37 protein-coding genes (1 of these 37 running past the window's edge) are annotated in these 42,500 nt (G+C 28.5%); 3 read left to right on the top strand and 34 right to left on the bottom strand.

What is annotated here, in order from left to right:
* On the bottom strand, positions 1–1,086 hold the 5' portion of the coding sequence (locus HCG76_RS01710) for an MATE family efflux transporter (RefSeq protein ID WP_221700929.1). The gene continues 267 nt to the left of window position 1, outside the view; the window shows 1,086 of its 1,353 coding nt (coding positions 1–1,086); its start codon is at positions 1,084–1,086; the stop codon falls past the left edge of the window.
* 244 nt (positions 1,087–1,330) lie between these two features.
* Complete coding sequence (locus tag HCG76_RS01705) at positions 1,331–2,566, bottom strand: peptidase U32 family protein (RefSeq protein WP_221700930.1); 1,236 nt, start codon at positions 2,564–2,566, stop codon at positions 1,331–1,333.
* Positions 2,567–2,844: 278 nt separating this feature from the next.
* On the opposite strand from HCG76_RS01705, the gene alr reads away from it, so the two are divergent.
* Complete coding sequence (gene alr, locus HCG76_RS01700) at positions 2,845–4,005, top strand: alanine racemase (protein ID WP_221700931.1); 1,161 nt, start codon at positions 2,845–2,847, stop codon at positions 4,003–4,005.
* A 228-nt stretch (positions 4,006–4,233) separates the two neighbouring features.
* On the opposite strand, the gene msrB is transcribed toward alr, so the two are convergent.
* From msrB to HCG76_RS01605, 20 genes are all read right to left on the bottom strand, one after another.
* On the bottom strand, positions 4,234–5,190 hold the full coding sequence (msrB, locus tag HCG76_RS01695) for a peptide-methionine (R)-S-oxide reductase MsrB (RefSeq protein ID WP_221700932.1): 957 nt from the start codon (positions 5,188–5,190) through the stop codon (positions 4,234–4,236).
* Positions 5,191–5,230: 40 nt separating this feature from the next.
* Positions 5,231–5,836 (bottom strand): aminoglycoside phosphotransferase family protein, encoded by a 606-nt coding sequence (locus tag HCG76_RS18920; RefSeq protein WP_396020906.1) that lies wholly within the window; start codon positions 5,834–5,836, stop codon positions 5,231–5,233.
* Positions 5,837–5,841: 5 nt separating this feature from the next.
* Entirely contained in the window at positions 5,842–6,132 is a 291-nt protein-coding gene (locus HCG76_RS18915) for a hypothetical protein (protein WP_260458148.1), read from the bottom strand.
* Between the two features lie 42 nt (positions 6,133–6,174).
* Positions 6,175–6,918 carry a hypothetical protein gene (locus HCG76_RS01685; protein ID WP_221700933.1) on the bottom strand — a complete coding sequence of 248 codons (744 nt, stop codon included), beginning with the start codon at positions 6,916–6,918 and terminating at the stop codon, positions 6,175–6,177.
* A gap of 170 nt (positions 6,919–7,088) precedes the next feature.
* Positions 7,089–8,009: a class C sortase gene (locus HCG76_RS01680; protein ID WP_221700934.1), complete on the bottom strand. Its 921-nt coding sequence runs from the start codon at positions 8,007–8,009 to the stop codon at positions 7,089–7,091.
* On the bottom strand, positions 7,993–8,838 hold the full coding sequence (locus tag HCG76_RS01675) for a class C sortase (RefSeq protein ID WP_221700935.1): 846 nt from the start codon (positions 8,836–8,838) through the stop codon (positions 7,993–7,995). Before HCG76_RS01675 ends, HCG76_RS01680 begins: the two co-directional genes overlap by 17 nt.
* 57 nt (positions 8,839–8,895) lie before the next feature.
* Positions 8,896–10,458: a SpaH/EbpB family LPXTG-anchored major pilin gene (locus HCG76_RS01670; RefSeq protein WP_221700936.1), complete on the bottom strand. Its 1,563-nt coding sequence runs from the start codon at positions 10,456–10,458 to the stop codon at positions 8,896–8,898.
* A gap of 150 nt (positions 10,459–10,608) precedes the next feature.
* Positions 10,609–13,674, bottom strand: coding sequence for a SpaA isopeptide-forming pilin-related protein (locus tag HCG76_RS19315; protein ID WP_221700937.1), 3,066 nt, complete (start codon positions 13,672–13,674; stop codon positions 10,609–10,611).
* Positions 13,675–14,127: 453 nt separating this feature from the next.
* Complete coding sequence (locus HCG76_RS01660) at positions 14,128–15,309, bottom strand: redoxin family protein (RefSeq protein ID WP_221700938.1); 1,182 nt, start codon at positions 15,307–15,309, stop codon at positions 14,128–14,130.
* A 51-nt stretch (positions 15,310–15,360) separates the two neighbouring features.
* The gene (locus HCG76_RS01655; RefSeq protein WP_221700939.1) at positions 15,361–15,738 is read right to left on the bottom strand and encodes a hypothetical protein; all 378 of its coding nucleotides are present in this window, start codon (positions 15,736–15,738) and stop codon (positions 15,361–15,363) included.
* A gap of 117 nt (positions 15,739–15,855) precedes the next feature.
* Positions 15,856–16,350 (bottom strand): hypothetical protein, encoded by a 495-nt coding sequence (locus HCG76_RS01650; RefSeq protein WP_221700940.1) that lies wholly within the window; start codon positions 16,348–16,350, stop codon positions 15,856–15,858.
* Between the two features lie 167 nt (positions 16,351–16,517).
* On the bottom strand, positions 16,518–19,076 hold the full coding sequence (gene xdh, locus HCG76_RS01645) for a selenium-dependent xanthine dehydrogenase (protein ID WP_221700941.1): 2,559 nt from the start codon (positions 19,074–19,076) through the stop codon (positions 16,518–16,520).
* Between the two features lie 195 nt (positions 19,077–19,271).
* Positions 19,272–20,360: a 4Fe-4S binding protein gene (locus HCG76_RS01640; RefSeq protein ID WP_221700942.1), complete on the bottom strand. Its 1,089-nt coding sequence runs from the start codon at positions 20,358–20,360 to the stop codon at positions 19,272–19,274.
* Positions 20,361–20,409: 49 nt separating this feature from the next.
* Entirely contained in the window at positions 20,410–21,744 is a 1,335-nt protein-coding gene (gene ssnA / locus HCG76_RS01635) for a putative aminohydrolase SsnA (protein WP_221700943.1), read from the bottom strand.
* A 107-nt stretch (positions 21,745–21,851) separates the two neighbouring features.
* Positions 21,852–23,057: a diaminopropionate ammonia-lyase gene (gene dpaL, locus HCG76_RS01630; RefSeq protein WP_221700944.1), complete on the bottom strand. Its 1,206-nt coding sequence runs from the start codon at positions 23,055–23,057 to the stop codon at positions 21,852–21,854.
* A gap of 36 nt (positions 23,058–23,093) precedes the next feature.
* Entirely contained in the window at positions 23,094–24,440 is a 1,347-nt protein-coding gene (locus HCG76_RS01625; protein ID WP_221700945.1) for a uracil-xanthine permease family protein, read from the bottom strand.
* Positions 24,441–24,495: 55 nt separating this feature from the next.
* A complete protein-coding gene (arcC, locus tag HCG76_RS01620) occupies positions 24,496–25,428 on the bottom strand; it encodes a carbamate kinase (RefSeq protein WP_221700946.1) in 933 nt (310 codons plus the stop codon).
* Positions 25,429–25,550: 122 nt separating this feature from the next.
* Positions 25,551–26,744: a knotted carbamoyltransferase YgeW gene (ygeW, locus tag HCG76_RS01615; RefSeq protein WP_221700947.1), complete on the bottom strand. Its 1,194-nt coding sequence runs from the start codon at positions 26,742–26,744 to the stop codon at positions 25,551–25,553.
* A 40-nt stretch (positions 26,745–26,784) separates the two neighbouring features.
* Complete coding sequence (locus tag HCG76_RS01610) at positions 26,785–27,984, bottom strand: YgeY family selenium metabolism-linked hydrolase (protein WP_221700948.1); 1,200 nt, start codon at positions 27,982–27,984, stop codon at positions 26,785–26,787.
* A gap of 291 nt (positions 27,985–28,275) precedes the next feature.
* Positions 28,276–30,033 carry a sigma-54 interaction domain-containing protein gene (locus HCG76_RS01605; protein ID WP_221700949.1) on the bottom strand — a complete coding sequence of 586 codons (1,758 nt, stop codon included), beginning with the start codon at positions 30,031–30,033 and terminating at the stop codon, positions 28,276–28,278.
* A 140-nt stretch (positions 30,034–30,173) separates the two neighbouring features.
* Here HCG76_RS01605 and HCG76_RS01600 point away from each other — a divergent pair, with 140 nt between their 5' ends.
* Positions 30,174–30,353, top strand: coding sequence for a hypothetical protein (locus HCG76_RS01600; RefSeq protein WP_221700950.1), 180 nt, complete (start codon positions 30,174–30,176; stop codon positions 30,351–30,353).
* A 135-nt stretch (positions 30,354–30,488) separates the two neighbouring features.
* Here the strand turns inward: HCG76_RS01600 and HCG76_RS01595 are convergent, their stop codons facing one another.
* The 9 genes from HCG76_RS01595 to HCG76_RS01555 form a co-directional block, all read right to left on the bottom strand.
* Complete coding sequence (locus HCG76_RS01595; protein WP_221700951.1) at positions 30,489–31,457, bottom strand: FAD:protein FMN transferase; 969 nt, start codon at positions 31,455–31,457, stop codon at positions 30,489–30,491.
* 73 nt (positions 31,458–31,530) lie between these two features.
* Complete coding sequence (locus HCG76_RS01590; RefSeq protein WP_221700952.1) at positions 31,531–32,088, bottom strand: FMN-binding protein; 558 nt, start codon at positions 32,086–32,088, stop codon at positions 31,531–31,533.
* Between the two features lie 15 nt (positions 32,089–32,103).
* Complete coding sequence (locus HCG76_RS01585; protein ID WP_221700953.1) at positions 32,104–33,024, bottom strand: 4Fe-4S binding protein; 921 nt, start codon at positions 33,022–33,024, stop codon at positions 32,104–32,106.
* A gap of 161 nt (positions 33,025–33,185) precedes the next feature.
* A complete protein-coding gene (locus tag HCG76_RS01580; protein ID WP_221700954.1) occupies positions 33,186–33,914 on the bottom strand; it encodes an FMN-binding protein in 729 nt (242 codons plus the stop codon).
* A gap of 23 nt (positions 33,915–33,937) precedes the next feature.
* Positions 33,938–34,708, bottom strand: a complete 771-nt coding sequence (locus tag HCG76_RS01575) for an ABC transporter ATP-binding protein (protein WP_221700955.1) — start codon at positions 34,706–34,708, stop codon at positions 33,938–33,940.
* On the bottom strand, positions 34,708–35,700 hold the full coding sequence (locus HCG76_RS01570) for a FecCD family ABC transporter permease (RefSeq protein ID WP_221700956.1): 993 nt from the start codon (positions 35,698–35,700) through the stop codon (positions 34,708–34,710). Before HCG76_RS01570 ends, HCG76_RS01575 begins: the two co-directional genes overlap by 1 nt.
* A 2-nt stretch (positions 35,701–35,702) precedes the next feature.
* Entirely contained in the window at positions 35,703–36,593 is an 891-nt protein-coding gene (gene isdE, locus HCG76_RS01565; RefSeq protein WP_221700957.1) for a heme ABC transporter substrate-binding protein IsdE, read from the bottom strand.
* A gap of 36 nt (positions 36,594–36,629) precedes the next feature.
* Entirely contained in the window at positions 36,630–37,286 is a 657-nt protein-coding gene (locus HCG76_RS01560) for an NEAT domain-containing protein (RefSeq protein ID WP_221700958.1), read from the bottom strand.
* Positions 37,287–37,383: 97 nt separating this feature from the next.
* Positions 37,384–39,378, bottom strand: a complete 1,995-nt coding sequence (locus tag HCG76_RS01555) for an NEAT domain-containing protein (RefSeq protein ID WP_221700959.1) — start codon at positions 39,376–39,378, stop codon at positions 37,384–37,386.
* 250 nt (positions 39,379–39,628) lie between these two features.
* Between HCG76_RS01555 and HCG76_RS01550 the strand changes: the two genes are divergently transcribed.
* Positions 39,629–40,354 carry a helix-turn-helix domain-containing protein gene (locus HCG76_RS01550; RefSeq protein WP_221700960.1) on the top strand — a complete coding sequence of 242 codons (726 nt, stop codon included), beginning with the start codon at positions 39,629–39,631 and terminating at the stop codon, positions 40,352–40,354.
* Positions 40,355–40,400: 46 nt separating this feature from the next.
* Here HCG76_RS01550 and HCG76_RS01545 read toward each other — a convergent pair whose 3' ends face one another.
* From HCG76_RS01545 to HCG76_RS01535, 3 genes are all read right to left on the bottom strand, one after another.
* Positions 40,401–41,345 (bottom strand): CPBP family intramembrane glutamic endopeptidase, encoded by a 945-nt coding sequence (locus HCG76_RS01545; RefSeq protein ID WP_221700961.1) that lies wholly within the window; start codon positions 41,343–41,345, stop codon positions 40,401–40,403.
* 254 nt (positions 41,346–41,599) lie between these two features.
* Positions 41,600–41,803 carry a heavy-metal-associated domain-containing protein gene (locus HCG76_RS01540; protein WP_221700962.1) on the bottom strand — a complete coding sequence of 68 codons (204 nt, stop codon included), beginning with the start codon at positions 41,801–41,803 and terminating at the stop codon, positions 41,600–41,602.
* A gap of 81 nt (positions 41,804–41,884) precedes the next feature.
* Complete coding sequence (locus HCG76_RS01535; protein WP_221700963.1) at positions 41,885–42,460, bottom strand: HAD family hydrolase; 576 nt, start codon at positions 42,458–42,460, stop codon at positions 41,885–41,887.
* Positions 42,461–42,500 lie beyond the last annotated feature (40 nt).

Below are 42,500 nucleotides of genomic sequence, written 5' to 3'. Positions count from 1 at the left end.
TACATATAGCATATCTTTTATTAGTTTCGCTGTTTCATTAGATGCCTTTATAAAATATGGTGATATTGGCCTTATTAATATTATTCCAATAACAATGATTATTCCTAATAAAAAGCTAAGCTTTACTAAAAGCTTTGAAAAGTTTAAAACTTCTTTCTCATGTTTTTTACCTTCTCCAATAAGATTTCCGACAATTATAGCTGCTCCTCCACCAAATCCCATAATCGCAATACCTGCCAATTGTTGAAATACATTAATAAAACTATTTGCAGCTATTACATTTGATCCTAATCTTCCAATTATAGCTGCTTGTACCGAAATTCCTAGCCCCCAATTTATTTCACTTAATAAAACCGGTAAGCTATATCTTGCTATGCTTCTCCAATACATACGAGTTTTTCTACATATATCTTTTAATTTATATCCAATTTGATTTTCAAATTTATACATATATATAATCACTAATAAACTTTCAAATATTCTACTTATTAATGTTGCTACTGCTGCCCCTTGAATTTCTAATCGTGGCATGCCTAAATGACCAAAAATTAAAATATAATTTAAAAATACATTTAATACAAAAGACAAACCATATATACACATAGATATTTTAACATTCTGTATACTTCTAAGCCCCATTAAGTAAACGCCTGTAAAAGCAGAAAATATATATGAAATACCTACAATTTTTATGTATCTAGCACCATATTTTATAACTATATGTTCATTGGTAAAAATTGATACTACCTGTTCTGGAAAAGCTAGTACTACTATAGAGCCTAGTAATCCACCTACAACGGCTATTCTCATCATAAATGCCATAATTGATTTTATTGAATTAGTATCTTCTTTACCCCAATATTGTGAATTTAAAACCATAGCTCCGGATGCTAGTCCAAAAATTAATGTTGTAAAAATGAAATATGGCTGATTTGCCTGTGAAATTCCAGCTAACTGTAACTCATCTATATTTCCTATCATTAATGTATCAGTTACACTTACCCCAACATTAATAAGATTTTGTATTGCTATGGGTATTGCTATTAATAATAATTTTTTTAATAAACTTTTTTCTCTTTCACTCATTCTTACCCTCTCACAAATTGAATTTCATTATATATTTCTAATAAATACTCTTTTACACTCAACCCTTCCCCCTTTTTATTCCTACACTGTAATTATATACAATAACATTTGACTATCAATAATTTACCTCATAATTATAAATTTCGTATAAAATACTAAAACCACAATGCGTGATGCTTAGTACTATCATACTCTTCATTATACATTGTGGTTAATTATTAAATATTAAATTATATATTCAACTTTAAACTAATTCTTTTCTTATGAAACTATTCTTACTAACCTTAAATGGTACTTTTACTTTACACATCATACCTGGATGTGGGCATCCATCTATAGATTCTCCATCTTCGTTATAAATTTCTTCAACAACAAAGCTTTCTCCAAATTCACCTGGAGTTAGTATTTCTACTTTATCTCCTTTTACAAATTTATTTCTTTGCTTGCATAATGCAATCTGAGTTTCTTCATCATATTCATGTACTATAGCAACAACATCATATTCTCTAACATGATCATTTGTATGATAAATTATTGCGTCACTTTTAGGTTCACTAAAGAAAAATCCAGTATTATATTCTCTATGACTCACCTTATACATTTCATCTCTTAGCACCTTAGGTAACTTATAGTTTTCTGGATCTTGATAATATAAATCTATTGCTTTTCTATAAGCATTAACAACTATAGCAACATAATATTCACTTTTATTTCTTCCCTCTATCTTTAATGATGATATGCCAGCTTCTAAAAGTTCTGGTAAATGTTCTATCATACATAAATCTTTTGAATTCATTATATATGTACCATGTTGATCTTCTTCAATAGGAAAATATTGATTTGGTCTCTTTTCTTCCACTAATGAATATTTCCATCTACAACTCTGCGCACATGCACCTCTATTTGAGTCTCTTCCTGCCATATAGCTTGAAAGTAAGCATCTTCCTGAGTATGACATACACATTGCTCCATGAACAAAAACTTCTAACTCTAATTCTTCTGGAATATGTTCTCTAATTTCTTTTATTTCTTTTAAAGAACATTCTCTAGCTAAAACTACACGTTCAGCTCCTAGATCATGCCACATATTACACCCTTCATAATTTACTGTATTAGCTTGTGTACTTATATGTATTGGTAAATTAGTATGTTTTTGAACCGTTCTAAAAACTCCAAGGTCAGATACTAAAACTGCATCTACTTTAGCCTCTTCTAGGCTCTTTAAAAATTCTGGTAACTTTTCTATACCTTCATTTCTTGGCATTACATTTACTGTACAATACATTTTCTTTCCTAAGCTATGAGCTAATTCTGCACCTTCTTTTATCTCTTCAAATGAAAAATTTTGTGCTGCTGCTCTTAATGAAAATGCTTCTCCTCCAAAATAAACAGCATCTGCTCCATATTGGAATGCTATTTTTAACTTTTCTAAACTACCAGCTGGTGCTAATAATTCCGGCTTTTTATATTTCATTGTCATAATACTTCATCCTCTTTATTTATAATATTAGTTAAAATTATTATATACTACTATTTATTTTATTCAATGAAAAAACTAATACAATACTAACTTTATATTTAAAACTTCTTATTTTATCACTAAAGAAAATTCTATAACGTAAAATATACTATCAAACTACTTACTTCTAAATACAATAGTACCACTACTGTTAAAATTTAAATGTCACGTGGTACTTATCATTTTATATATTTTTTATTACAATAATACTAAGATGTAAATAAATTAGAGGTGCAATAATGGATAAAATAATGAGACCTGTATGGGCTGAAATAGATTTAGATATACTTGCAAATAATATGAGAAATATAAAAAAATTAGCTGGCAACAAGGAAGTTATGGCTGTAGTAAAAGCCGATGCCTATGGACATGGTGCTCTAGATGTTGCTCCTTGCCTTTTAGAAAATGGAGCTTCAAGACTTGCTGTTGCAATGCTTACTGAAGCAGTTGAACTTAGAAATAATAATATTACAGCTCCTATAATGATTCTTGGATACACTCCATTATATTTAGGTGAAGAGTTAATTAATTATGATATAGAACAAACAATTTATGATTTAGATTATGCTAAAGAATTATCATCATTAGCACTAAGTCTTAATAAAAAAGCAAAAGTTCATATAGCATTAGATACTGGTATGGGCAGAATTGGTTTCCTTCCTACAGATGAAAGCTTTAAGGCTATTTGTGAGATTTGTACTTTAGATGGATTAGATGTTATTGGAATCTTTACTCACTTCTCAAGTTCAGATGAAAAAGATAAAGATTATACTCAATACCAATTTAATCAAATTTATGACTTTATTAATAAGCTTGAAGATGCTGGAGTTAATATACCTTTAAAGCACGCATCTAATAGTGCTGCAATTATAGATTTACCTAATACCTATTTAGATGCTGTAAGAGCTGGAATTATTCTTTATGGATATTATCCTTCAAATGAAGTAGAAAAAGAAAACTTATCAATTAAACCAGCTTTAACATTAAAAGCTAGAATTGCTCATGTTAAAGAATTAGAAAGCGGTATGTATATTAGCTATAATAGGACTTTTAAAACATCTAGAAAAAGTAAAATTGCTACTATTCCTATTGGATATGCCGATGGATATATCAGAACTTTAAAACATGAAGCTAAAGTTATTGTTAATGGACAGCTAGCTCCTATAGTAGGTAACATTTGTATGGATCAATTTATGATTGATGTTACTTATATAGATGATGTTAAACCTGGTGATGAAGTTATATTACTTGGTGAAAGCAATGGAATTAAATTTAATGCTGATAATCTTGCTAAATGCATGGATAGCATAAACTATGAAGTTCTTTGCTTATTAAAAAAGAGAGTTCCTAGAGCTTATATTAAAAACGGACAAATAATTCATGTTAAAAATAATGTTTAATTAATATATTGCGAAGCAATTTTATTCAAGGTAAGAGTGAATAGTGAAAAGTTAAGGTTGAAACTGCTATGGCATTTTCTTAAAATATATATTTTTTAATTCAGCTAAGCTGAATTATTTCCTTAACTTTTCACTCTTACTTCTTCACTTTTCACTTAATAGATTTCTTCGCAATATATTTCAACTACCAAATACAAATTAATACTATTCTACTGTCTCCAATTTACCCTATATCTTATCGCAATAATCCCCATATCCTAATTCTTTCATTTTATCCTTAGGAATAAATTTTAATGCCGCTGAGTTTATGCAGTATCTTAATCCCCCTAATTCTTTAGGTCCATCGGTAAATACATGACCCAAGTGGGAATTTCCTGATTTACTTCTAACTTCAGTTCTAAACATCCCATGGCTAAAGTCTTCTTTTTCTTTTATATACCCATTATTAATAGGCTTTGAAAAAGCTGGCCATCCACATCCTGAGTTAAATTTATCCTTAGACGAAAATAGTGGTTTTCCAGTAACTATATCTACATATATACCTTCCTCAAAGTGATTATCATATTCATTAACAAATGGAGGTTCAGTACCATTTTCTTGAGTAACTTTGTATTGAAGTGGTGTTAATTTTTCTTTAAGCGCCTCTTTCTTTTTATCTGATATACTCCAAGCTTCTTCTATAAATTGCTTTCTTCCTGAACCAACATAATAAGCCTTATATCTAAATGGATTTTTCTTATAATAATCTTGATGATACTCTTCTGCCGGATAAAACTCTTTTGATTTTAATATTTTTACAGCTATAGGTTTATTAAATATTCCACTTTCATTTAGTTTTAATTTATAATCCTCTGCAATTTTCTTTTGTTCTTCATCAACATAAAACACAGCTGTTTCATAGCTTCTTCCTCTATCATTAAATTGACCTCCCTCATCTGTTGGATCAATACTCATGAAGAATGCTTCTACTAATTCTACATACTTAACAACCTCTTCATCATATGTAATTTCTACAGCTTCATAATGCCCTGTTTCTGTACTACATACTTGTTCATATGTTGGATTGACTATATTTCCACCTGTATAACCTACTACTACCCTTTTGACTCCATCATATGAATCAAAAGGTTTTACCATACACCAAAAGCATCCACCAGCAAAAATAGCTTTCTTTAAATTGCTCATTGCAATCTCCTCCTATAATATAAAATTTAATCATTGTCTATTAACATTTCATATACCAGCTTGGTATATAATTTTTATAATTATCATACCATTGAATAACCCTTTTAGTTTGATTTATAGCTATATCAACCTCTTTTTCTCCAAAGGACTTAGCCCATGCAACAGTACTTATTTGATTGCTTGAAATATATAGCAGCATTAGTTTAAAAAAATCATTGGGTACATTATTTTCAAAATATCCATTAATATATCCTGATGCAAACTCTGGACTCACTTCAACAGACCAAACAATTCTATTAAACTCTTCCCATGGATCACCATAATCAAATCTATTAAAATCTATAATTCCCAATTCATTATTATCTGTAATTATCATATTTCCTATATGGTAATCTCCATGTTGAAAGCATTGAGGTCTATTTTTTAAAAGTTCTCTATTCTCTTCAAGATATTTAATAATCTTATAATCATTTTCTAAAACAATTCCACAGGATTTATAATTCTCTATCTTTTTATCTATCTTATTATTAAATCTTTCTTCCCAATTCTCTATATTTTCTGGTGCAGTAATACAATGAATTTCTTTTAAATATTTTCCCGATTTAACCCCTAAATTATATTGTTCTTTTTTACTAAGCTTATCTATTTTTTCTATAGCATCTCACCATTTATCCACGAATATAATGAATATACAGATTTTCCAGCATTGCATATACCATAATCAATAGCAACTGACATATTTAAACTTCTTTTATTTAAATCTTTTATAATTTCAAATTCTTTTTTCTTTTTTTCATATTGTGATACATCACATATCCTAAGTAGTAAATTCTTATTATCCTTAGTTCTTATATGAAATTTTTTATCTTCTGACCATCCTTTATCAACTTCCTCTACAGATATCCATTCACTTTTATATTTTATATCATCATATTCTCTCATTATTCTTCCCCCATTTATTACTTAAGTTTATTTAATTATAAACTAATTAAAATACCTTTTAATAAATTTAATCATATTATCTTTATTATTCTCAAATTGTGTTACCCTATTAACATTTGCACCTGAAGGATGTGGAAATCCCATAAGAATTTGATTTTCCTGTATAATTTCATTCTCCTTCAATTTTAATAACACCTCTTCAACTGCTTTTCCTAAAGGTATTAATAATATCTTTTCTGACTCATCTAATTTTTTAAATTCATTTATAAAATTATCATAAACATATCTCATTAAAAACTCACTTTTAATTAGCTTAGGAGTATGACCACTATAATTTTCACCTTTAATAAAAACAGGATATGGTATTAAAGATATAGTATGTAATAAGTAATCTTTTTCTTCAAATAATTCACTACAGCTTTTTAAATTAAATATAGTATTAAGTTCAATTCCATCTAACATAGAAATAATATTTTTTCTTAAGCTTCCACTAAACCTAGCAGCAACCTTACATTTATATTGTATTTCCCCAATATTATCACTTATCTCTAACTCTTTTCTTGCTGTAGCTATAGCTGTACTCATCTGCTGAAACCCTGGAGTTATTCCAATAATAAATATCTTTGCTTTTGGATTTAAATATTCATTATGTGGAGCATAATATATTTCTATATTTTTTTCTTTATCTACCAAAAACTTATCTACTAATATCTCATCTTTTGTATATTTATCTTTTAATGGTAGTTGTTTTATTGCTTCTTTATAATCATATAATGTCTTTTTCATATGTACCCCTTTATCTTTAATAGTTAATATACCTATTATTATATACAAATATAAAAAACAAATTAAATAACAACTTTCTTTATATAAAACTGTTAGAACTTTTTATAAATACATAACTTTAAACGTAAATAAGTTACCCATTTTCATGAGCAACTTATTTAATAAATTTATTATAAATTTTTATTCCTTCTTATTGTTTTATAAGCAATATATCCCCCAAAAATTATAATTAGAACTATTCCTATATATCTAAAAAAACTTTCAATATTAACTATATTATAAGTTTTTTTAGTATTTATATCATTCTCTTTTAACACATCATCATCTTCTTGATAATCAATGCCTTCTTGCCTTTCACAATATACTACATATCTTTGATAATTTTTAGTATATGGATGACATGTGATTAAAGTTATTAAATCTCTTCCTTCTTGTATAAGAACTTCTGATATCTGATCTGGAGTTATAACTTTAGTTTCCATAACCTTATAAGTAAGCTCTCCCCACATATTAGTTACTTTAACTTCATCACCTATCTCTAATACCTCAATGTCTCTAAACATTGGATGAGTCTTCATTCCCCTATGAGCAGATATTACTGAATTAGTATTAATTCCACCTATAGGTATAGATGTTTCACTTAAATGTGTTGCACCTTTTTTCATATTTTCTTGAGTTGCACCTAAATAAATAGGAACTTCTATATCCATTTTAGGTATAGTTAAATATCCTATAATATTCTCTTTAAATCCAATCTCTAATAAATCAAAACTAGGTAATTCATATGAAAAAGGATCTAATAAATTTTGTTGCCCTTCATTAAATATATTTTCATTATAGGTTTGCATATTATCATACAATTCATCTATATTTTCTTTTATATAAACATCACTTTTATCTTCTTTTATATCTGATGATTGATTCTCACTTTTATCTGCTACGATAACATTAGATATATCTTCCTTATAATTAGAAATAGTTCTTTGTATCAAATAGTTATTTATTATTTTACTTGCTATAGGATATATAAAAACTAGAAGTCCTATAAAAAAAATTATAATTATGATTATTTTTTTAATTTTTTCTTTCATTTTTTATCCTACCTTTTAATTTTTTAAATATAAAAATAGATATTAAAATAATAAATACTAATATTATAATTATAAATAAATACTCCCAACTTTCCTTTTCATTATCTAATTCATTATTATTAATACTTGCTAAATACTTATCAGTATCAATTCTTGTTCCTCTTACTAATAATCTGTGAGTATTAACTGCATAAGGTGTACATGTTATTAATGTTATATAATCCTCTCCTAGCTCTGCTTGTAAATCCTGTGTATCTGTAGGTTCCACAACTTTTATTTGATCAATCTTATATACTAAAATTTCAGTTAGCATTTTAATGGTAAATACATCACCTATTTCTAATTTATCTAAATCAGTAAATAATTTAGCTGATGGTAGTCCCCTATGTGCACTTAACACAGAGTGATTACCTTCTCCACCTACTGGAAGTGGTGTAGTTTCTATATGACCTACTCCACGCTTTAAAACATCTTCATTTACTCCATGAAATATTGGAAGATTAACGTCTATTTTAGGAATCTCTATATATCCCATAGTTCCATCTATATTTAAAATTTCATTATATTCACTATTTACATTATTTTCAGCTTCTTGTGAAAAAGGATCTACAACTATTGTATTTTTAAACTGCTCATTATAAACTCTTGCTTCATTTAGAATTTTTTCGATTCTATCTTCTTCCATTTGTTCAACAGTATAATTATATTCTTGTATTGCAGTTGTTTGAAATACATTCATAAGTAAGTTACTTATAATAGGATATAGTAATATTCCTAAACCTAATATAAATATTAAAATTATCAATATTTTCATCAATTTTGTCTTCATGTTGTCACCTATAACAGAAAGGGAGAGTGTAATCCTCCCCCTAATTTTTTTATATTATTATGCTCTTTTTGTTGTTCTCATATATAAGAATGCTGCTGCACCCATAATTGCTAATCCACCTAAAGTGAATATAACTGTACCCATACCACCTGTTACAGGTAATGTAAATTTTCTATTTTCTACTGTAACTTTATTACTTTCTAAATGTGATGTAGCATTTACAGTTACCTTTAATGGTTCTCTTAATAAGTTATATTGCTTGTCTGCTTCAGTTATTTCACCATCTCCATTTGAATCATATCTTGGAGCTACTGTTTCTACTATCCAGTAATCTGTTGAACCAGTACTTACGTTATTTCCCGTTATTCCATATGAAAGACCTGCAAATATAGCTCTACCATCTTCACCTGTAGTTACTTCCCACTCTTGAGTTTTATCTGCTGGATTAACTATTGCATTTGTACCATCTTTAGCATCTTTTAAGCTTGGATATATTTTAAATTTAGCACCTTGTAATTTTACACTATTATCAGAAGCATCAACTTTTTCTAATAATACTCCACCAGTATGTACTTCTGGTATTTGACTTGGATTATATTCTGTATTAGTACCAAAACTGTTTGTATAATCTAAAGTAACATTATTAGGTATTTCTGTAACTAAAGCTGCTGAAGTATTAATTACTGTTGTAAAAGCTATTCTAATGCTAGATACGCCTTCATTAAATTGTGTTGCTAAATATCTACGCCCTTGTTCATTGAATGAAATTTTTATTGTTCCACCACCATTTTCTGGTTTTGTATCATTTTTAGCTTTTGGAGCTTCAAGACTATAATATGTTTGATCAATTCCTACTTTTTCGCCATTTTTAACAAAGTAAACTTCTAAGTTATCTGTATAATTTAATCTTTTATCTAACTCATCAATAATATCGTACTTTTTAGCATCTAATATATCAGCTGGAATGCTTGGCTTAATAATCCACTTAACATCCTTACCAATTCCTGCTGTTTCATGTTTATTCCCTTCGCTAGTAACATCTTTATCAATGCTTGGTCCACCTGCAACTACATTCTTTGGATAAACATGTACATCATATAACCAAGAATTTGCTATTGTTGGATGTGCCATTGGAATACTTACTAAGAAAGGATTTCCTTTTTTTAAAACCCCTGCATTATCTAATTCTGTAACTAAATATATACCTTGTGGTAATTCACCTATTGAAGCTACCCCTTTAATTGTTTCACCGTCTCCATTTGCTGTTGTAATTGTTTGGGCAGTAAAACTCTCATCTCTAACTACAGCTTCTGTATTATTTCCTACTATTTGTTCAGGTAATGTATTATCTTCAACTTTTTCAATTTTAAATGATACTCCTTCTAATGGCTTTGCTCCTGATGGAAGTTGGCTATCATCTTCTAAACCATTTGCTGGTGTTCCTGGACTAGGCATTGACTCCATTGCATATTTATGAATTGTAATAGATCCTTTTGCCTTTGGGTCTGGTAATACAGTACCCTCATTTCTTGTTGTAGCACTAGTAGTAACACTTCCTAATGCAAGCATTGCACTTAATGTAAGGCCTAATATGCCTCTAAATTTTTTAGTAATTTTCATAAAAATTCCCCCTATTTCTATCCTTTTTAATAATTTATATTAAGTAATTTTAATTTTTTAAAACCATAATTACCTAAAAACAATTTATACATTTCGGAAAAGTTTCCTGTTTTTTCAGAAACAATCTCCTTTCAAAATAAACATTTATATTTAATTTAATCTATATTTTTTCTTTCTTACTATAATAAATAAATATAACACTGTAGCTAATCCTATTAACATAACTCCAATATAGTTACCTCTAGTTATTCCACTTCCTCCAGCTGTTGGTAAAACAATACTTTTCTTATTTTTAATCTCTATTGTAATAACAGCTTTATCATTTTCACTTATATCAAATGTAATAGGTTCTTTCAGTAATTCATATCCATTTGGTGATTTAGTTTCAATGAGTATATATTTTCCATAAGGTAAATCCTTAAAATAAACCAATCCCGTTTTATCTGTAGTAACAATCCTTTGTTCAAACTTTTCATCATTACTACCATCTTCTTTTAACTTATTTAAAGTAAATTCAGCACCTTGTAACTTAATATTTGAATCACTACTATCAACTTTAATTAATTTAATATCCCTAAGCTTTTTCTTATTCATATAAGTTACCTTATTTATATCAGTTGATGAAGTTATCTCTCCTTCTATAAGAGATTTTCCATTATCTGGTTTTTTGCTATTTATACTTACTACCTCATATTTATCGCCTAAGATTTCTTCTATTTTATACTTTGTATTTATTGGAATATCTCTAATTTCAGCAGTTTGTCCTGTTTTTAATTTAATTACCCAATTTTCATCAATCTTTACTGCATTTTTTTCAATTTCCCCATCTATTCCTTCACCTGAAACATAATATTTACCATTATAATTTATAGGATCTATTTCATTTCCTAATATAGAAGTGAAGGTTACCTTAAAGTCAAATACATCATCTTTATAATTATCAATATTATCTTCCTTTAGAGGCTCTATTTCTTTGCAAATACTCAATCTTCCTGTTTTTATTTTATTAATAAATTTTGTATAATAAATATACTTTTCATATAATGAAGTACTATGAGGAATCCTAAATTCACTAGCTATAGTTCCTTCTCCTTTACCAAGTACTATTTCATTATTCTTATCTGAAAGATCTTTCGTAATCCAGGTTGTACTAAATCTATTGTCTGGCTTTTCATTTACAACAACATTACTTCCTTCAGTAAATCTATTATAAAATGTTGCTAAATTAGTATGCTTTAATGTAAATGTATCACCATTCATAGTCTTATCACTTACTTCACCATTAACATTTATCTTATAATCTAAATTCTGCTTTAAAACTTTATTTTCAGATACATTAAATCCAAAATCAATATCATTTGCTATCTCTGTTGTTTTGTTTGATAAAACTTCATTAACCCCAGAAGTATCTACTTCTTTTTCAACTATTAATTCATTATCTGAAGGAATAAAATTAAAATCCATATAAAGGTTAGATTCAATCATCCCTCTTTCCATATAAAATAATGTAAGTGTATGAATTTTATCAGTATCATATTTTCCATCACTTGCATATGAATCATTTGGTAAAATTAAATTACTAGTAACTGCTTCAACCGGTTGATATAAAGAATTACTTTTTAAGTCACCTATTACCACATTATCAACTGTTGATTTTCTAGATGCAAAATCAATTTTCCCAGTAGTCTGACTATGTGCACCACCCATATCAAGTTCAAGCTTATTATCAATATATACCCAAACATCATCATCGCCTTTAAAGTTAAACTCTATAGGAACATCTTTACCATGAATATTTTTTACTTTTCCATCAGCTGTTAACTTAAATTGAATCTCTATTTTTGATCCAAATCCATAATTTAATTTACTTGCGTTAGAGCTATCTAATGGATTATTAAAAGGGAAAAATCCTGGTTCATTTTTTCCTGTTCCCCAGCCACTTGTTCCATTCATATCTCTTACAATAATACTATTGTCGTTATCTGAAACATCGAACCAATAATCTAAATTGTTAGTTTCTCTATTAATTCTAACTACATCTGTGATATTACTACTATTAAATTTATATCCACTTTTACCACTACTAAATGTATAGTAATACGTATCTAATCCATTTTCCGTTTTTAATCTTTTTTTAAATGGAAACTCTAAATTACTTATAGTTTCTCCTACATTTCCTGTAACAAAACTTTCATCAAAATAAGGTAATCTAACTTGCGTACTTTCTATTTCACCTACAAATCTTATGTCATTAATATAAATATCTCCACTAGCCCAATATCCTAAATAAATATTGGCTATATTTGAAAAATCAAAATTTGAATTATTTTTCAACTTTTCTAAATCTATTATTATCTTTTTCCATCCTGAACCTTTTGCTGGCATTTTATTATCAGAATACGTTGTCGTAAAACCTTCTGCCCATCCCCCAATTTTATTTAAATTTCCATCTTCTATAGAAATATATGGTGAACCTGAATTTCCAGTTCCGTCATTATAAACTTCAAATACTAAATACTTACTAGTGCTTGAGTAGTCTTTTTCTTTAGCAGTAATTTTAATTCTTTCACAAATAGAATTACTATCATTCCCATCGAGCCATATTTGTAACGTCCCACTCCTTCCAAATTTATCCTCGTATTTAAACCATCTATCTCCTGCTCCCATTATCGAAGAATTATCTTCTCCATAATAATATTTATTACTATTTTCATCTGTTGTATAAAAACCACCTGTACTATTTTGGGTAATATACCCTTGACTATCTAAATTTTCACTAACTATTCCCTGCAAAGACGCTGAATAATTCGCATTACGATTAGCTCTATTAATTGCCCAATAAAACCTATAAGCACTTCCACCTAATGTTTGTCCTTTTAAGGGATCTTGTTCTGGCTTATTAGAATTTCCTGCTGCCCCATTAAAATCCCCAAAATATAGTGGATATTCCATTTCATTTTTAGATGCATAATCTGATACCTTCTGATTAAATTTTTCAAATGAATAATGATCTCCATGTTCATCATCTGATGTATCTGATGTTTGATACTTTCCATAATAATTGTAAAAGGTAACGTTTCCAAGATAATCTGCATTATTTTGACCAACCTTAACAGTATCAGCTATAACTTCATTTCTAGGAAAATATCCCATTATGATTATGCTAATTAAAAAGATACTTAAAAATTTGAATATATCAAATTTTCTTTTTTTCACAATTATTCTCCCCCCTTTTTTCATAATATTTAATATTTTAAGTTAAACTTTAAATTTAATCTTAAATAGCATCTCTCTTTAAATAATATTTCGTTTTTATTCTAAATAAAACGTAACTTATTTCCGGTATCCTTTCCAGTTTTGCCTATGATCATTTACTGTTATTAGTTTGCACAATAACAACAAAGTCTTATTACAAATTAAACCTTTTTATTTAATATTGTTGCATTTTATTTTATTTTTTACTTTTTTTAATTTTTTTTCTTCTAAATTTAACTTAATATTAACATCATATTTCTTACCAGTCAACAATCCTTAACTTTTTTGTAATTTTTTACAACTTTAATTTTGAATTAAATTAAATTAAACTTTTTATAAAAATTCATTTTTTAATAAATAAAAAAATAAATAAGCTGCTTTACATATAACAGCTTATTTATATGATGTTAAGTTTTATCTAGCATTTTCTATTATAGTTATCATGTTTTTCTTATCCATCGCACCAACAAACCTTTTAACTATCTCACCTTCATCATTAATTATAAATGTTGTTGGAAATCCACTTATATCATATTTATAAACTAGCTCTCCTCCAAAATCCATAACCACAGGAAATGTATAATTATTCTCCTCTAAAAATTTTATTACATCATCCTCTGAACCTTCTCTACCTAAATTGGGTGACGCTACTCCTAATATTATAATTTCATTATTATTTTTTCCATATTCATTATATAACTCCTCTATATCAGGCATTTCACCTCTACAAGGAGGACACCAGGTTGCCCAGAAATTTAAAAATATAGTCTTCCCCTTATATTCACTTAAACTATGTTCATTTCCATATTGATCCTTCAGTATAAACTCTTTAGCACTCTCTTTATTTCCATTTTCTTCATCCTCATTTATAATTTCATGTTTTTTTATGCTATTATATTGTTTGTCTTGATTAATACTTATAAAACCATTAAGAACCATAACTAATCCACTTATTATAAGAATAACTCCACATATCTTCTTTATTATTCCCATATAATTTTTCATTTTATCTATACCTTTAAATAATTTATTGTAAAATGCTGCTACTATTATAAATGGTAAAACAAATCCAATTGTATATATAAGGATTAATAAGTTAGCCATGATTGAACTACTTGAACTTGATGCCATAATAAGTACTGATGCTAATATTGGGCCAATGCAAGGTGTCCATCCAAAACTAAAAGTAAATCCTAATATAAATGCAGATAAAGAGTTCATTTCTTTTATTTGTACATTAAATCTCTTTTCCCTATTTAATAATGCTGATTTAATTATATCTACATAAAATAAACCCATAAATACTATAATTATTCCGCCAATAAGCATTATATAATCTTTACTTTTAATAAAAAATGAACTTAATATATTTACGGATGAGCCTAATATAAAAAATGTAGTTGAAATTCCTAAAACAAATAAAATTGTATTTTTAAATAATGACGTTTTTACAAACTTATCTTGTCCACCTTTTAATGTTTCAGTATTACTATTAGATAATATACTTAGATAAACTGGTAAAATAGGTAATATACATGGTGAAAAAAATGATAATACCCCCTCTATAAAAACTACAAGTAAATTTAAATCTTTCACTTCCTAATCTCCTTTATCCCCTTTTTATAATTAAAAATCCTTTAATATTATTTATACTATTAAAATATTTTTGTAATTTATACTATATACATTAATTATCAAAATTATTTTTACTATATTATTTACTCCTGTTGTTTTAACATTTATTCCCCCAGCTGCAATATCAATTTGATTATATTTAGGCTCTAAAAAAGCTAAACCAGATGATGCTACTAAATTGAAATTAGTTTGATTATAATTAGCAACAGAAATTATATATCTACTAGCACTAGGATTTGTAATTTTTCCATAATTATCTGGGACGCTAAATCTAGTATCTCCAAGTAATGCAACCTTAAGTAATAACCATAAATTATACTTTCCATCTAAGAATATAATCTCCATAAATTCTAATTTTCCACACTCCTGGCTGCAAATTAAAAAATCCAATAAATATTAACTCATCTCCCGTTATCTCATCTGGCAAAAAATATTGTACACTAACTGTAGTTTCCTCAAAGATAAATTTATTTACTTCTGTCCCCCTAAAAAAGCTTGTATTTTTCCTTAGTTTTCTCCTGATGGAGATATAATATCAATGGACATTATATTTGGTCTTCTAACCCAAATTTTAAAACTTAAAGTCTTCATAATTTTAGAGACATCTAGCTCTCTAGTTATACTACTTCCAACAGAACTTATAAACTCTTTATTCATATAATCTATTCCAATATCTACTATACCAACAATAACTCCTGACCCTTTTAAATCTAAATATGGATTTATCTTAATTGGCTTTATATTACTTACATCTTCAAATGATGTTCCTTCTAAAACAAAAACACTTCTGTAATTTACGAATAAAATAGATGGTACTTCTTTAACTAACTCATAAATCCTATCACCATCAATATATGCTATTGCAAATTTTTCTGTAATTACATATACACAAGCATAATCTAATTTTTCTATTTCTTCTAAAAAATTACCTATATACTCTATTAAATACTCATATCTATTATCACTATATATAAGTTCATTACACTTACTTTTATCTGCCATCAATCACTCCAAAAAATTTATATTACTCTTATATATATGTACCTAATCTATATTCTTATGTTAATTCTATATATTTTTAATTCAATAACTATTTATTATAAGATTTTAAGATAAATGATTTTAACCTTCAGTAGAGATTTCTCTCAAACTGAAGGTTAAAAATTAATTTATACTTTCTTTCTTTTATAATAAGTATTTTCTAAAGGTAACTTAGTTCTAAAAATACCATCATACTTATAATATGCCCCTTGTACTGCTGGTGCTGTTGGTATACAAGTTATTTCACCAACCCCCTTAGCACCATATGCTAATTCTGAATTATTTTTTTCAACTATAATACTTTCTATTTCTGGAACCATAGTTGTTCTAAAAAGTCCTAAAGTTCCAAATTTAACAGTTGGAATCGAATCTTTTAATGGATAATCTTCCGTTAATGCATATCCTAGTCCCATAACTACTCCACCTTCAATTTGCCCTTCAACATTTAAAGGATTTATTGCTCTTCCAACATCATGAGCTGCAATAACTTTTTCAACCTTTCCATCCTTATTCAAAACCACAACTTGAGTGGCAAATCCATAAGCTACATGACTTACTGGATTCTTCTTATCACTTCCCATTTTATCAGTTTTTCCATAAAACTCACCATAAAACTCTTGCCCATTAAGCTCAGATAATGTTTTTGTTTTAAGTGCTTCTTTTAATTTTAAAGCTGCAACTCTTGTAGCTTCTCCTGTAAATAATGTCTGTCTTGATGCAGTTGATGTTCCTGCATTTGGAGTTAACTTAGTGTCTGGCTTTATCCATTTCACAACACTTGCGTCTAAATCTAAAGTTTCACATACTATTTGTGTCATAGTAGTTCCTATACCTTGTCCCATGCAAGCTGCTGAGGTTCTTATAATAACATTTTCATCTTTAACCTCCAATATAGTTCTTCCTATATCGGGAAGGCCAACTCCTATACCTGCATTTTTAAATGCACATGCTATTCCTACAAATTCATTTTTTTCATATTCTTCTTTAACAGCTAATAAAGTATCTTTTAATGCTGTTCCTGCATCTGCAATTTGTCCATTTGGTAATTCTTGACCTGGTTCAATTGCATTTCTCCATCGTATCTCCCAAGGTGATATACCTACAAGTTCAGCTAACTGATTTATATTAGCCTCATTTGCAAATGCTGATTGAGTTACTCCAAATCCTCTAAAGGCTCCTGCTGGTGGATTATTTGTATAAACTGCTATACCTTCAACTTCAGAATTTTGATAATTATAAGGACCTGCTGCATGAGTACATGCTCTTTGTAATACTGGTCCTCCTAAAGATGCGTAAGCTCCTGTATCAGCAATAATCTTAGCTTTCATTGCTGTTAATTTTCCTTTTTCATCACAAGCAGTTGTAAATTCCATCTTCATTGCATGTCTCTTTGGATGAACTTTTATACTCTCCGATCTTTTCAATGCCATCTTTATAGGCTTTCCAGTTAAAAATGCAAGTAATGCTGTATGATGCTGACAGCTCATATCTTCTTTGCCACCGAAGCCTCCGCCAACATACTTAGATATTATTCTTACTTTATTTTCTTCTACACCTAGTAATGATGTAATTTCATGTAAATCATCATAAACTGATTGAGTTCCAGTATAAACTACTAGCTCTTCATCTGTCGGAACTGCTAATGCGCTTTCAGGTTCTAAAAAAGCATGCTCAGTAAATGGAACAGAATAAGTATTAGTTACAACATACTTAGAATTTTTAATAACTTCATCAACATTGCCTCTTTTTAGAACTTCTCTTGCTAGTATATTGCCACCCTTATGAAGTTCTGGTGCACCTACTTTAAGTGAATCTTCTGGAGAAGTCATAGGTATTAACTTATCATACTCTACTTTAATTAAATCTATAGCCCTTCTTGCTATCTCTTCACTTTCTGCCGCAACTAAAGCAATAGCATCACCTACATATCTAGTTTCCTCTCCTATTGCAATTAAAGCTGGCCAGTCCTTTTTCAAATGTCCACAAAATCTATTTCCAGGTATATCATTAGCTGTAATAACTTTAACTACTCCTTTTAATTTTAAGGCCTCATTATAATCAATATTCTTTACTAACATTCTAGGAAATTCAGCTCTAAGCGCTACACCATACAACATTCCTTCGATTTTCAAATCATCACAATATCCATCTAATGCTAATATCTTATCCTCTGCATCAACTCTTCCTAAAGAATCTCCAACCAATCCTTTACATTTTACTAATGGAACTTCCTTATTCTCTCTTATAATTTCAGCCGCTAGTAATATAGCCTCTTCAATTTTCTTATATCCTGTACACCTACATATATTTCCCTTAAGAGCCGTCTTTACCTCATCCAATGTTGGTGTTAATGTCTTATTAAATAACCCTGTAGCACTTATAACCATTCCAGGTATGCAAAAACCACATTGAACAGCACCAACCTTTGTAAAAGAGTAAGCAAATGCCCTTTTATAATTCTCATCTAATCCTTCAACAGTAATAACAGCTTTGTCTTTAACTTTATCTCCTTTTAATATACACGCCCTAGTTGCTTTTCCATCAACTAAGACCATACAAGCTCCACAAGCTCCTTCCCCACACCCATTTTTTACTGATATTAACTCTTCTTTATCCCTTAAAAATCTTATTAAAGATTCATTTTTTTCTATACCACATACTTTTCCATTAAGCAAAAAATTAACCATATACCCACTCCTCCCAACATTAATATGTACAATTTTATTCAAGGTAAGAGTGAATAGTTAAAAGTGAAAAGTGAATGTTGAAACTGCTATGGCAGTTTCTTAAAATACATATTTTTTAATTCAGCTTAGCTGAATTATTCCCTTAACTTTTCACTCTTACTTCTTCACTCTTCACTTAATAAATTGGTTCCCAATTTACTTATATTGTATTGTTAGTGCGTGTTTTGGACATTTTGTTACACAAAGTCCACATCCAAAGCATTTTGATTCATCTATGTGTAGTTTGTCTGTTATTTCAATTGCTTCATATACACAACTTACTTTACATTGTCCACATTTAATACATTTATCTAAGTATACCTTTGGTGGAATAGCATTTGTTCTAAAGTTTCTTTCTTCTGCCTTTTTATGTGAAAGGCCAATTATTTCATTAACATCTTTATATCCATGACTATCTAAAAATTCATTTAATTCTTTAGATATTTTTCCATATACTGTTGGTCCTCGTAAAATAGCTTCAGTACATACTTGAACGGCACTAGCACCAGCCATTAACATTTCAGCCGCATCTCTTCCTGAGCTTACTCCTCCAACACCTATAATAGGAATTTTAACTACTTTAGAAGCATCATAAATATTTCTTATAGCTAATGGTCTAATTGCTGATCCTGAAAGCCATCCATAACCTTTTTCACTTCCCATAATTGGATATCCAGTTTCAATATCAATTCCCATACAAGGTCCAAAAGAATTAATCATAACTAATCCATCTGCTCCAGCTGTCTCTAATGCCTTAGCTATATTTTGAATATCTGTATGTGGGCTCATTTTCATAAAAACAGGACAATCTAATACTGCCTTTGCTGCTTTCATTGCGTTAACTATTGGTTCAATATCTGTTCCAACATAATGTGTAGAAAGCTCTACTGCATCTGCATAAGGCTTAACTAAAGGAGCAACCTTTGAAATTTGTTCTGCTGTATATCCCATGCTTACTATCATAGGAACTCCAGCTTCCTTAGCTCTTTTATATTCTTTTGCTACCCATTGTTCCTTTGGTAGCTCTGACCATAACTCTGTATTTAAAAATCCTGAATTAGTTTTTGCCATACAAGGTCTTGGTACATCTGCTGGCTTTTCTGAAATAGTTTTAGTTACTATACCTCCTGCTCCCCCATTAACTGCTTTCACACAAAGCTCTCCATCTTTCGCACCAGGTCCAGCTGCTGTAAAAATAGGATTATTAAATTTCATTCCTAATATATCAATACTTAAATTTGCCATAATCATACTCCCCTCTCTTTTATCTAAAAAATAATTAACTTAAAAATTCTTAAAGCCTTTTCCATAACCTTTCAGCTACTTGTCGTGATTTTTTATAAATAAGCTCTTCATCAATGTTAACTATTACCCTATCTTTCATTACAACTTTTCCATTAATAATAGCTGTATCAACACTTCTACCACAAACACCAAATAAAATGTGCCCAAAGTAATTCTCCTTATCTATAGGAGTTATAGGATTATAATCTACAACTATAATATCTGCATAAGCGCCTTCTTCTAACACACCTAATGGATTTTTATAGTATTTAGATGCAATTTCCTTATTGTTATTAAATATCATTTTAGATGTTTCCATAAAACCAACATTAGAATTACATAAGTTATGTTTATGAATAATATTTTCAACCTTCATTGATTCAAACATATCACTTGTATATCCATCTGTTCCAATGCCAACTCTAATTCCCTTATCCATCATTTTAATAACAGGAGCTACTCCAACAGCATTTGCCATATTAGACTCTGGATTATTTACAACATTTGTATTAGTTGCTTTTAATATATCAATTTCCTCTTCATTAACATGAATACAATGCCCTGCAATAGTCTTATCACCTAATATTCCATAATCCATTAATCTTTCAACTGTTCTTTTGCCACTATACATTAAACTATTCTTTAAATCCTCAATACCTTCTGACACATGAATATGATATCCAGAATCTATTCCATTCATAGCTTCTTTACACTTTTCTAAACTTTCATGACTTAATGTAAATGATGCATGCATTCCAAACATACCCTTAGTCATATCATCCTCTTTTGTATTTGCATATTTTATAAAATCTATATTTTCATTAATTCCTTGTTTAAGTATTCTTTGTCCATCTCTATCAGAAACTTCATAGCAATAACATCCCCTTATTCCTAATTCATCTGCTACATTAGATATAGCAAATAAACTTCCCTCTACAGCCATAGGACTTGCATGATGATCAAAGACAGTAGTTACACCACTTTTTATACATTCAATTAAAGTTGTATAAGCACTATACCTTATATCTTCTAAGGAGAGTTTTTTATCAATTCTCCACCAAACATTTTTTAAAATATCAGTAAATGTTTCTGCTGGAGGATTTTTTAAATTTAATCCCCTAGCAAAAGCACTATATATATGATGATGAGTATTTATCAGTCCTGGCATTATAAGCTTTCCCTTAGCCTCTATAAACTCATCATATTTATCTTCATACTTTAACTTAATTAAAGATGTTTCACCAATATCTTTAATTATATTTCCCTCTATAGCTATACAACCATTATCTATAAATCTATTATTACTATCGTTAGTAATTACTCTTCCATTACCAATTAAAATCATTCTTCCACCTACTTTTTAATATTTTTACCTTTACAATTAATCATAATGTAGTAATTACGTTAAAAAAATTAAATTTTAAACAACTAGGTGCTACTTTTATAATTTTTTTAATATTCACCTTTCCAAACAATTTCTCTATATTTATCAGGATCAGTATCCCCTTCTGTACTAAATAAAAGAATCTTTGAATTTTCATCTAATCCTAACTTTTCTTTTAACTCTAAATATTCATTATTAGTCATTATTTCATATAGTAATCCTAATGTTACTGCTCCTGACTCACCAGAAACTACCTTTTTATCTTCATTAATTGGATTTCCAAGAATCCTCATACCATTAGCAGAAATATAATCTGGTGCTGAAACAAACATACTTGAACAATTTTTAAGAACATCCCATCCAATAATATTAGCTTCACCACAAGCTAATCCAGCCATAATTGTAGGCATATCACCATCTACTATTCTTAAATTTCCATCATTAGCAACAGCTGATTTATAAATACAAGCTGCTTCACTAGCCTCTACAATAGTAGTTATAGGACAATTTTCCTTATAGACAGATGCAAAAAATCCTTGAATTGCACCAGCTAAAGATCCAACTCCTGCTTGTATAAATATATGTGTAGGTCTTTCAACTCCAAAATCCTTAAGCTGATTTAGAGCTTCTAATCCCATAGTTCCATAACCTTGCATTATCCAAGCTGGAATATCTTCATATCCTTCCCATGCTGTATCTTGGATAACTACTCCATTATGCTCACTTGCATATTTAGCTGCTAATCTAACAGCCTCATCATAATTCATATCAGTTATTGATGCATCTGCACCTTCTTTTCTTATATTTTCTAATCTTATTTGAGAAGAACCCTTAGGCATATATACTACTGATTTTTGTTTTAATTTATTAGCAGTCCACGCTACTCCTCTTCCATGATTTCCATCTGTAGCAGTTACAAATGTTATATCTCCAAGTTCATCCCTTACTTCATCAGATATTAACCTTTCATATGGTAGTTCTGAAATATCCTTCCCTAATTTTTGAGCTAAATATTTCGCCATTGCAAAAGAACCACCTAATACTTTAAATGCATTTAATCCAAATCTATAGGATTCATCCTTGATATATATTCCTCCAACCCCTATTTTTTTACTTAAATTATCTAAGTTAACTAATGGTGTCTCTTTATATTGTGGGAAGCTACTATGAAATTGTTTTGTTTTCTCAATTTCCTCTTTACTTAAAAAATCTAATCTATTTTCACTCTTTACCTTTGGCAAAGTATTTTCTTTCCATTCTATTCTTTCTTTCATAACTATTTCTCTCTCCTTTTTAAACTTTATTTATAACTACAATACATTCTTTATTTTTTCTTCTACTTTAACCTCTTGCTCTTTTTCTTTTGGTAAAATTAAATTTAATATTATTGCAACTAATGTTGTTACAACTATTGATGATTTTCCAAATATAGAAATTACCCAAGCTGGAAATAACCCTAAAGAACATTCAACTTGTACGATTCCAGTTCCTAAAGCTATAGCAAGTCCAACTATAGTTGTATTTCTAGTGGTTAACTTACTAGCTGAAATCATTTTTATTCCAGTCATTGTAATTGTTGCAAAAACAGTAATAGTAGCTCCTCCTAAGACACATTGAGGTATGCTTATTAATATAGAAGAAAACTTAGGTATTAAACCAGACAATATTATTACTATTGATGCAAATATAAAGATTCCTCTATTTATAACTTTATTCATAGTTACTATTCCAACATTTTGACTAAAAGTAGCAGTTGGCATACAACCAAATAATGAACCTAATATACTTGATATACCATTCCCAACTATTCCACCTGATATCTCTTCATCTGTTGCTTCTCTATTCATAGCTCCATTTGTAGTCGCAGATAGATCTCCAATAGCTTGTACTGAATTTACTATATGCATTACAACCATAGATATTATAGCCGTAGCATTAAAGCTTAATCCAAAATGCATAAATTTAGGCATTTGAAACCAACTAGCCTCTCCTACTTCTACAAAAGAAACCATACCTAATAATAATGAAATAATATACCCTACTATTATTCCACATAATATAGATGCTAACTTTAAAGTTCCCTTAGTATAAAAATTTAAGAAAATTACAACTGATAACGTAATCACTGCAACAAGCCAATTTAAAGGTGATCCAAAGCCTTCATTCCCAACTCCTCCTGCAATATATTTAACCGCAGTTGAATATAATGAAAGTCCAATAGCAAAAATTACTGTTCCTGTTACTATTGATGGAAAAAATTTAGTTAGTTTTTTAGAAAACATCCCAAAAATTATAGCAACTACTCCACCACAAATTTGTGCCCCAAATATTGTGGCCATATTAAATTCACCAGCTATAGCCGTTAAAGTTGGAACATAAGCAAAACTAACCCCCATTATTATTGGTAATTTTGATCCTATCTTCCTTCCTATTGCAAATATTTGAATCAAAGTTGCAATTCCTGAAAAAACAAGTGATGATTGTACTAATAAAATTTTATCTGTCGCATCTAAACCTGCTGCTGATGCAACAATTATGGCTGGTGTTACACATCCTACAATCATAGCTACAACATGCTGTAATCCTAATGGTACAAGTTCCTTTAAACTAAGCTTTCCATAAAATTTGAAAAGTTGTGACTTTTTATTTTCTTCCATAAATCCTCCACCACTCTTTTAATACGTTTACATAAGGTCTCTTTTGTAATACAGCTTATTTATATATTTTCGTTCCTGTTTTACCAGCTATGCCGTATTTAGCTTTTTCTAGTAATGTAATTAATGCATATCTTCCCTCTTTAGAATCTGCAAAATCAATTCCAGCTTCTACTTTAGGTTTCATTGACCCTGGTGCAAAATGCCCTTCTTTAACATATTCTTTCATTTCATCTGTACTAACTTCACTAAGCCATTTTTCATTTTCTTTTCCAAAATTTATAGCAACCTTTTCTATTGCGGTTAAAATAATAAAGCAATCTGCATCTATAGCTTTAGCTAATACACAACTAGCATAATCTTTATCAATAACTGCTCCTACACCTCTTAAGTGATTACCCTCACTGATTACAGGAATTCCACCCCCACCACAAGCTATAACTACCTGTCCACTTTCAACTAAAGTTTTTATAGTTTCAACTTCAACTATTCCTATTGGCTTAGGTGATGCAACTACTCTTCTATATCCTCTGCCACTATCTTCTATTACCTTTTTTCCTTCCTTTATTATGCTATCTGCTTCTTCTTTGGTTATGAAAGCACCTATAGGTTTAGTAGGATTATCAAATGCACTATCATTTGGATCAACCTCAACTTGAGTTATTATTGTTGATACACCTTTATTTATATTTCTATTTAATAATTCTTCTCTTATAGCATTTTGCAAGTCATATCCTATATATCCTTGACTCATTGCTACACACACAGACATAGGACATATTGAGTATTTTTTATTTGTTTTATGAAATTCTGTCATTGCACTATTAATCATTCCTACTTGTGGTCCATTTCCATGAGATATAATAACATCGTTACCTTCTTCTATTAAATCAACTATAGCCTTTGCTGTTGATTTAACAGCTACCATCTGCTCTGCCAAAGTATTACCTAAGGCATTTCCACCTAAAGCAATTACTATTTTCTTTCTCATTCCTATACCCCTTCCCTTTTCAAATATTATCAATTAACCTCAAATTAAATATTAAACCCAGAACCAAAAGTAAAAATATTATTTTTTACTCTTAGTTCCCAGTTATAAATTGATTATTTAATTTATTTACTTTGACGTTCCTTTCCCTTTTCCTCAAGACTTTTTAAAGTTTCTTGTGGATTTTTAATTTTACTTAGGAAAATCATTGCAGCAATAACATATGGCTTAAAACTAGCTTCTTTATATAATGATGTTCTATATCTATCAAATACTGAAGCTTCTACTTCTCCTTCTTCACAGCTTACTCCTGTTATATCTGCTGGTAAGCAGTGTAAATATATTGCTTTTCCATCCTTTGTTGTCTTCATTAATTCTTCAGTACATTCCCAGTCCTTATAATTTGCATTTTGTGCTAATAGCTCTTTTTCTAGAGCTTTAATACCTTCACTATCACCTTTAGCATATAAATCTGTACGTTTTTCCATAGCACTAAATGGAGCCCAGCTCTTTGGATATACTACATCCGCATCCTTAAATGCTTCTTCCATAGAATTTGTTTTTGTAAATGATCCACCTGACTCCTTTACATTTTTCATTGCTATTTCTTCAACTTCTCCCATTACTTCATATCCCTCAGGATGAGCAAGTACAACATCCATTCCAAATCTAGTTAATAATCCTATTACACCTTGAGGTACTGATAATGGTTTTCCATAAGAAGGAGAATATGCCCAAGTCATGGCTACTTTCTTTCCCTTTAAATTTTCTATTCCACCAAATTCATTTATTAGGTGTAATGTATCTGCCATTACTTGAGTAGGATGATCTATGTCACATTGCAAGTTAACTAAAGTAGGAACTTGCTCTAAACATCCATCTTCATGACCTTCTCTAACAGCTTCTGATACTTCTCTCATATAAGTATTACCTTTACCTATATACATGTCATCTCTAATTCCAATTATATCTGCCATAAATGAAATCATATTTGCAGTTTCTCTTACAGTTTCACCATGAGCAATTTGAGATTTTCCTTCGTCTAGATCTTGAACTTCAAGTCCAAGTAAATTACAAGCTGATGCAAAGCTAAATCTTGTTCTAGTTGAATTATCTCTAAATAATGAAATTCCTAAACCACTATCAAAAATTCTTGATGAAATATTATTTTTTCTTAAATCTCTTAAAGCTTCAGCAATTGTAAATACAGCCTTTAATTCATCTTCAGACTTCTCCCAAGTTAATAAAAAGTCGTCATTATACATATTTTCAAAGCTTAATTCATTTAATTCTTTAATATATTTATCCATTAATCCCATTTTATATCTCTCCCTTTATTCCTATTATTTAAAATTTTAACTATTTCTCTCTACAATAAATAGTTGGCATAGCAGCATAAACTGCAGCACATCTTACTAAATCTGCCTTCCAAGTCTTTTCGTTAGGAGCATGAGCTTCCTCTTCTTTTCCTGGTCCAAATCCTATACATGGTATTCCAAATCTACCCATTATAGAAACTCCATTAGTTGAGAATGTCCATTTATCAACCTTTGGTTCACCATACATTCCTTTATATGCTTCAACCATAGCCTTAGTTGCTGGTGCTTCTGCTGGTATTACCCAAGTTGGGAAATAACAATCAGTTGGATATACAAGATCTGTATAGCTTGGTCTCTCATATTTATACATTGAAACTTCAGCCTTATATTTCTTTACAAATGGTAAATTTCTTACTTCCTCTAAAGCTGATTGATATGTTTCTCCGTCTGTTAAGCGCCTATCTAATGATATTGCACACATATCTGCTACTGCACAACGTGATGGTGAATTAAAGAATATTTCAGAAACAGTAACAGTTCCTTTACCTAAAAATTCATCATAATGAAGATTATCATTTAATACTCTTACTTCTTGAAGTATATCTGCCATTTTATAAATTGCATTATCTCCACGTTCTGGTGCAGATCCATGACAAGATATTCCCTTAACTTCAACTCTTATTTCCATACGTCCACGTTGACCTCTATAAATATTTCCATTAGTAGGTTCTGTAATTACTACAAATTCTGGTCTCACCTTATCTTCATTATATATATATTGCCAACATAGACCATCACAGTCTTCCTCTTGAACAGTTCCTGTTACTAATACAGTATATTCATCACTTAAAAGACCTAAATCCTTCATTATTTTTGCTCCATAAGTTGCTGATACAATTCCTCCAAGTTGGTCTGATGCACCACGACCTCCTATTTCTTCATCAGTTTCATACCCCTTATATGGGTCAAAATTCCAATTACTTAATTCTCCAAGTCCAACTGTATCAATATGAGCATCATATCCTATTAATGTTTTTCCAGTACCCATATAACCTAATATATTACCCATTCCATCAATTTCAACCTTATCAAAACCTAGCATTTCCATTTCTTCAGCAATTCTATTTATAACACCTTTTTCTCCACAACTTTCTCCTGGTATTGCTATTAAGTCCCTTAAGAACTTAGTCATACTATTTTCATACCCTTCTGCTTGTAACTTAATTGATTTAAAATCCATAATACCCTCCCACTACTTCAAATAAATTTTGTACTAAATCATTACACTAATATTTATAGCAATAACTATGCCAAAATATTTTTAATTTTAAGCATAAATTTTACTTTTTCCAAAAAATACATTTAAAAACAATGCTATTTATATTAGTTTTTTATTTATTTTAGGCTAAAATTTACCCCAATTATCAAAATGATAATAAATTATCATTTTGATAATTGGGGTAAACATAGTGTTATCCTAATTAATTCTATTAAACTAATAAAAAGTTATCATTTTGATAAACTTTTATTATTATTCTAATTTTCTATATAATGTTGCAATACCAATTCCTAATTTTTTTGCTGCTAATTTTTTACCTTCAGTTGTATCACCATATATTTCAAGAGCCTTTTTTATATATATTTTTTCAATATCTTTTAATGGAATTATATCTTTTATACTATCATCATATTTTTCTTCTAATCCCATTTGTTCATGAAAACTTTCTATAAATGATTGTGGTAACATGGTATCATTAATTATACCTCTTTCGTCACATAAATTTACCATAAATTCAACTACATTTTCTAACTCTCTTATATTTCCATACCATTTATACTTTTTAAACATCTCTAAAACATTATCTTCTATTAAATATACTGATTTGTTAAATTCAATATTATATTTATCTATTAATGAATTAAGTAATAATTCTAAATCCCCCTTTCGTTCTCTTAATGGCGGAATTTCTATTGGTATAACATTTAGTCTGTAATATAAATCTTCTCTGAATTTTCCCTTTCTAACTAATTCCTTTAAATCCTTATTAGTAGCCGCTATAACTCTTAAATCTAAAGAAATTAATTTATTAGAACCTATTCTTACTATTGTTTTTTCTTGTAATACTCTTAATAGTTTTACTTGTAAATATAATGGCATATCTCCTATTTCATCTAAAAAAATAACACCCTTATTTGCTAATTCAAATTTTCCAATTCTACCATTAGAATTTGCACCTGAAAAAGCTCCCTTATCATATCCAAAAAGCTCACTTTCTAATAAAGTATCTGGTATTGCAGCACAATTAATTGCAATAAAAGGTTTATCTTTTCTATTTCCTTCACAATGAATAGCCCTTGCTACCAATTCTTTTCCAGTTCCACTCTCACCTGTAATTAAAACAGTTGAAGTCGAATTGCTAATTTTTTTTATTTTACTCTTTAAAATCATCATTTCTTTAGAGTCACCTAAAATTGAAAATATATTTGTTTTATTTATTCCATAAGTTAATGTAATTGCTTCTTCCTTTATCTTTTTTAACTTATTAAAAATTAATACACTATTATAATCCTCCAAGTTAGTAGTACTTGGTATTAACCTTCCAACAACCTCATATTTCTTTTCATTTATTTCTATAATATAAATTTGTGATTCTTGAAAGTAATCTCCTGTTAACTCTATTTTAATGCTTTGTCCAACAATATTTGTATTAATGGCTAATTCCTTTACTCCTTTTAAATTTATACTACTTATTATGTTATTATTTTTTATAACAATTACTCCATCATTTACTGAATTAATTATTTGTTTTAGAAACACTAAATTTTTTCTCTGCATCATTTCTTCATTTTGCTCAATAATTTTTGCAGAAATTAATTCTGACATATGTCCTATGAAAGCAATTATGCTGTTAAAATTTTCCCTCAATCTTTGTTTTTGTTTATCAGTTGTACACACTAAGCCTATAACTCCAAAAGTATCTTCCCCATAATAAATTGGATAGCTTATCTCCATTTTTTCTAAACAATTATCTTTATCTATACATTTCTTACATAATTTATTTTTACCTGGATTCTCAATAACTTGCATTTTTCTTGTTCTTAATGTTTCTGAATAAACTAATCCATTCTTTTTTATATTAATCCCTATTTTCTCTTCATAAACTCCAGTGCCAATAATCCTATTTAAATTCTCATCAACTATTTCAACATCTATTTTTAATATATTAGAAATAGCATCTGCATAAGACTGTAAATATTCCTTTATATCATTTAATCTTATTAATCTCATTGTACCCTCCATTTACTTACCTCAAACCCCTTTATTTAATTTTACCTTTTTATACATAAAATGTAATTATATATTTTCATATATATTATTATTTTTAGTAATACTAAGTATATAATCATACTTATAAAGGAGTCCTAATAATGAGTAAAATGAAAAAAATAAATGATTTAACTAATGTTCAAATGGAATCTTGTACAAAGTGTGCAAAAAAATCTAAAGAACCTAATGATGGATACTTTATAGAAAAAGACCCTAATGATAGCTTTAGTTCAGAAGGTACAGTTAGATATGGTGAAGAGCAAGATGTAGATGACTTATAATTATTTCACTTTATAAAAAAGAATAATACTATTTAAATTTAATTGGAATTTTTTAACTATCTTAATTTAATATAAAGAAAAGACTCTTATATCAGACTTTGATATAAGAGCCCTTATTTTAATTTTTTACTATTCTTAAAAAGCTAATACTTTATAATTTTCAAATAATTTAAATCCTTCCAATAAATCTTTAGTAAGTATTATTTCATTCTTATCTGTAACCATTATTCCACTAATATTATTTTTTTTCATAAATTCATAAGCTTTATCTTTTCCCATAATGAATAATGGTGTAGAAAGTGCATCACCTTCAATAGATGAAGTACTTACTATAGTTATTGATTTTAAATCAGATTTAACAGGATAACCAGTTTTAGCATTTAATATATGACAATATAATTCATTATTATATACAAATGCCCTCTCATATCCACCTGATGTAACTATTGATTTATTTTCAACCTCAACAGAACAAATAATATTTTCACTATGTTTTTTAGGCTCAAATATTCCAACATTCCATAATTCTTCTTTATTTTTTCTTCCTAAAACCTTTATATTTCCACCTATATTTATTATAGCTGATTCTATATTATTATTTTTATAAAATTCTATTATTTGATCTGCAATATAACCTTTTGCAATACCACCTAAATCTATTTTTTGTTTTTCTCTTAATAACATAACTGATGAATTAACTTCATTTAGTATAACATCTTCATAATCAACTAAACTAAGTAACTCTTTAACTCTATTATTACTTAAAATATTAGGCTTATTACTATTAATTGCCCATTCTTTAACTAAAGGAGCTATAGTTATATCAAAAATACCATTAGTTAATTTAGAATAATAGCTTGATTTTTTTAATATCTCAAAAGTATCAACTGAAACTCTAGTAAAACCCTTAGATGTACTTTTATTTAATATATTTACCTCACTATTTTCTTTAAAAAAACTTAATCTTTCTTCAAATTCATTCATAATTAAAGTTGCTTTATCTGCTATTTTCTCTATTTCAAATAAATTATTTTCTTTATAGCCTATTTTTTGCTTAACTCTGGTACTAAATATAAAGTCTTCTTTTTCAAAAAAACCTTTCATATAATTATCACTCCTATATAACTTATCTATAAGTATTCATTTCATTATCTAGTATTAGTTATATTATTTTTTATTAAGAATTTTGTAAATTACTTAAAGCATCATTTACAGCATTTATTATTCCTATACTTGTATATGTTGCACCTGATACCGTATCTACATTTGTACTTTGTGCTGATACTATTTCTGATGGTACTGTTTCAATAGCCCTCTCACAAAATCCTGGTGTTTCATTATGACTAACTACTTGGACATCTGAAATTTGCCCGTTTGATATAGTTACTTCTACCTTTAATCCTAAAGAGTATCCAGATGAAGTTCCATAGTAAGTTCCATCGGCATATTGTCCACTTGTAACATCAACACCTTCTGTACTATCTAAAGAAGTTTCTCCTTTATGATGATCGCCCTTACCAGCATTTCCTCTTACTGGTCTACCTCCATAATTTTGTGTAAAACTTTCACTTGAGCCATTACTTCCATTAGAAAATGAGTCAGTATTGTTACTATTAGCTACTTGAGAATTAATTTGATTATTTGCTTGAAAATTGCCAATTACACTAGTTCCTACAGCTCCTGTAATAACTCCACAAACAGCTGCTGCCACAATTTTATTTCTACTATTTTTCATTTTAACCCACTCCCTCTATTTTTTATCAGTAATATAGAACTTATCACCTTTTATGTTATTATCTTCTACAAAACTACTTAATAAATTATCTGTATTCTCTTCTTCATTATCCTTTGAAGTAAATGAAATTGTATTATCCTTTGGACATACTTTATCTCCTACACATTCCATACATGAAATACAACTTAAACTTCTTACTTCTTCTTTTTCATGTACCTCAATTCCCATTGGGCATTCCCTAGTACACTTTTTACAACTTATACATGTCCCTTTATTTCTAAACACTCTAAAAACCTTTATCTTATTAAATAATCCTAAAAATGCTCCATATGGACATACATATCTACACCACGGTCTTTGTACAAAAAATGATAAACCTATTATTAATACTAATATAACAAATCCTATAATACCCAATACAGTAAACTTTCTATTAAATATTGATAAATATGCATGATAAGGATTAATTGCTTCTAATAATGCAACTGATGAAGTTGCTGTTAAAATCACTGTTAATACTAATACAACATATCTTAAATATTTAAGCTTACTGTCTATTTTCTTTGGAATAAATGTATTATATTTTCTTTTAAATATCTTTTTCCCTAATCTTGATAATAAATCTTGTATTGCTCCAAATGGACAAATAAATCCACAAATAATAGGTCCAAAAAGTACTGCTGACATTATTGCTAATCCTATTATTATTCCAAGAGCACTCTTAAGCTTTACTACTAAAAGAGTGGATGATGCAAAGAACTGATAAATACTAGTTACTCCACATACTGGACAAATATAATGAAATAATGCTTCCGATATCCATGGTATTTCTATTCCTATTGTGCTTAAATAATGATTTAAAGCAGCTACCGTAACAGTAATTAAAATTATTATTTGTACTGTTAATCTTATATGTTTTATTTTAGATTGCCTCAAGCTTATTCCCCTCCTAATAATTTATCTATATTTAAATTTTATAGTTTTGTAGAAATAAAATCTCCGTAAAGTTTGGGCATGTTTGTGGCAAATTTGTGGCACTTAATTAATAAATTGCGAAGCAATTTATTTCTGTTATTCACTAATTATATATATCAAAACTAAGCTTTGCTTAAAGCATCACTTACTGCATTAATAATTCCTTTACTAGTATACGTTGCACCTGATACTACATCAACACTAGTGCTTTGAATTGCTATTATTTTACTTGGTATCTCTTCTATTGCCATATCAGCAAAACCTGGAGTATCATTATGGCTAGTAACAGTGATACTTGTTATTATATCATTGGATATTTGTACATTAACTTGTAATGTTCCTGCAAACCCTGATGCTGATCCTGAATAAGTACCATCCTTGTATTTAGATGTATTTTCTACAACATCATTGTTAGTTGAGTTAGAATTTCCACTATTACTTGTTTCATCTTTTCCTTCTTCAACTATAGTATTGTTAGATGTACTATTACTTGCATTATTATTTACAGTAGTATTTTGTGAGTCTTGAGTATAAACTTCATTGATTGAGCTAATTGTGTTACTCCCATTATTATTTTCAACATTATTACTATTTTCTGATACTTCATCATTACTAGCTATAATTTCTTCACTATTCTCTGTATCATTTTCTACTTCATCTTCAATATTTTTCTCAATACCCTCTATTTCTTCAGAAACAATCTCCTCATTATCTATCTCAATATTTTCAACATCTTGTGGTAATTCTCCCTTTACCTCCTTTTTATTATCAATTACAAAACTTGTTCCAATAGAACTTACTATAACTCCGCAAACAGCAGCCGCTAATATCTTATTTTTACTATTCTTCATATCAATATCATCCTTTATTAATCTTATAACTTCAATGGAACAAAAATAATTTCTTTTTCCATTTCACTAATAAATCCACCAATTTTATATACATCATTAAGCAGATTCATATTTATAACTTCCTCTGACTTGCCATTAGCTATAGCTTGTCCTGATTTCATTACTATTACATTATCACTATATTTTATAGCTTGATTAATATCATGTAATACCATAACAACAGTTAAATTATTTTCTTTATTTAACTCCTTAACAAGCTCTAATATCTCAACCTGATGATAAATATCTAAATATGTAGTTGGCTCATCTAAAAATAAAATTTCACTTTTTTGAGCTAGTGCCATTGCAATAAAAGCTCTTTGCCTTTCTCCACCTGACATACTCATAACAGCTTTATTAGTTAAATTTTCAAGACCGGTTCTTTTTATTGCCCATTCTATTATCTGATCATCATTTTTATTATTTCCTTGGAAATACTTTTTGTGAGGAATTCTGCCATAAGATACTAATTCTTTTACAGTAATATCACTTGGAACTGTATTTTGTTGATGAACTGTGGCGATTTCTTTTGCTAATTCCTTTTGTTTCAATGACTTTATAGATTTACCTTTAATAGTTACTTCTCCAAATGATGGTTTATTTAATCCAGCAAATATGCTTAATAAAGTTGATTTTCCGCTACCATTAGGGCCTAATATAGTTGTTATTTTTCCTTTTTCTATTTCAACATTTAAGTTATTAATAAAAGTTTTTTCTTTATCATAAGAGAAACATAAATCCTTTGCTTTTATCATTACTTTAAGTCACTCCTTCTTAAAAGATATAAGAAAAATGGTGCTCCAAATATAGCTGTTACAACCCCTACTGGTATTTCATTAGGTCTCATTACCATTCTTCCAACAGTGTCTGCAAATAAAACTAAAAATCCTCCTACTATCCCACTACAAGGAATTAAGTATTTATGATCTGATCCTATTATAATTCTACAAACATGAGGAACAACTAATCCTACAAATGATATTACTCCAGCAATTGATGTTGATATACTTGCTAAAAATACAGCTACAGCAGTTACTATTATCATATATAAATCTGAATTAAATCCTAAACTCTTTGCATTTTTACTACCAAGAGCTAATATATTGCATACCTTACTTAATACTAATGCTGCAATTATTCCTATCACTGAATAAATCAATAATATATGAACATTACTCCAATTAACTGTTGCTAAACTTCCCATCATCCATTTTTGAATATTACCAGATCCAAGTCCAGCACTAACTGTTATCATTGATGAAAATCCACCTAATAATGCATTACAAGCTGCACCAGCTAATACAATTCTTATTGGTGATAATCCATTTTTATATGCCATAAAATAAATAATTACGCAACAAACTAATCCACCAAAGAAACCAAATACAGGTCTTAAACTAGTAACACTTGGTATAAATACCATAAAGAAAACTGTTACTACACAAGCACCAGAAGATATTCCTGTTATATATGGGTCTGCTAATGGGTTTCTTATTACTGCTTGCAACAAAACTCCTGCTATTGCTAAATTAGCTCCAACTAATACAGCAATAATTACTCTCGGCATTCTTAAATCCCTTATTATGCCAATATTTCCATCTTTTTGTCCAGAGAATAACCCACTTATAAGTTCATTAAATGTAATATTAACACTACCTAATTTTAATGATACAAGTACAGTAGCTAATAATATTAACAGTGATATTATTATAAATGATACTTTAAATTTTTTATACGAAACTTTCATAACTATTCTCCATCACCATGAACTATATCACTTAATATATCTAATCCCTCAATAACTTTAAGATTTGCACTCATACCAAAATAAGTGCTATCTAAATATACTACATTTCCCTCTTTTACTGCCTTTATATTTTGCCAAGCTGAATCAGTAGACATTTCTTTTTCTAATGCAGCTTTAGTTTCTTCTGGCATTGCATGTACCATAACTAAAATCTTTTCTGGATTAAGCATAGCTAAATCTTCCTTATTATAGGTTGTAAATGATGTACTATTATCTTCAACTATATTTTTTCCACCAACTATTTTAACTAAACTTCCAATATAAGATTTTGATGTTGCTATCATAGTTGAACCTGGTGCTGCAAATAAAACTAAAATTTCAGGATTTTCTAGAGTTTCTGCTTTTTTCTTCACTTCCGATTCCTTTAATTCTATTTCGTTTAATAAGTTTTTAGCTTCATCATTTTTATCAAATTTTTTCCCTAAAATAGTTATTGCTTCTTTTAATCCATCTAAGCTTTCTAAAGAAACAAATTCACTTGGTATATTATTTTCTGTGAATAAATTCATATAATCTGAACCTAATGTATCTACTGATACTACTATAGTTGGATTTAAAGATTTAATTATTTCTAAATCTGGACTCATTGGATTTCCAATTTCAACTGCCCCTTCAGTACTTTTCGGTAATTCATATGATGTTTTTGGTACTCCTGAAACCTTAACTCCTAAAGCATCTAATATTTCTGTTACCGCAACAGAGGTTGCAACTACTACTTCTTCACCACTTTCCATAGCTACATCTTTATTTTCATTATTATCAGAACTACAGCTTACTAAATTTAACATCAAAATTCCTGTTGCTATCATAGACATAATTCTTTTATATTTCATAATGTATAACCTTCCTATAATTTACTTTATAACTAATTATTTTTTCTTTACTTTTGTAATTACTAATGCTCCAATTACAGCTACAACAATTACACCACCTATAAGCAAAGGTAAATTACTATTTTCCTTTTTTTCAGCTGCTACTGCTAAATCTTCTTCATGAGAAGAAACAGCTTCACTTTCATCCGAAGCTGTTTCTTCTGTTACTATATCCTCAACTTCGTCTTCAATAGCTTCTACTAAAGTTAAAGTGTCCATTTTAGGTATAACCTTAAATTGAACATCTCTTTCCATAGGTCCAACATAAATAATAGCCTCCATATCAGCATCTACTTTATCAACTTGAACTTTTAATTTAACAATTCCCTCTTGGGTATTCTCTTCTAATATCTCAACTGGAACCTCTTCTCCATTAACTTTCATTCTGTAATTTTCCATATAATCACTGCCTGAAAAACCTATAGTATAAATTATATGTTCTTTTGTTACTTCAACACTCATTGATGGTAAAAGATAGGTTCTTGACATTGCCATTCCAGTTTCAGATTCATGATAAACCTCATTTTCAACTTCATAAATTCCACTTTCAATATTACTTTCTGTAGCATATGCACTCTTGCTTCCTAAAATAAAAAATATTCCCAAAGCCAGTACAGCCATTGCCATTAATTTAATTTTATTTAATATTTTCATTGCTTTCTTCTCCTCAAAATAAAAACTAAATTAGGAGGCAAATAAATAGTTAAAACTATTTTCTTTACCCCCTGATATTACATACTTTCCAATTAAATTACTTTCTTTTCTTTGTTAAAACTGTTCCTGCAGATGTTAAAAGTAATCCTAATCCAGCTACTGCTGCTGAGCTAGTTGCTGCACCAGTTTGTGGTAGAGTATCTACTGTATATTCCTTGATAAATGTTAATGTATCTTTTAATAACTCAACCCCAAACTCAACTTCTCTAGACATTGGAACTACATAAGTTTTTACTTTTATAGTATCGTTTAAGCTTGAAACCTTAAATCTAATATTAGTTGAATCTCCATTAGTAGTCTTAGTTACAGTAACTTTTTTGCCATTTACATAGATTTCATGATTTTGCATAAACTCGGCTCCTGTGAAAGTTAAAGTTACATAATATTTCCCTTCAATTTCTTCAACTTTTGAAGTAGAATTTAAGTACTTTCTAGCCATTGTTCTTCCCGTTTCACTTTCATGAGTTACGTTATTTTTGATAGAATATAACTTTCCTTTTGTAACTTTTTCTTCCTCAGTAGTTGTTGTATTATTTCCTGTTGTTCCATTGCTTGTACTACCATTATTAGAAGAACCTCCAGTTGTTGTTCCACCTGTTGTTCCATTGTTTGTTGTATTATCTGTAACTAATGTTAATGTATCTTGTAATACCTTAACTCCAAACTCTACATTCGCCCCCATCATAGAAACAAATGCAGAAATTTTTATCGAATCATCTAGACTTCCAACAGGAAAACTTAAACTAACAACTTCACCATTTAATGTTTTAGTTGCATCTACTTTTGATCCATTAACATATACTGTATGATCTTTCATCATTGTTGATCCCATAGCTGTAAATGTTAATGTAACATATCTCTTACCATTTACATCTTCAACTTTTAATGTTTCTTCTAACGCTTTTCTCGCCATACTTAATCCAGTTTCACTTTCATGAGTTACCTCATTTTTACCTGTATAAACTTTTGTTCCTTGTTCTTCAGTTTTTCCATTGTTTGAACCTTCATTTCCAGTGCTTCCACTATTGTTTTCATCACCTGGCTTATTTTGGTCTCCATTGCTTCCTGATTCATTTTCATCAACTTTACTTAATGAATCTATATCATTAACAAAGTCAATTGATTGAACCTCACTGAACCCCATAGCTTCAACATTTATATCCATTTCAACTTCAACTTTTGCATCTATTGTTGGTACTTCAAATGTTACTGATTTATCTTCATTTATAGTTGAATTAGTAGCAACTCCATTAACTTTTATATTAGTATTTCTTATTCCAGTTAATCCAAGGCCTTTATACTTTAATGTCATAACTATTTTTCCATCTTTCACAGTTACAACTGTTTTATCTTCTATAAATTGTCTAGCCATACTTTGTTGAGTTGTTCCAACTTTATAAGTTGAATTATTTAACGTATAAGTTCCATCTTCTAAAACTTTTGATTCTTCACCATCTGTATTTCCATCATTATTTGAATTATCGTTATCAGGAATTTCAGGTGTTTCAGGTGTTTCAACATCTCCTCCATTATTTACTGAATCATCAACAGTTGGAATTGAACTTGTATCATTTACTAAGTCAAAAGTTGTTCTATGAACCCAATTCATTGCTTTAACTTCATATGTTATATCAATATTAATTTTTGAATCTATTGATGGAACTATAAAGCTAATTGATCCATCTTCATTTTTTATTAATTCTATTGCTTCACCATCGACAGTAGCTCCATGTACCTCTTTTATAACATCTGTTCCTGCTTGATTAAATTTAATAGTTACTGTGATTTTACTATCTTCAACCTTTATAGTAGATTTTCTTTCTATATAATTCTTCATACTACTTTCTGATTCTGAATTTGCTTTAAGAACTTTATTATCTACTTCATATGTTCCATTTTCTACTTTTTGACCAACAGTTAATACTGATTCACTATCTATTACTGTTGCTCCAACAGTTTGTATATTGCTTCCTAACACTGTAGTTGTAACCATTATTGCCGCTAAAATTGTACAAAGTTTCTTTTTTAACATAGATTATATCCCCCTAAAATTTTATTTTATTTATTTATCTACATTGACATATCATTAATTATCTTTCATAATAATTGATATTGATTATCATTTACTTTTTATATATTATCATATATTACAAAAAAACATTTTAACTATATTTATATATTTTTTAACTATATTTTGTTTAAAATATTTTTTATGTATATTAAGCAAACTTGTAGTTTCTCAAAATATTCTAAACTATTAAACAAGGAGGTTTTACTCTAATATGACTTTAAGCAATGCTTTTACTAATTTTTTTAATTGTTTAAATGTACCTACAATTGTTCTAAATAATAAATTTGATGTCATTTCCACTTATAAAAGCGATACCAATATAAAAAACTCATTTTATACTCCTAAAGCCATTGATAAAATAAAAAATCATATTTTTAAACCTGGAATTTTAAAATTAGACCTCTGCCATAATATAAAATACAGCTGCATAATGTTTAGCCATTATAATAATACTGAAATGTATATTTTAATTGGTCCTTATACAATTGAAGGTGATTATAACTTTGAAAAAGATATATTATGTATAAATACCTCAACACTAAATAATGTTTTAAAATTTTACTCTTTTATTATTGATAAGCATATTTGTCCTCATAGTATAACAAAAAACAACTCCCCTTGTGTTATACGCGCAATTGAATATATAGAAAGAAATTATACTAAAGAAATTTCTATAGATGATCTTTGTAAAGAATTGAATATTAATAAATGCTATTTTTGTAGCATATTCAAAAAAGAGACAGGCTCTACTTTTATAAATTACTTAAATTCTTATAAGATAGAAAAAAGTAAGGAACTATTAAAAAATCCTAACTTATCACTTTTAGATATTGCTTTATCTGTAGGATTTAATAATCAAAGCTATTATAGTACTGTTTTTAAAAAAATAACATCAAAAACTCCACTTGAATTTAGAGAAAAATTTATTCAAAAATAAAATTAGCTGTCACATAAAAATTATATTTAATGTGACAGCTAATATTTTAATTTACTTCTAATTCTTCTTTATTTTCAATTTTCATAAATTCATCAACATCATTATTTTTATAATATCTATATACAAAATAAAATGTTAAACAGGTTATTATAGTTACAACTATCCCTCCTTCTGGCCCAAATGCTCCTCCATTTATTATATTGTTGCTTATATTCTCTACTTTATATAATCCATTTACACCAATTCCACTTACTCCAAATCCCCAAATATATCCCTGAAAATAATTCCATGTTATATGATAACCTATAGGCATCCAAAGATTTTTAGATTTCATGAACATATATGCAAATAATACACCAACTAAAAATAAATTAATAAACGATAATAAATCTATACCATTATTCCCTAAATGTAATGCTGCAAATATTAAAGCTGGACCTAGCAATACTATCCATTTGTTTCTTGTTTGCTTTAATACAGACATAATATATCCTCTAGATAATATCTCCTCACCAAAGCCAACAAATATAAAACCTACTAATCCATATAATAGAGATATTGTTATTTGAGGCTTACTAATTGGATTTATTAAGCTAACATCACCTATAGACATTATTACTATTGCAACTATGCTCATAGTAAATGCCCCTAAAGCTAGTCCTACTATTAATTCTTTATACCCTTTTTTAATAGGTGTTATACCCATCTTACTAATCTTTTTCTTCTCAAATAATTTCCACATAATAATACAAGATAAAATAAATATTATATTACTAATTGACGTTGTAATTTGAAAAATCAATTCATATTCTGTGTTTAACTCTATATTAAAATTCATTAAATAATCAGTATTTCCATTTGATAAAAGAACAATACCTATTACTATTCCAATTAATATAGATATTCCTAAAGTTAAAGCATATGAAAGTAAAAATACTAAAAGTATTTTCCACCCACTTCTTACCTCATTATACTTATTTTTAAGCATCATATTTCTCCCTCCTTTTATATAATTAAATTTTATCATTACCAACTCTATTTTTACAATATTTTCTACAAATCTCATTGTTTTTGTAACTTTTCCTAATAATATAATTTTGCTATTACCCCACTTCTATAAATATATAGCAACTTTAATTTTATAATGACGTAATAAGCTTAATTTTTAATACTATTTTCAAAAATAAAATTAAAATAAAAATGCTGATAAGATATCTAATCCTATCAGCATTTTACCCTTATTTTTTATTCAACTTTATGTCCAGTATTCTCTATGCAACTTCTTATTTCTTGTTCTGTTGCTGGCTTATTATAAATTACTTCAACACTTCCACGTGCCATATCTACACAAACATTATCCACGCCATCTATTTTTTCTAGTGCATTCTTTATTTGTGTTTTCATATTTTCATTTGCAATACCATTTACCATATAATGTTCTCTTTCCATTTAATAATACTCCTTACATAAAAAATTATATAAATAGTATTCACCAAAAATATTATTACTATTAATATTAAATAGAAATTTTTATTCTATATTAACTAGCTCATTTCTTATTTCGTTTAAATTATTAAAGCTTTTATAACAATTTTTTAAAATATTTTCATCTGCGTCTTTTAAATCTACAACATGAATAGGGATCATCCCTGCATTAAAGGCAGCTTCTATTCCTGCACTTGAGTCTTCAATTACAATACATTCATTTGGTTCTACCATTAATTTTTTAGCTGCTTTTAAAAATATCTCAGGATTAGGCTTAGTTTCTCTAACTTCATCACGACATACTACAACATTAAAAAATTTTTCAATATTTCCTTGTCTTAATTGCTTAAATGCTCGTTCTGAAACAGCAGATGTTGCAAGTGCAATTTTAAAATCATTATCTTTTAAATACTTAAGAATTTCATGAACTCCGCTCTTTAAAGGAACTCCTTTTTCTATAGCTATAGTTAAATTTTCATCTTTTTCTATATACATATCATCTATTGGTAATTCATCTCCAAATGTATTTAGAAATACTTTTTTTACATTTTCACGTCCTGTTCCTAATACCGATGCGTATATATCTGGTCTTATGTCAATATTTTGGACACAAAAAGTCAAACTTTTTTATGCTGCACTTCTAGCTAATAATTCACATTGT

It is taken from the genome of Clostridium sp. K13, assembly GCF_019734195.1.
Lineage (GTDB): Bacteria > Bacillota > Clostridia > Clostridiales > Clostridiaceae > Clostridium.
Note: the sequence above shows the minus strand (reverse complement) of the source record. Positions and strands in the feature narration are given on the sequence as shown.

What these genes read in the sequence shown, in the direction of transcription:
- msrB (WP_221700932.1), bottom strand. Translation starts at nt 5,190, where the DNA reads ATGAGCAATTTAAAGAAAGCTATTTTTGCTGGTGGATGCTTTTGGTGT.
- HCG76_RS01670 (WP_221700936.1), bottom strand. Translation starts at nt 10,458, where the DNA reads ATGAAAATTACTAAAAAATTTAGAGGCATATTAGGCCTTACATTAAGT.
- HCG76_RS01550 (WP_221700960.1), top strand. Translation starts at nt 39,629, where the DNA reads ATGACTTTAAGCAATGCTTTTACTAATTTTTTTAATTGTTTAAATGTA.
- HCG76_RS01580 (WP_221700954.1), bottom strand. Translation starts at nt 33,914, where the DNA reads ATGAAGAATAGTAAAAATAAGATATTAGCGGCTGCTGTTTGCGGAGTT.
- HCG76_RS01540 (WP_221700962.1), bottom strand. Translation starts at nt 41,803, where the DNA reads ATGGAAAGAGAACATTATATGGTAAATGGTATTGCAAATGAAAATATG.
- alr (WP_221700931.1), top strand. Translation starts at nt 2,845, where the DNA reads ATGGATAAAATAATGAGACCTGTATGGGCTGAAATAGATTTAGATATA.
- HCG76_RS01595 (WP_221700951.1), bottom strand. Translation starts at nt 31,457, where the DNA reads ATGAAAGGTTTTTTTGAAAAAGAAGACTTTATATTTAGTACCAGAGTT.
- HCG76_RS01590 (WP_221700952.1), bottom strand. Translation starts at nt 32,088, where the DNA reads ATGAAAAATAGTAGAAATAAAATTGTGGCAGCAGCTGTTTGTGGAGTT.
- HCG76_RS01705 (WP_221700930.1), bottom strand. Translation starts at nt 2,566, where the DNA reads ATGACAATGAAATATAAAAAGCCGGAATTATTAGCACCAGCTGGTAGT.
- ssnA (WP_221700943.1), bottom strand. Translation starts at nt 21,744, where the DNA reads ATGATTTTAATTGGTAATGGAAGAGTAATTACTAACGATAGTAATAAT.
- HCG76_RS01640 (WP_221700942.1), bottom strand. Translation starts at nt 20,360, where the DNA reads ATGGCAAATTTAAGTATTGATATATTAGGAATGAAATTTAATAATCCT.
- HCG76_RS01625 (WP_221700945.1), bottom strand. Translation starts at nt 24,440, where the DNA reads ATGGAAGAAAATAAAAAGTCACAACTTTTCAAATTTTATGGAAAGCTT.
- HCG76_RS01545 (WP_221700961.1), bottom strand. Translation starts at nt 41,345, where the DNA reads ATGATGCTTAAAAATAAGTATAATGAGGTAAGAAGTGGGTGGAAAATA.
- HCG76_RS18915 (WP_260458148.1), bottom strand. Translation starts at nt 6,132, where the DNA reads ATGAGAGAATATGATGATATAAAATATAAAAGTGAATGGATATCTGTA.
- HCG76_RS01560 (WP_221700958.1), bottom strand. Translation starts at nt 37,286, where the DNA reads ATGAAAATATTAAATAAAATTAAATTAATGGCAATGGCTGTACTGGCT.
- HCG76_RS01600 (WP_221700950.1), top strand. Translation starts at nt 30,174, where the DNA reads ATGAGTAAAATGAAAAAAATAAATGATTTAACTAATGTTCAAATGGAA.
- HCG76_RS01680 (WP_221700934.1), bottom strand. Translation starts at nt 8,009, where the DNA reads ATGAAAGAAAAAATTAAAAAAATAATCATAATTATAATTTTTTTTATA.
- HCG76_RS01675 (WP_221700935.1), bottom strand. Translation starts at nt 8,838, where the DNA reads ATGAAGACAAAATTGATGAAAATATTGATAATTTTAATATTTATATTA.
- HCG76_RS01650 (WP_221700940.1), bottom strand. Translation starts at nt 16,350, where the DNA reads ATGGCAGATAAAAGTAAGTGTAATGAACTTATATATAGTGATAATAGA.
- HCG76_RS01575 (WP_221700955.1), bottom strand. Translation starts at nt 34,708, where the DNA reads ATGATAAAAGCAAAGGATTTATGTTTCTCTTATGATAAAGAAAAAACT.
- arcC (WP_221700946.1), bottom strand. Translation starts at nt 25,428, where the DNA reads ATGAGAAAGAAAATAGTAATTGCTTTAGGTGGAAATGCCTTAGGTAAT.
- HCG76_RS01610 (WP_221700948.1), bottom strand. Translation starts at nt 27,984, where the DNA reads ATGGATTTTAAATCAATTAAGTTACAAGCAGAAGGGTATGAAAATAGT.
- HCG76_RS01555 (WP_221700959.1), bottom strand. Translation starts at nt 39,378, where the DNA reads ATGTTAAAAAAGAAACTTTGTACAATTTTAGCGGCAATAATGGTTACA.
- HCG76_RS01570 (WP_221700956.1), bottom strand. Translation starts at nt 35,700, where the DNA reads ATGAAAGTTTCGTATAAAAAATTTAAAGTATCATTTATAATAATATCA.
- dpaL (WP_221700944.1), bottom strand. Translation starts at nt 23,057, where the DNA reads ATGAAAGAAAGAATAGAATGGAAAGAAAATACTTTGCCAAAGGTAAAG.
- isdE (WP_221700957.1), bottom strand. Translation starts at nt 36,593, where the DNA reads ATGAAATATAAAAGAATTATGTCTATGATAGCAACAGGAATTTTGATG.
- HCG76_RS01605 (WP_221700949.1), bottom strand. Translation starts at nt 30,033, where the DNA reads ATGAGATTAATAAGATTAAATGATATAAAGGAATATTTACAGTCTTAT.
- HCG76_RS01685 (WP_221700933.1), bottom strand. Translation starts at nt 6,918, where the DNA reads ATGAAAAAGACATTATATGATTATAAAGAAGCAATAAAACAACTACCA.
- ygeW (WP_221700947.1), bottom strand. Translation starts at nt 26,744, where the DNA reads ATGGGATTAATGGATAAATATATTAAAGAATTAAATGAATTAAGCTTT.
- xdh (WP_221700941.1), bottom strand. Translation starts at nt 19,076, where the DNA reads ATGGTTAATTTTTTGCTTAATGGAAAAGTATGTGGTATAGAAAAAAAT.